The organism is Idiomarina sp. 29L (genome assembly GCF_004123135.1).
GTDB lineage: Bacteria > Pseudomonadota > Gammaproteobacteria > Enterobacterales > Alteromonadaceae > Idiomarina.
The window spans coordinates 516,718-574,388 of sequence record NZ_SDJS01000002.1 but is presented as its reverse complement, the minus strand read 5'-3'; the positions used below and the strand labels follow the sequence as shown (position 1 = coordinate 574,388).

General features: G+C 48.4%; 48 protein-coding genes (1 of these 48 running past the window's edge). 27 read left to right on the top strand and 21 right to left on the bottom strand.

All coding sequences use genetic code 11. The annotated features are described in order from the left end of the window. Window positions 1-11: 11 nt before the first annotated feature. Entirely contained in the window at window positions 12-1,235 is a 1,224-nt protein-coding gene (gene glp, locus EST55_RS06390) for a gephyrin-like molybdotransferase Glp (protein WP_129496873.1), read from the bottom strand. Beyond that, window positions 1,232-1,885 (bottom strand): two-component system response regulator NarL, encoded by a 654-nt coding sequence (gene narL, locus EST55_RS06385; protein ID WP_100691001.1) that lies wholly within the window; start codon window positions 1,883-1,885, stop codon window positions 1,232-1,234. Before narL ends, glp begins: the two co-directional genes overlap by 4 nt. 191 nt (window positions 1,886-2,076) lie before the next feature. Between narL and EST55_RS06380 the strand changes: the two genes are divergently transcribed. The 3 genes from EST55_RS06380 (at window position 2,077) to EST55_RS06370 (ending at window position 5,835) form a co-directional block, all read left to right on the top strand. Beyond that, window positions 2,077-3,399: an MFS transporter gene (locus EST55_RS06380; protein ID WP_129496872.1), complete on the top strand. Its 1,323-nt coding sequence runs from the start codon at window positions 2,077-2,079 to the stop codon at window positions 3,397-3,399. 82 nt (window positions 3,400-3,481) lie between these two features. Continuing rightward, the gene (locus EST55_RS06375; protein WP_129496871.1) at window positions 3,482-4,849 is read left to right on the top strand and encodes a diguanylate cyclase; all 1,368 of its coding nucleotides are present in this window, start codon (window positions 3,482-3,484) and stop codon (window positions 4,847-4,849) included. 125 nt (window positions 4,850-4,974) lie between these two features. Then, a complete protein-coding gene (locus tag EST55_RS06370) occupies window positions 4,975-5,835 on the top strand; it encodes a DUF5694 domain-containing protein (RefSeq protein ID WP_205702580.1) in 861 nt (286 codons plus the stop codon). 41 nt (window positions 5,836-5,876) lie between these two features. Here EST55_RS06370 and EST55_RS12355 read toward each other — a convergent pair whose 3' ends face one another. From EST55_RS12355 to EST55_RS06360, 3 genes are all read right to left on the bottom strand, one after another. After that, window positions 5,877-6,131: a hypothetical protein gene (locus tag EST55_RS12355; protein ID WP_240665260.1), complete on the bottom strand. Its 255-nt coding sequence runs from the start codon at window positions 6,129-6,131 to the stop codon at window positions 5,877-5,879. Next, window positions 6,073-7,098, bottom strand: a complete 1,026-nt coding sequence (locus EST55_RS06365) for an MFS transporter (RefSeq protein ID WP_240665259.1) — start codon at window positions 7,096-7,098, stop codon at window positions 6,073-6,075. Before EST55_RS06365 ends, EST55_RS12355 begins: the two co-directional genes overlap by 59 nt. An 86-nt stretch (window positions 7,099-7,184) precedes the next feature. Next, complete coding sequence (locus EST55_RS06360) at window positions 7,185-8,981, bottom strand: ATP-binding protein (RefSeq protein WP_129496870.1); 1,797 nt, start codon at window positions 8,979-8,981, stop codon at window positions 7,185-7,187. Between the two features lie 314 nt (window positions 8,982-9,295). Here EST55_RS06360 and EST55_RS06355 point away from each other — a divergent pair, with 314 nt between their 5' ends. From EST55_RS06355 to tmpT, 6 genes are all read left to right on the top strand, one after another. Further along, window positions 9,296-13,015 carry a nitrate reductase subunit alpha gene (locus EST55_RS06355; RefSeq protein WP_129496869.1) on the top strand — a complete coding sequence of 1,240 codons (3,720 nt, stop codon included), beginning with the start codon at window positions 9,296-9,298 and terminating at the stop codon, window positions 13,013-13,015. 20 nt (window positions 13,016-13,035) lie between these two features. Next, window positions 13,036-14,571, top strand: coding sequence for a nitrate reductase subunit beta (gene narH / locus EST55_RS06350; protein ID WP_100690996.1), 1,536 nt, complete (start codon window positions 13,036-13,038; stop codon window positions 14,569-14,571). A gap of 4 nt (window positions 14,572-14,575) precedes the next feature. Further along, entirely contained in the window at window positions 14,576-15,334 is a 759-nt protein-coding gene (gene narJ, locus EST55_RS06345; RefSeq protein ID WP_129496868.1) for a nitrate reductase molybdenum cofactor assembly chaperone, read from the top strand. Between the two features lie 10 nt (window positions 15,335-15,344). After that, window positions 15,345-16,070, top strand: coding sequence for a respiratory nitrate reductase subunit gamma (gene narI, locus EST55_RS06340; RefSeq protein WP_100690994.1), 726 nt, complete (start codon window positions 15,345-15,347; stop codon window positions 16,068-16,070). A 43-nt stretch (window positions 16,071-16,113) separates the two neighbouring features. Continuing rightward, entirely contained in the window at window positions 16,114-16,881 is a 768-nt protein-coding gene (locus EST55_RS06335; RefSeq protein WP_100690993.1) for a peptidylprolyl isomerase, read from the top strand. A 93-nt stretch (window positions 16,882-16,974) separates the two neighbouring features. After that, the gene (gene tmpT / locus EST55_RS06330; protein ID WP_129496867.1) at window positions 16,975-17,613 is read left to right on the top strand and encodes a thiopurine S-methyltransferase; all 639 of its coding nucleotides are present in this window, start codon (window positions 16,975-16,977) and stop codon (window positions 17,611-17,613) included. A gap of 7 nt (window positions 17,614-17,620) precedes the next feature. Here tmpT and EST55_RS06325 read toward each other — a convergent pair whose 3' ends face one another. From EST55_RS06325 to EST55_RS06315, 3 genes are all read right to left on the bottom strand, one after another. Then, complete coding sequence (locus EST55_RS06325) at window positions 17,621-17,893, bottom strand: hypothetical protein (protein ID WP_129496866.1); 273 nt, start codon at window positions 17,891-17,893, stop codon at window positions 17,621-17,623. After that, window positions 17,890-18,999, bottom strand: coding sequence for a methyl-accepting chemotaxis protein (locus EST55_RS06320; RefSeq protein WP_129496865.1), 1,110 nt, complete (start codon window positions 18,997-18,999; stop codon window positions 17,890-17,892). The genes EST55_RS06325 and EST55_RS06320 overlap by 4 nt, the downstream gene beginning before the upstream one ends. A gap of 62 nt (window positions 19,000-19,061) precedes the next feature. Beyond that, window positions 19,062-21,302 carry a nitric-oxide reductase large subunit gene (locus tag EST55_RS06315; protein WP_129496864.1) on the bottom strand — a complete coding sequence of 747 codons (2,241 nt, stop codon included), beginning with the start codon at window positions 21,300-21,302 and terminating at the stop codon, window positions 19,062-19,064. 348 nt (window positions 21,303-21,650) lie between these two features. Here EST55_RS06315 and nrdG point away from each other — a divergent pair, with 348 nt between their 5' ends. The 4 genes from nrdG to nhaD all read left to right on the top strand — a co-directional run bounded on the left by nrdG (window position 21,651) and on the right by nhaD (window position 25,943). Next, window positions 21,651-22,124 (top strand): anaerobic ribonucleoside-triphosphate reductase activating protein, encoded by a 474-nt coding sequence (gene nrdG / locus EST55_RS06310; RefSeq protein ID WP_129496863.1) that lies wholly within the window; start codon window positions 21,651-21,653, stop codon window positions 22,122-22,124. Between the two features lie 2 nt (window positions 22,125-22,126). Then, window positions 22,127-23,965 carry an anaerobic ribonucleoside-triphosphate reductase gene (nrdD, locus tag EST55_RS06305; protein WP_129496862.1) on the top strand — a complete coding sequence of 613 codons (1,839 nt, stop codon included), beginning with the start codon at window positions 22,127-22,129 and terminating at the stop codon, window positions 23,963-23,965. Window positions 23,966-24,075: 110 nt separating this feature from the next. Continuing rightward, a complete protein-coding gene (locus tag EST55_RS06300; RefSeq protein ID WP_129496861.1) occupies window positions 24,076-24,480 on the top strand; it encodes a ribonucleotide reductase subunit alpha in 405 nt (134 codons plus the stop codon). Between the two features lie 29 nt (window positions 24,481-24,509). Then, window positions 24,510-25,943, top strand: a complete 1,434-nt coding sequence (gene nhaD, locus EST55_RS06295) for a sodium:proton antiporter NhaD (protein WP_129496860.1) — start codon at window positions 24,510-24,512, stop codon at window positions 25,941-25,943. 142 nt (window positions 25,944-26,085) lie between these two features. Here nhaD and EST55_RS06290 read toward each other — a convergent pair whose 3' ends face one another. The 3 genes from EST55_RS06290 to EST55_RS06280 all read right to left on the bottom strand — a co-directional run bounded on the left by EST55_RS06290 (window position 26,086) and on the right by EST55_RS06280 (window position 29,304). After that, window positions 26,086-27,225 carry a cytochrome P450 gene (locus EST55_RS06290; protein ID WP_129496859.1) on the bottom strand — a complete coding sequence of 380 codons (1,140 nt, stop codon included), beginning with the start codon at window positions 27,223-27,225 and terminating at the stop codon, window positions 26,086-26,088. Window positions 27,226-27,411: 186 nt separating this feature from the next. Further along, window positions 27,412-28,773: an oxygen-independent coproporphyrinogen III oxidase gene (gene hemN / locus EST55_RS06285; RefSeq protein ID WP_129496858.1), complete on the bottom strand. Its 1,362-nt coding sequence runs from the start codon at window positions 28,771-28,773 to the stop codon at window positions 27,412-27,414. Window positions 28,774-28,806: 33 nt separating this feature from the next. Next, complete coding sequence (locus tag EST55_RS06280) at window positions 28,807-29,304, bottom strand: SCP2 sterol-binding domain-containing protein (RefSeq protein WP_129496857.1); 498 nt, start codon at window positions 29,302-29,304, stop codon at window positions 28,807-28,809. Between the two features lie 93 nt (window positions 29,305-29,397). Here EST55_RS06280 and EST55_RS06275 point away from each other — a divergent pair, with 93 nt between their 5' ends. From EST55_RS06275 to mog, 3 genes are read left to right on the top strand one after another with little or no spacing between them, the layout of a single operon-like run. After that, window positions 29,398-30,390 carry a peptidase U32 family protein gene (locus EST55_RS06275; RefSeq protein WP_100690982.1) on the top strand — a complete coding sequence of 331 codons (993 nt, stop codon included), beginning with the start codon at window positions 29,398-29,400 and terminating at the stop codon, window positions 30,388-30,390. 4 nt (window positions 30,391-30,394) lie between these two features. Continuing rightward, window positions 30,395-31,267 (top strand): U32 family peptidase, encoded by an 873-nt coding sequence (locus EST55_RS06270; RefSeq protein ID WP_129496856.1) that lies wholly within the window; start codon window positions 30,395-30,397, stop codon window positions 31,265-31,267. Window positions 31,268-31,298: 31 nt separating this feature from the next. After that, a complete protein-coding gene (gene mog, locus EST55_RS06265; protein WP_129496855.1) occupies window positions 31,299-31,838 on the top strand; it encodes a molybdopterin adenylyltransferase in 540 nt (179 codons plus the stop codon). On the opposite strand, the gene EST55_RS06260 is transcribed toward mog, so the two are convergent. Together EST55_RS06260 and EST55_RS06255 are read right to left on the bottom strand one after the other, a co-directional pair. Next, on the bottom strand, window positions 31,839-32,870 hold the full coding sequence (locus EST55_RS06260; protein ID WP_129496854.1) for a tellurite resistance/C4-dicarboxylate transporter family protein: 1,032 nt from the start codon (window positions 32,868-32,870) through the stop codon (window positions 31,839-31,841). It abuts the gene before it with no gap. A 27-nt stretch (window positions 32,871-32,897) separates the two neighbouring features. Further along, window positions 32,898-35,567: an MFS transporter gene (locus tag EST55_RS06255; RefSeq protein WP_129496853.1), complete on the bottom strand. Its 2,670-nt coding sequence runs from the start codon at window positions 35,565-35,567 to the stop codon at window positions 32,898-32,900. Between the two features lie 310 nt (window positions 35,568-35,877). Between EST55_RS06255 and EST55_RS06250 the strand changes: the two genes are divergently transcribed. After that, the gene (locus tag EST55_RS06250; RefSeq protein ID WP_129497018.1) at window positions 35,878-37,080 is read left to right on the top strand and encodes an NnrS family protein; all 1,203 of its coding nucleotides are present in this window, start codon (window positions 35,878-35,880) and stop codon (window positions 37,078-37,080) included. On the opposite strand, the gene moeB is transcribed toward EST55_RS06250, so the two are convergent. Genes moeB through norR form a run of 3 tightly spaced genes read right to left on the bottom strand, consistent with a single transcriptional unit; the run spans window position 37,077 to window position 39,768 of the window. Further along, entirely contained in the window at window positions 37,077-37,832 is a 756-nt protein-coding gene (gene moeB / locus EST55_RS06245; RefSeq protein ID WP_129496852.1) for a molybdopterin-synthase adenylyltransferase MoeB, read from the bottom strand. The genes EST55_RS06250 and moeB overlap by 4 nt on opposite strands. Further along, window positions 37,829-38,233 (bottom strand): YbaN family protein, encoded by a 405-nt coding sequence (locus tag EST55_RS06240; protein ID WP_129496851.1) that lies wholly within the window; start codon window positions 38,231-38,233, stop codon window positions 37,829-37,831. Before EST55_RS06240 ends, moeB begins: the two co-directional genes overlap by 4 nt. Continuing rightward, complete coding sequence (gene norR, locus EST55_RS06235; protein ID WP_100690974.1) at window positions 38,233-39,768, bottom strand: nitric oxide reductase transcriptional regulator NorR; 1,536 nt, start codon at window positions 39,766-39,768, stop codon at window positions 38,233-38,235. The genes EST55_RS06240 and norR overlap by 1 nt, the downstream gene beginning before the upstream one ends. A gap of 183 nt (window positions 39,769-39,951) precedes the next feature. Here norR and EST55_RS06230 point away from each other — a divergent pair, with 183 nt between their 5' ends. The 6 genes from EST55_RS06230 (at window position 39,952) to EST55_RS06205 (ending at window position 47,730) form a co-directional block, all read left to right on the top strand. Beyond that, window positions 39,952-40,491 (top strand): hemerythrin domain-containing protein, encoded by a 540-nt coding sequence (locus EST55_RS06230; RefSeq protein WP_100690973.1) that lies wholly within the window; start codon window positions 39,952-39,954, stop codon window positions 40,489-40,491. A 124-nt stretch (window positions 40,492-40,615) separates the two neighbouring features. Next, entirely contained in the window at window positions 40,616-43,279 is a 2,664-nt protein-coding gene (locus tag EST55_RS06225) for a M14 family zinc carboxypeptidase (protein WP_129496850.1), read from the top strand. Window positions 43,280-43,310: 31 nt separating this feature from the next. After that, window positions 43,311-43,973 carry a TrkA family potassium uptake protein gene (locus EST55_RS06220; protein ID WP_129496849.1) on the top strand — a complete coding sequence of 221 codons (663 nt, stop codon included), beginning with the start codon at window positions 43,311-43,313 and terminating at the stop codon, window positions 43,971-43,973. Next, the gene (locus tag EST55_RS06215; RefSeq protein WP_129496848.1) at window positions 43,970-45,340 is read left to right on the top strand and encodes a potassium transporter TrkG; all 1,371 of its coding nucleotides are present in this window, start codon (window positions 43,970-43,972) and stop codon (window positions 45,338-45,340) included. The genes EST55_RS06220 and EST55_RS06215 overlap by 4 nt, the downstream gene beginning before the upstream one ends. 32 nt (window positions 45,341-45,372) lie before the next feature. Continuing rightward, a complete protein-coding gene (locus EST55_RS06210) occupies window positions 45,373-47,265 on the top strand; it encodes a methyl-accepting chemotaxis protein (RefSeq protein WP_129496847.1) in 1,893 nt (630 codons plus the stop codon). A gap of 27 nt (window positions 47,266-47,292) precedes the next feature. Next, window positions 47,293-47,730: a DUF4399 domain-containing protein gene (locus EST55_RS06205; protein ID WP_129496846.1), complete on the top strand. Its 438-nt coding sequence runs from the start codon at window positions 47,293-47,295 to the stop codon at window positions 47,728-47,730. Here EST55_RS06205 and dinB read toward each other — a convergent pair. Next, on the bottom strand, window positions 47,727-48,797 hold the full coding sequence (dinB, locus tag EST55_RS06200; RefSeq protein ID WP_129496845.1) for a DNA polymerase IV: 1,071 nt from the start codon (window positions 48,795-48,797) through the stop codon (window positions 47,727-47,729). The genes EST55_RS06205 and dinB overlap by 4 nt on opposite strands. An 83-nt stretch (window positions 48,798-48,880) precedes the next feature. Here dinB and EST55_RS06195 point away from each other — a divergent pair, with 83 nt between their 5' ends. Then, a complete protein-coding gene (locus EST55_RS06195; protein WP_058576586.1) occupies window positions 48,881-49,306 on the top strand; it encodes a cytochrome c5 family protein in 426 nt (141 codons plus the stop codon). 221 nt (window positions 49,307-49,527) lie between these two features. Further along, window positions 49,528-52,128 (top strand): diguanylate cyclase, encoded by a 2,601-nt coding sequence (locus EST55_RS06190; RefSeq protein ID WP_129496844.1) that lies wholly within the window; start codon window positions 49,528-49,530, stop codon window positions 52,126-52,128. On the opposite strand, the gene rep is transcribed toward EST55_RS06190, so the two are convergent. Continuing rightward, complete coding sequence (gene rep, locus EST55_RS06185) at window positions 52,125-54,137, bottom strand: DNA helicase Rep (protein ID WP_129496843.1); 2,013 nt, start codon at window positions 54,135-54,137, stop codon at window positions 52,125-52,127. The genes EST55_RS06190 and rep overlap by 4 nt on opposite strands. Window positions 54,138-54,247: 110 nt before the next feature. On the opposite strand from rep, the gene EST55_RS06180 reads away from it, so the two are divergent. Then, window positions 54,248-54,493: an accessory factor UbiK family protein gene (locus EST55_RS06180; RefSeq protein WP_011233471.1), complete on the top strand. Its 246-nt coding sequence runs from the start codon at window positions 54,248-54,250 to the stop codon at window positions 54,491-54,493. A 9-nt stretch (window positions 54,494-54,502) separates the two neighbouring features. Further along, window positions 54,503-55,243 (top strand): ferredoxin--NADP reductase, encoded by a 741-nt coding sequence (locus tag EST55_RS06175; protein WP_129496842.1) that lies wholly within the window; start codon window positions 54,503-54,505, stop codon window positions 55,241-55,243. A gap of 7 nt (window positions 55,244-55,250) precedes the next feature. On the opposite strand, the gene EST55_RS06170 is transcribed toward EST55_RS06175, so the two are convergent. The 3 genes in view from EST55_RS06170 to EST55_RS06160 are tightly spaced (at most 30 nt apart) and all read right to left on the bottom strand, a layout consistent with a single transcriptional unit that may run on beyond the window. Next, window positions 55,251-55,982, bottom strand: a complete 732-nt coding sequence (locus tag EST55_RS06170; RefSeq protein WP_129496841.1) for a DsbA family protein — start codon at window positions 55,980-55,982, stop codon at window positions 55,251-55,253. Between the two features lie 30 nt (window positions 55,983-56,012). Further along, the gene (locus tag EST55_RS06165; protein ID WP_232709843.1) at window positions 56,013-56,543 is read right to left on the bottom strand and encodes a protein disulfide oxidoreductase; all 531 of its coding nucleotides are present in this window, start codon (window positions 56,541-56,543) and stop codon (window positions 56,013-56,015) included. After that, window positions 56,530-57,671: the 3' portion of a protein-disulfide reductase DsbD domain-containing protein gene (locus EST55_RS06160; RefSeq protein ID WP_129496840.1), read on the bottom strand. It continues 940 nt past the right edge of the window; 1,142 of the gene's 2,082 nt are visible here — the last part of the coding sequence; the start codon falls outside the window, past its right edge — the gene reads right to left on this strand; its stop codon occupies window positions 56,530-56,532. The genes EST55_RS06165 and EST55_RS06160 overlap by 14 nt, the downstream gene beginning before the upstream one ends.

Below are 57,671 nucleotides of genomic sequence, written 5' to 3'. Positions count from 1 at the left end.
CTGATCAAACTTTAATCAAACAGGCGTGAAAAAGGCAGAACCTTAACCGTATCACCTTGTTCCACGGCGCCTTGCTCCTGCTCTAACAATATTAAACAGTTGGCTTTTTTCACCGTACTCAATACCGCAGAACTTTGTGAGCCAGCGCTGCTAACCGTCAGTTCGCCTTGCGCATTCTGCTCGTAGAAGCCTCGTTGGTAGTCCGCACGTCCAGGACGCTTCTTCAGTGGCGCTGACGCAACCGCGTTAAGTGCCAGCGGCTTAAAGTGCTTCTCACCGCTTAGATGTCTGAGCACAGGCTGTGCGAGCTGATCCATGGTCACCGTTGCGGCAACCGGATTTCCCGGCAGACCAAAGAACCAGGCGTTACCGAGTTTCCCAAAGGAGAAGGGTTTGCCGGGTTTCATGGCCACCTTCCAGAAGTTGACCTCGCCGAGTTGCTCTAACGCATCTTTAGTAAAGTCAGCATCGCCGACAGACACGCCGCCACTGGTAATAATGGCGTCACAGTTACTTGCCGCTTCAGACAGCGCCTTTTGCAGCGCGTCTAAGTCGTCTTTCAAACACCCTAGATCGACAACATCAACCGGCAAGTTGCTGAGCATGGCTTTCAACAAGTAGCGATTGCTGTCGTAAATTTGTCCTTCGGCCAGCTTGCCTCCGGGAGCGACCAGTTCATCACCGGTAGAGAATACGGCGACTTTGGGCTTTTTAAAGACCGGTACTTCCGCCACGCCTAATGACGCCAACAGGCCAATATCAATGGCACTGAGTTTTGTGCCCTCGGCAATCACTTCTTCACCCACGGACATGTCACTGCCGCGCAAGCGAATGTTTTCGCCTTCCGAGGGGGCTTTATTAATGACAACGCTGCTGTTGTCTGCTGCCTCAGTGTTTTCTTGAATAACCACGGCGTCAAAGCCTTCTGGCACCGGTGCACCGGTCATAATGCGCACACACTGACCAGCTTCCACTTTGTCATTAAACGGATGACCAGCCGACGCAACACCCGCTATGATTAAACGCGTACCGCTCTGAGCTTCCTTGCAGCGAACGGCATAACCATCCATGGCAGAATTGTCATAACCGGGCACGTCCAGCGTTGAATTGACAGGTCGGCTAAGAATGCGACCATGCGCATCATTAAGCTCTATGACTTCTTTTTCTTTGGTTATTTCAACGGCAGCTAGCATCTCTGCCAGCGCTTCTGTAACGGGCTTGAGTGGTTGACTCATTCCTGCTCACCTTGTTGGTTAACCATCCAGACTGCCGCTTCAACACGCGAGCGCAGTCCGAGTTTCTTCAGTAAATGTTTAACGTGTACTTTCACCGTACCGTCAGAAATATCCAGTTCGCGCGCGATGACCTTGTTGCTCATGCCTTTCGCAATAAGGCTTAGAATTTCATACTCGCGATTAGTCAGCGAGCTTAGCTGCGAGCTTGGCGACTTGGTTGGTTGGCGCAACGCCGTTGCCAGAATTTCAGTAATGGCTTCGCTTAAGACCATTTTTCCGGTCACTGCGCGGTGTATTTGCTCCAATAGCAGCTCTGGCTCCATATCTTTTAACAGGTAACCGTCGGCACCATTGGTTATGGCCGCAACCACGTCGTCGTCTGCGTCGCTGACTGTCAGCATAATAATACGAGAGGTAACGCCGTTGTCGCGCAGCTTTTTCAGCGTTTCAATACCGTCCATACCCTGCATGTTCAAGTCCAGAACAATTAAGTCAGGGTCGTGCTCTTCCGCGAGCTTTAAAGCGTCTGCGCCACTACTGGCCTCCGCAACAACTTGCATGTCGTCTTCCATGGCAATCAGTTGTTTAAGCCCCTTTCGTAGCAATGGGTGGTCGTCCACCAACATGATACTGGCTGCTTCGGTTGTCATGATTTTCTCCCTAAATAACAAACTGTTGATAGTTTGACATAGGTCGTGTGTAAATTCATCGCAAACACCCCGACTTGCCCATTTTGAACCAAAAACTACCTAAAAAAGGGTAGTTGCCTACCTCACAATAACCCGCCAACTAACTAATGATGCAAGTTGCGCATTTGTCGGGCACAGGTCAAAGTTTCACTATGATTCAAAACCCTACATTAGCCAATAGCGACCTGTATATGCAAAGTACATCGGCTACTCGCTGGACCACATTAACAACGCTTTTGCTCGGTGTGACACACTGGGCTAGCTGGAGCGTTATTGTGGTGCTATTGGCAAAGTCCAATTTGTCACTGGATCCGTCACAGCTCATGTTGTTGGTGGGGCTGGCAGGTGTTAGCGGCGCCGCGTTTCGTTTTGTGGGTATATTTCTGGGGCGTTTACTCGGCCCATGGAAACCCGCGGCTACTAATGTATTGTTATTGGGGTTGTCACTGCTCAGTTGGCAGGCTTTTTCTTTATTTGAGGTGAGTTACGTCAACTTAATGGGGTTAGCGGCGCTGTCGGGTGTTGGCTGCATGATGTTTGCTCCGGCTTTCGATTTAACCCGGCGAGACAAAGAAACTGAACGCCTGCCTATGTCCATGAGTCTGGTTATTGGCATGATGATATTTGCCATGTTTACCGCTCAGTTAATTATTCCTTTCTTGTCGACCTGGCAAGCCGACTTTATGCAATCCGGGCTGATTTTAGAGCGCAGTAGCGGGCACTTTTTCTCGCGGGTCGATGCCGGTCAGCCCATAATGTTGAGCACCATCAGTGCGCTATGGATGTTTGTGTTTGCAGCTATGGCGTTGCTGAGCATTGGTGTTGCCTGGCTATCACCCCAAAAAACTCCGTCCGAGAAAGCCCAGTCGGACAGTCAATTATTGCGTAATGCTCATGTGTGGTATTGCAGTATTTTGTACAACATGACCTTTGGCAGTTTCATCGGTTTTGCCATGGTGTTGCCTCTCGTGCTGGAGTTAGTTTTTGGTTATAGCACGCTTATTTTGGTTTGGATGGCTCCGTTTATTGCGTTGTTAGCAAGGCCTTTTGGTCGCTGGCTGGCTGGTATATTCGGTGGTGCGGTAGTGACACAAATTAGCTTGCTGCTAATGATAGTCTTCGGAGCCGTGGCGGGGTGGTATCTTTACTTAGCGCAAAACGACACTGCCGAACTCTATTTCGAACCCTTTTTCATTAGCATGATGGGTTTGGTATTCACCAGCGCATTAGGCAATGGCTCCGTGGTAGTCACCATGACCAAAGTTTTCCCCAGAGCTTACACCCATAAAGTACTTACCTGGGCGGGAACCGTCGCTATGCTCGGCGCCGTTTACCTGCCATTTCGCTTCACTATAGCGCTAGAGTCACAGTCACTCGACCTAGTGTTTGTCGACTTTGTTGTCTTTTACTTAGCGGGCGTCATACTCAATGGCTGGATGTACCTGCGCAAACATGCGCAGTTTTATAATCCGTAGAGTCAGTAAATAAGTTGAGGTTTGACACGGGTCGTGTTTTATTTAAGTAGTTTAGCATTACTTTTTTAAAAGGTCGCTCGTCATGAAAATAGATCGCTCCTTCAAAAAGCTATCGAAAGCACTGCCTTTTATGTTGGCGTACGTAGATAATCAACGTCGGTATAAATATGTGAATGAAGCTTACGAGCGTTTCTTTGGTGTGAAATTAAAGGAGCTTAAGGGCAAAACAATAGCGGAAATTGTCGGGCGTAGTAGTTACGAAAAAATATCGCAGCTGCATGACAAAGTGCTTAAGGGAGAGGAGTTAAGTTTTGTCGATAAAGTCGTTTTGAACGATGGCAGAACGTTGCAGCTTGACGTTAAATACGTCCCTAACTTCGAGGGGGCTGAAAAAACAGTCAATGGCTTCTTTGCGGTTATCAATGATATTACGGATTATGCAAGCGCTGCAGAAGTACTGCGAGCGGTACATGATGTCGTTAATAGACAATCTAAGACGCTCTCTACAGATCGAATTAACAAGTTATTACGCTTAGGCTGTCACTACCTCAACGTCCAAACAGGTATTGTGAGCTTTGTCGACGGACACGACTACATCGTAAAATATGCGTACTCGGAAGGCGACCCTATTCCACCGGACACAAAGTTTGAATTAGGTGAGACTTATTGCTCGGTGACCCTCGCGGCTGACGAGGTAATTGCTACCGCTCACGCTTCCGACAGTGAAGAGTACTCAGGACACCCTTGCTTTGATAAATTCAAACTTGAGACGTATTTAGGCCTTCCCGTAAGGATTAACGGTAAGGTTTGGGGAACGCTCAATTTTACTAGTCCTGAAACTCGCATAACGCCTTTCACAGAATTAGATATTGAGTTAGTAGGCCTAATTTGCTCTGCTATTGAAACTATCATTATTAACTCTTCAAAAACCAAAAGGCTTGAAAAGCTCGCCTATACCGACTTTTTAACCGGGCTGACCAATCGACTTTTTATTACGGAGCGCTTTGCTGAACTGCAAGCTCACAAAACGTCAGCAAATAATGTCTCCTGCTTTGCAATTATCGACATCGATCACTTCAAAAGCGTTAATGACACTTATGGCCACGACGCAGGCGATAAAGTTTTGCAGCAAACTGCTCGAACAATTGCTGAGCTGGTGAGGGTGAGTGATTTTTGTTCAAGAGTCGGGGGAGAAGAGTTTGCGATTATATTGGAAGATATCCCGCTTAAAACGGCAGCGGATGTATTAGAAAAGGTTCGAACATCAGTAGAAGATATGATTGTGGATATTGGAAATGAGCAAAATGTCTCAATTACCGCATCAATTGGCGTTACTCAGTTGACGGAAGAGGATGAATTTAATAGTGCCTACAAAAGGGCGGATATAGCGTTATATCGCAGTAAAGACGGAGGACGAAACCAAGTCCAGTGGCATGAAGGGGATGAGTGATGCGAGTAGTTGCTAAACCGAAGAGGTCACCACAGCCAAGATCATAGCTAGTTACACTTTTCCCATTGCTCGTATGCTGGCAGCAGGTAAAATTGCCTCCATCACTTACTTAATTCGTTAATGAAATGATTTTTAAAGTTATTTTGGCTTTATCACTGCTTCTAATCTCCTCGGTGAGCTTCGGGAAAACATCACCGCAACAGGCAGAGCCTATCCGAGTCGTTACCTTAGGAACCTTTCATTTCAACTTCCCTAACCTCGATGTTGTGAAGGTTAAAGATGACAGCAAAATTGATGTTTTATCGAACAAGTATCAAAGACAACTTGAAGTTATCGCGCAGCAGTTAAAAACTTTTAGCCCAACACATATTGTTGTCGAGCATAAGACTGAAAAGCAAAAAGAGCTGTCTGATAGTTACAAAAACTACTTATCTAATACACCAACACAGCCTAACCAACTCCCACGCAGCGAGGTCTATCAACTTGGGTTTCGGCTCGCGGAAAAGCTAGGGCATAAAACATTGTTCGCTGTAGATACTTGGGGGAAAATATATCCCCAAGTCGACAAAGTGCTTAACGATGAAGTTAAAGTAGCTGAGTTCGGTAAGTATTATAAAAATAATTCAGATAACGCACTGCGTTACGATACCGGAAATCCAGTGTATAAGTCACAAAGTATTACGGCGGAGTTATTACGTATAAACAATGAAAAACACATCAAAAAATCGCTTGGTAACTATTTGATTGGTCACTTTAAGTTTGAAAATGAAGAAAATGAGTACTTTGGCGCTGACTTTGAGACAGGTCGTTGGTTTAATAGAAACCTAAGGATCTTCAGAAATATCCAACGAGTTCCAACCCAGCCTGGGGATAGGATCTTAGTCATCTTCGGTTCAGGACATATGAATCTTCTGAACTTATTTTTTGATGCGTCGCCTGAGTATAAGCGAGAGCCTTTAGAAAAGTATTTGAGCACTTCCAAATAATAAGAAATCTTCTTTGTATGCTGGCAAACTGGGTACCAGCATCACTGTTCGGTACCCGAACTTTCTAAAGGCTCGCCTTCTTCATCTTGCAGCTGATTATCGTACGCTGCTTGCAGACCGGTTTCTTCTTCAGGCACCTCACCCTCATGTTCAGTATGACCGGGATAGAAAGGCGATATGAGTGCGATAAAAACACCCACCGCCGCAAAAATAGAGAAGCTTTCGGCATAGCCAAATTCACCAACGAGTAAACCAATAATAGGCGATCCTGCTGCCTGGCCTAGGGCACACGCCACAAAGGGCAGCACGGGTCCCATTGAGAGACGGCCTGGTAATAAACGAATGCCTGTCATCAGGTACAATCCGGTTAGGCTCATGTAGGCCAAACCAAAAATCAATGCTGAGAAAACGGCCAGGTAGATCTGGCTGGGGCTGGCGGCCAACAGAGTTAAACTGGTTGTCAGCATCATTAGCATGAGCGCGTGGGTTATCGCCGCCTAAGCCCGCAATACCTAAGGCTAACCATAACCAACCGCTTTGTTGGGATGACAGTGACCCCAAATTGGTGACTAAATCCGGCCCAAACGTCCAATATGCAGATGCAATAAAACCCATGGCGAAGGCAAATAAGGACAACTTTAATAAGCGCCACCATTGTCTAGCTTTAATCTTAGGTGGTGGTGCGGCATTAGAGGGAGTAAGTCTGGAAACCGACGGAATTAAAAACCAGGCAAGTAGAACACCAATAATGGCGACTACCGTGAAGGACAAATAGGCGTAACGCCATGCCCCCACTAAAAACAAGACGGCCGGAACAGAGAGCGCCACACCAATGCTCGTGCCCGCATTCATAACAGAACTGACACGGCCATGAATGGAACGGTCGACCAAAGCCTGCATGGCGGAAGTTAACGCCGGCATCATTAAACCCGTGCATATACCGCAAGCGAAGACACCCAAGCCGAGGCTAATGGGTCCCGCTGCCTGGCTGACTAACGCCAGACCGAAAACACCAAATAAGGCGGATAGTACGGTTGTATTACGCGCACCAAAATACTTGGTGACTAAAGGCGCCACTAAACTGATAAGAACGAAACTGATAAGGGGGAGTGCGGCGATAACACCAATTGTGTTAGCGCTGATTTCTAGGTTAGTACGTATTTGCGGGACAAACAAACCAAAGGCGAAGCGAGCCAGCCCAAAGCTTATGGCAATAAGTGTGGCGCCTGTCAGCGCAAAACGGATGCCTGAAACCTGTCCCATAAATGCGTCTTCAACTGATGACTTGTACTACCAGTCTAGGATGCATTTTGGGGTTACGAAAGCCGTGAGTCTATTGCGGGTGCATCCTACTGCAACAAATAATCCGGGGTAAAGGTAAAGAAGACTTCGGTGCCACCGCTTTCGAGTCGCTGCAGGCGAATGTCGCCGCCGAGGTTACGGCTGCGCTCTTGCATAATTGCCAGACCGTAGTGGTTAATTTTCTCGGCGTTTTCAGGCAGGCCAATGCCGTTGTCGCGAATGTGCAGTTCAACGTCTTGTCCGCTTGGCTGTGACAGGGTAATGCTGACTTCACTTCCTTCGCTGTGGTTTATCGCATTTTGACTGGCTTCACGAATAATCTGTAGCAGGTGAATTTCTTCGTGCGGCGCTAATGGAATATTGTTCAGGCGATAATCTAAGTTAATGGCCATGTCGCTTTGTTCGGAGAATTGTTTCACTGTGGTTTGCAGCGCGTTGTATAGGCCAGAGCCGTCGACTTTCAGGCGGAAGGTAGTCAGCAGTTCGCGCAACTGGCGGTAGGCGGCGTTCAGGCCTTCGCGCAGTTCGTTGCTCACGTCGTCAATGGTGTCACGGTCATCTTTGTCGACGGCTTTGTGCAGTCGCGTAACCTGAATTTTTAAGTACGACAGTGCCTGCGCCAGAGAGTCATGGAGCTCACGCGCAATAACGGTACGTTCGTGCATCAGTGCCAGACGGCGCACTTGCTCTTCTTCTGATTTAAGACTTTGCGATAAGGCCAGTTGGTCGGCGGTTGAGCTCATCAGCTGTTGCTGCCAGGTGGCCAGTGGTTCTGTTGGGTCGCAGCGTACAATGAGCACACCGTAGTTTTGGTCTTCGCGTTTTAACACAAAGCGATAGACCATTTTGTCCTCAATAACCGACGCACCCGGGCCGGCTTTTATACAAGTGGCGCAGTCACCGGCTTCACAGGGCTCATGAGAATTTGGGCGTGGCTGCAATTGCAGGAATGGGCGGTTCCCTTCTTCGGTCAGCAGGCACAGTTCAATATCTTCAACTTCGCCCACTTCGTAGAGTTTCTCAATAACTTCCTGATAATTGTTGTAGTCGTAACTGTGCTCAATAATAGAGCGAGCAGTGTCGTACAAGAACGACAGCACTTTATTTTTACGCGACAGCTCTTCGGTTTGCTGCTCGACGCGGCGCTCCAGTCCGCCGTAAAAGTAGCTGACGGTTTCTGACATTTTATTCAGTGTACGTGCTAGTTGGCCAATTTCGTCGTTGTTATTAAGCTTGGACTTGGCGGTAAAGTCACCGCGACCTAAGCGCTTAGACACTGACAATAAATGCGTGAGCGGTTCGTCGATTTTGCGTTTTAATACGGTCAGCAAGAAGAAAAACACCGCCACAATAATAAAGGAGGCCAGCGCCAAGGCACTGCGGACACTTTCCATTCTGTGCTCAGAGTGCTCCTGTAACATACCTACGAGCTGATCAAGCTGGTCGACATAAACACTAATTCGCTGTGAATCACTGTCAGAAAGTTGTGAATAGCCTCGCTCTTGCGCGTCTCGAGCAATACCTTGCCATTCCTGCTTTACCTGGAGGGCGTAACTTTCGAGGTCTGTGCTGGCTTTAGCGAAATGACGATTCAGAAGTGGCTTTTCCCACAGACCTTCAATTTTTTCGACAGTCGCCTGGGCTTGTGCCGGTTGATCATTAGAAAGTTCGGTCGCGAACTTGTAGGCGTGCATGCGCATGGAGCCTGCAACGTTAATAAGCTCGGCGTCCTGCTCGGATTTTTCCAACAACCAGAAAGCGGACAAAGAGGATGCGCTGGCGACAATCACAATAATCGCGAGGGATATTCGAAAGACATTAATGATTGAGGCATTACGCAGCATAAATAACCAGCGTTCCGTTTTTAAAAATACAGGACAATGATATAGCAACAGTGGGTAGAGAAACAACGATTGGTAACTTTGGGCTACCTCTTTTTTACCACTTTGTAGGGTAGGTGATAACTATTCTCAAGTAGATTTAAAAAAAGCCTTGTAAATCAATAGGTGCAGTTTAAATGCATATACCACCTTAGTGGTAGTTTTTGTTTCTAATCAATAGCTTAGCTCAGTTCGGTGGGTGGCAAGTCAAGGAAAGATGGCGCAAACTTCAGCCTACGTGATTATTAATGTTAGGCGTGGACTGGGAGTCTGAAATTATGAGTCGTCTACTCGAAAAACTGCGTTTTTTTAAAACGCACAAAGAACCATTTGCCGACGGTCATGGTGTCACAACCGACGAAGACCGCGCTTGGGAGCAAGGTTATCGGCAACGTTGGCAGCATGACAAAGTGGTACGTTCTACCCATGGGGTAAACTGTACCGGTTCGTGCAGCTGGAAAATTTATGTCAAAGACGGTTTGGTGACCTGGGAAACCCAGCAAACTGACTATCCGCGCACACGTCCTGACTTACCAAACCACGAGCCGCGTGGCTGTCCTCGTGGTGCGAGTTATTCCTGGTACATTTACAGTGCCAACCGTCTGAAGTATCCAAAGGTTCGTCAGCAGTTAATGTCGCTGTGGCGCGAAGCGAAAGAAAAGCACAAAGACCCGGTTAAAGCCTGGGAGTCTATTGTCACCGACCCTGCTAAAGCGAAAAGCTACAAGCAAGCACGTGGTATGGGCGGCTTTATTCGTGCTAGCTGGCAGGAAGTGAATGAAATTATCGCTGCGTCTAACGTTTACACGGCAAAAGAATACGGTCCTGACCGCATAACGGGCTTCTCGCCTATTCCTGCGATGTCGATGGTGTCATACGCTGCCGGCGCACGTTATCTGTCGCTGATTGGCGGTAACTGCTTAAGTTTCTACGACTGGTACTGTGACTTACCGCCGTCTTCACCACAGGTGTGGGGCGAGCAAACCGACGTGCCGGAGTCAGCAGACTGGTATAACTCCAACTACATTATCGCCTGGGGTTCAAACGTACCACAAACCCGTACACCAGATGCTCACTTCTTTACCGAGGTGCGTTACAAAGGCACCAAAACCTGCGTTATTACGTCGGACTATTCCGAAGCCTCAAAATTTGGTGATACTTGGTTAGCGCCTCGTCAGGGTACTGACTCGGCATTGGCCATGGCTTTTGGTCACGTCATTCTGAAAGAATTCTACGTGAACAAGCAAAGCCAGTATTTCCACGACTACGTGACGCGCTACACCGACATGCCAATGTTGGTGATGTTGGAACCAGGTGAGAAAGTCTTGAATCAAGGTCGTTTCCTGCGCGCTGCTGACTTGGTCGACAATCTGGGCGAAGACAATAACCCAGACTGGAAAACCATTGCTATTAACAGCGACGATCAGCGTTTAACCAGCCCGAACGGTGCTATCGGTTATCGCTGGGGTGAAAAAGGCAAGTGGAACCTGGAGCAGAAAGATAAGAAAGGTGACGTTGGCCTGCAGTTGTCATTAAAAGATAACCACGACGACGTGGTTGAGGTGGGCTTCCCCTACTTCGGTAATGCACCGCACGAGTATGAATACTTCCAGCACACCAACCACGACGAAGTTCAGGTTCGTAAAATTCCAGCGAAAAAAGTCGAGTTGGCGAACGGAGAAACCGCTTACGTTGCGACCGTCTTTGATTTAATGCTGGCGCAGTATGGCGTCGACAACGGCATTAATGACGAGAATCGTGCCAAAGACTATAGCGACGATGTGCCTTACACACCGGCATGGCAAGAGCAAATTACGGGCGTTAAACCAGAAGACGTTATTCGTGTGGCAACCGAGTTTGGTCGCAACGCGGACAAAACCAAAGGTCGCTCCATGGTTATCGTGGGTGCCGGTATCAACCACTGGTACCACATGGACATGAGCTATCGCGGCATGATCAACATGCTGATGATGTGTGGCTGTATTGGTCAGTCTGGTGGTGGTTGGGCTCACTACGTGGGTCAGGAAAAGCTGCGTCCGCAAACCGGCTGGCAGCCGCTGGCATTTGGCCTGGACTGGCAGCGCCCGCCACGCCACATGAACGGTACCTCGTTCTTCTACAACCACTCAAGCCAATGGCGCTACGAGAAGCTGGATATGAGTGAAGTGGTGTCGCCGCTTGCCAACAAAGACAAGTGGAACAGCACCATTTTGGACTACAACACCCGCGCTGAGCGCATGGGTTGGTTGCCGTCTGCACCACAACTCGGTACTAACCCACTGGGCTTGGTGAAAGCGGCGGAAGAAGCTGGCATGGATGTAAAAGATTATGTGGTTGACCAGCTGAAAAAAGGCGACTTGAAGTTTGCCTGTGAACAACCGGATGATCCGAAAAACTTCCCGCGTAACTTGTTCATTTGGCGCTCAAACCTTTTAGGTTCCTCAGGTAAAGGTCACGAGTACATGCTGAAGCACTTGTTGGGTACTAAGCATGGCCTGTTAGGTAAAGACTTGGGCGAGTTTGGCGGTAAGAAACCAGAAGACGTAGAGTGGGTAGACGAAGCGCCGGAAGGCAAAATCGACCTGTTAACCACACTCGATTTCCGTATGTCGACCACGTGCCTTTACTCAGATATCGTTCTGCCAACAGCAACCTGGTACGAAAAAGACGACATGAATACCTCGGATATGCATCCGTTTATTCACCCATTAACAGCCGCGGTTGACCCGGTTTGGGAAGCTCAGTCTGACTGGGACATCTTTAAAGGTATTGCGAAGAACTTCTCGAAAATGAGCCAGGGCCATCTGGGCGTAGAGCAAGACGTAGTGACTGTACCGTTACAGCACGACTCGCCGGGTGAATTAGCACAGCCATACGGTGGTAAAGCGTGGTGGAAAGGCGAATGCGAAGCCATTCCGGGTAAAACCATGCCGAACATTACGGTGGTTGAGCGTGACTACCCGAATACGTATCACCGCTTTACCTCACTGGGCCCACTAATGGACGAGTTGGGCAATGGTGGTAAGGGTATTAGCTGGGACACCAAAGAAGAAGTGGAATTCCTTGGTAAGCTGAACCGCAGACATGTGGAAGAGGGGGCCAACCAGGGGCGTCCGAAGATTGAATCGGCCATTGATGCGTGTGAAACCATCTTGTCGCTGGCGCCTGAAACCAATGGTCATGTTGCGGTTAAAGCCTGGGCGGCACTGGGTGAGCTGACAGGGCGTGATCACACACACCTGGCGAAGCCGAAGGAAGAAGAGAAAATCCGCTTCCGCGATATCGTTGCACAGCCACGCAAGATCATTTCGTCACCGACCTGGTCAGGTCTGGAAGATGAGCACGTGTCTTACAACGCCGGTTACACCAACGTTCATGAGCTGATTCCATGGCGCACTATTACCGGTCGTCAGCAGTTCTATCAGGATCATGAATGGATGCTGGACTTTGGTGAGAGCCTTTGTGCGTATAAGCCACCGATTAACCTAAAAACAGTTGCGCCGGTGCTGAACAAGCGCCAGAACGGCAACAAAGAAATTGTACTGAACTGGATTACGCCGCACCAGAAGTGGGGTATCCACAGTACTTACTCCGACAACCTGATTATGCAGACCTTGTCACGCGGTGGTCCAATCGTCTGGATAAGTGAAATCGACGCGAAAGCGGCTGGTATTGAAGATAACGATTGGATGGAAATATTCAACGTGAACGGTTCAATCTGTGCTCGTGCAGTGGTTTCACAGCGCGTACCAGAGGGTATGAGCATGATGTACCACGCCCAGGAGCGTATTTTGAATATGCCGGGCTCTGAGCTGACCGGTACCCGCGGTGGTATCCACAACTCAGTAACGCGTGTCGTTATGAAGCCAACCCACATGATTGGTGGTTATGCACAACAGGCGTACGGCTTTAACTACTACGGGACAGTAGGCTGTAACCGCGATGAATTCGTGGTGGTCCGCAAGATGGACAAAGTCGACTTCCTGGATACTGAATAATTCGGAGTGAGGACAACACGATGAAAGTAAGAGCTCAAATTGGCATGGTGCTGAATTTGGACAAGTGTATCGGATGTCATACTTGCTCCATCACCTGCAAAAACGTATGGACCTCTCGCGAAGGGGTCGAATACGCTTGGTTTAACAACGTAGAAACCAAGCCAGGCATTGGTTTCCCGAAAGAATGGGAAAACCAGGACAAATGGAACGGCGGCTGGTCGCGGAATAAAAAAGGCAATCTGGAGCTAAAAATTGGTAGTAAACGCCGCGTTTTGGCGAATATTTTTGGTAATCCGGACTTACCTGAAATTGACGATTACTATGAGCCGTTTGAATTCGATTACCAACACTTGCACACGGCGAAGCCGAGCAAGCACCAACCGACTGCACGGCCGCGCTCACTGATCACCGGTAAGCGGATGCAGAAAGTTGAATGGGGTCCGAACTGGGAAGAAATTCTGGGTACGGAATTCGAAAAGCGTAAGAAAGACAAAAACTTTGACGACGTGGTTCAAAAAGACATGTACGGTCAGTTTGAAAAGACCTTCATGATGTATTTACCACGTCTGTGTGAGCACTGTCTGAACCCGGCGTGTGTGGCGGCGTGCCCTTCGGGCGCTATCTATAAGCGTGAAGAAGACGGTATTGTTCTGATTGACCAGGACAAATGTCGCGGCTGGCGCATGTGTGTATCGGGTTGCCCGTACAAGAAAATTTACTACAACTGGAAGACCGGCAAATCTGAAAAATGTACGTTCTGCTACCCGCGTATTGAAGCGGGTCAGCCAACGACCTGTTCAGAAACCTGCGTCGGTCGTATCCGTTACTTAGGTGTACTGCTTTACGATGCGGACCGCATTGAAGAAGCTGCAAACACGCCAAACGAGCAAGACCTGTACGAAGAGCAGTTGGGTATTTTCTTAGACCCGCATGACCCTGAAGTTCAGGAAGCGGCGCGTAAAGAGGGCATCGCTGAAAACTGGATTAAAGCCGCACAGCGCTCACCGGTTTACATGATGGCGATGCAATGGAAAGTGGCACTGCCACTGCACCCCGAGTACCGCACACTGCCTATGGTTTGGTATGTACCACCGCTGTCGCCAATTCAAAGTGCAGTTGAAGCAGGCCATGTCGGCATGGACGGTGAAATTCCGGACTTGAAGTCGCTGCGTATTCCGCTGCGTTATCTGGCGAACTTGCTAACTGCGGGCGACGAGAAGCCAATTATTCGGGCGTTAGAGCGAATGATTGCGATGCGCTCTTACATGCGCTCGCAGCATGTGGACGGTGTTGAAGACTTAAATGTACTGAAGCAGGTGGGCTTGAGTAAAAACCAAGTTGAAGAAATGTATCGCTACATGGCGCTGGCTGACTTTGAAGATCGCTTTGTGATTCCGACCAGCCACCGTGCGTATGCTGAAAACGCGTATGACGTTAAAGGCGGCTGCGGCTTTAGCTTCGGCAACGGCTGTAGCGATGGTAACAATGGTGTGAACCTGTTCGGCGCGAAGAAACAAAGTGTTCGCCAGGTCATTCCTGTGACCATGAAGGAGTAATCAGATGCAAGTTTTACAGGTTATTTCTTTATTATTGGACTACCCAAAACCCGAGCTTATTGAAGCTCGGGCAGACTTGGAAGCCATGGTCCAGCAATCACCATTAGCAGCGGGCGATAAAGCGGCGTTAATGGAGTTTCTGCAAACGCGCTGCGACATGAGCTTAATGGACTGGCAGTCGGAGTACGACAGCTTGTTTGAGCGTGGTCGAGCCTTGTCATTGCTGCTGTTCGAACACGTGCATGGCGAGTCGCGTGACCGCGGTCAGGCCATGGTCGATCTGAACAACCAGTACAAGCAAGCCGGTTTGGAACTGGGCGTTAAAGAGTTGCCCGATTACATTCCTTTGTATTTGGAGTTTTTATCGACCCAGGGTGACGAAAATGCGCGCTTAGGCTTAGAAGAAGTGGCGCATATTCTGGCGCTTCTGACGGCTCGCCTTGAACAGCGCGGCAGTAATTACTCACTGTTGTTTGAAGTGCTACTGCACGTGTCGGGTATTGATATCGACCTTGACGATGTGCGTCGTCAAATCGCCGATGAAAAACGTGACGACACGGCGAAAGAATTGGACAAAGTGTGGGAAGAGGAAGCGGTGACTTTCACTGGCAATGACCAAACCAATGGCTGCCCAAGCGCGCAAAGCCGCCCGTCAGAAGGTCAGCGTCGCGATCAGTACGTGCCGTTTAACACGGATGACTTAATGCAGTCAGGTCAATCGCAACCGGTTCAGACGCAGCCAAGAAAAGTTTCAGGCATTTAAGGAGAGCATCATGGATTACATTAATATGTTGGCCTTCGGCGTATATCCTTATATTGCCCTGGCTGTATTTTTTATCGGAACGTGGATTCGTTACGACCGCGAACAGTACACCTGGAAAACCAGTTCCAGCCAAATGCTGGAGAGCAAGCAACTGCGCAAAGGTAGCTTGCCGTTCCACATTGGTATTATTGGTATTTTCTTCGGTCACTTAGTTGGGTTATTAACGCCAAAGCCTGTCTGGCATATGTTGGGTGTTAGTAATGAGTTCAAGCAATGGGTTGCTATTGTTATGGGCGGCATATTTGGACTCATTTGCTTGTATGGGTTAGTTATTTTAATTAACCGCCGCATGAATATTGAGCGCGTAAGAATCAATAGCTCGAAAATGGACATTTTATTGCTTTGGATTCTCTTTGCTCAATTAGCACTGGGGCTTATCTCAATTTACTATTCTACGATGCACGTTGTTCATGGCGCAGAGGGTGAAAAAGCAGGCGTTATGCTGATGCTTATGAGTTGGGCTCAAAACATCGTTACGCTAGATCCTGTTGAGTCGGTGGCGGCTATTTCTAACCCTCAAATAGAGTGGGTATTTAAGCTGCATGTGTTTTTGGGAATGACCATCTTCTTAATCTTCCCATTCACACGTCTGGTGCATATGTTCAGTGTGCCGGTACAGTACATTACTCGCCAGCACCAGGTTGTACGCAAGAAATTTGCTAAACCGACGTATTAAGTGATTGAACTAGAGGGGGCAACGCCCCCTCGAGGAAGTAATAATGATTCAAGTTAATCAAACGGAAATTCCGGAAAAAATGATTCTGGAGGAAATGCAGTATCATCCGGCAGAAACGCGTGAAGAAGCCATGGCGAAAGCAGCGGAAGCGCTGGTCATTGGTGAACTGTTTAAACAGCGTGCTAATGACTTAGGTATAGAAGTGCTGGATGACACAGCTGACGGTGGCAGTGACGATTTTATCGAGAAACTGATTGATCGTGAGGTTGCTCGTCCCGAAGCCGACGAACAAGCCTGTCGTCAGTATTTTGAGCAAAACCCGGAGCGCTTTAAAACGTCACCCATTGTTGAAGCTCGACATATCCTGTTGGCAGCCGCACCGGACGACGACTTAGAGCGTGTTAATGCCAAGCGTATGGCAGAGCAGTTAATTGAAGAGCTCAAGCAAGGCCACGACTTTGCTCAGTTAGCGCGTCAGTACTCTTCGTGCCCGTCTAAAGAAACCGATGGTAACCTAGGGCAACTGAGTCGCGGGCAAACCGTTCCTGAGTTTGAGCGCCAGTTATTTACTGCCGAACTGGGCGTGATGAAATATCCGGTTGAAAGCCGTTATGGCTTTCACGTTGTCAGCGTGGATCATAAAATCGACGGCAAACCGTTACCTTATGACGCTGTTCGCGACAAAATTGCTGAGTATCTGGAAGAAAAAGTGCATCGTAAAGCGGTGTCACAATATATTCAGGCATTGGCAAATGAAGCGGATATTAAAGGTTTTGATTTTGTCAGTACCGGGTCACCGCTGTTACAGTAAGGCCCAGTAATGCTGGATTTTTAACGTATTTAAAGGCACCCTTCGTGGGTGCTTTTTTATTGGTAGTAACCGTTTTTAAGGTAAGGAGTCACCATGGAAGCCAGCTTTTGGCATGAACGATGGGAAAATCAGCAAATTGGCTTTCACCGTCCGGAAGCTCACGAGATGCTGCGGCGCTATTTTAAGAAAGTCGCCAAACCGGGTGCGACAGTATTTGTGCCGCTGTGCGGTAAATCAAACGACATGCTGTGGTTATTAGATAACGGCTACCGGGTGTTTGGTATTGAGCTGAGCGACCTTGCAGTAAAGCAGTTTTTCAGTGACAACGACTTAACGCCGACGGTGACGCAAAAGGGTAAGTTCAAAGAATACGCACTGGATGAGCTGGTCATTTGGGTGGGGGACTTCTTTGAGTTGACCGGCAAAGATTTAGCCGATGTTGACGCCTGGTATGATCGAGCTGCCATGGTGGCGTTACCGCCGGAAATGCGTCGACACTACGTGAAGCAGTTAAGCGAGCAGTTGCCTGAACGCGCTCAGGGGTTACTAATAACCTTGCAGTATCCTGCGGGATTCCGGGAAGGCCCTCCGTTTTCGGTTAGTGAAGGCGAAGTAGAATCCGGTTTTGGTCAGCGTTTTAGCATTGAGCAACTCGAGTCTGATGAAGGCATCTTGAATGGCGAGAAGCCCGAAGATAATCCGGTGACAGAGCAAGTTTATCAACTCACTTAATAGCCAGTTACATTAAGCTGTTACGTCGTAAGATCTTTTCGGTGCGGCGTGCTAGCTTTTCCATGAAAACTAAGTCTGCCAGAGTCGGGTCAGCAAGGTCATTATCCAGGTCGGCCTGCCACTGGCTAACTTCGGCATCCAACATTTCCATCATTTTTTTCGAGCAGCCGCGACAAATACCCTGACACATATCCGCTTCTTTTAACCCAAAAGGAATGTGTTCGCGAATAACATCCAGCAGCTGGTACACTGCGGTTTTGGTATCGGGTTTGCGGCTCATACATCCTCCAGTAAGCTCTCCGACATAATGCGAATATGATGGTTCACGTCGCGGTTGTATTGTTCCATTTTCTCGAGTTGCTCGCGGGCCAGTGGAGTATTCTCTGCTTTCACGGCATCGACAACGGCTTGCGCCGACTCATGGACACGGTCATGAGGCGCTTCAATCGCTTGATAGCTTTTATGTGTCTTAAACCGCTCACGGAACAGTTCCGAATAATACCAACGACCAATGCCACACTCGTCCGAGTCAACAACATTGCATTTATCGGCGGCTAAGGTGCCCAAATACACACGATAGACGTCCATCCGCAGTTGCATTTCTTCAATATTGGCCAGCTCAATCTGCGCAAGCAGTGCACTGTTAGAGATACTGCCGCCCAGTTGCTTAATGTGCGTATTTTCTTCGGCAAGAGATGATAAATAATGCTTTGTTGACTCAATATTTTCACGCGTGGTCTGCATGGCTTCAACACTCAGAGCATGACTTGAGTCAACGCCTTGCACAATTTGTCCGACTTTATCGTTAATTCGGTCGGTCAGTTCCGTTGTACGCTGAGAAAGTGCCCGGACTTCGTTAGCGACCACGGTAAAGCCACGGCCATGTTCACCGGCCCGCGCCGCTTCGATATTGGCATTCAAACTCAGTAGGTTAGTGGTCTCCGCCACACCACGGACATCACCGCTGGTTTGCTCAATTTCCTGAGTGTGCCCCTTTAACGCGGCGATACTTTCTGACGTCGACTCGATATCATTAACAATGGACGACAAGTTGCCGACCACAGCTGACATTGTGGATTCACCCGACTGGTTGTTTTGGTCAATGGTAAGAATGGTTTCGCGTTCTCGTTGTAGTAAATCGCTGAGCTGTGAAAAGGTGTTTTGGTAACCCGCCAGTGACTCAGTGAAATTCTCAACAAACGTCAGGCGTTGACGGTAGTCGTTGAGTTCGGTTTGCTGTTGCGAAACGGCTTGCTGAGCCGATTCTAGTTGTCCTGACAGCGTGGTGTTTTCAGCTTCAAGCTGTGCGATACGCTGGCGTAATTGAGACTGAGTCGATGAGCATTGATGACTGCGGACATACCCTAATTTTTCGATTAACTGCATGGGGCCTCCAAAAAGAAAAACCAGACTTCTACAAAAGTTGCAGAAGCCTGGTTTAGTAAGGGTTAAGCAGATTTATGCTTTAAGCCTTTGACGACTTGCCAGCTGATGCCGAGCGCACCAACGATGAAGACCATATCACCAAGGGTACGGAACCAACGCAGGTTCTGTAGCAGAGGCTGTTGCATGAAGGCCTCACTGCGCGCGTACCATAAACCTTCAGTCGCCGCCGCGTAGAACTGGATGAAACCGACGGGCAGCAAGCTAGTGAAGAGCATTAATGCTAAGCCTATGTTCATGGTCCAGAAGGCCATTTTCATCAGTTTCTCGTCGAACTGCAGGTTCGGGCGAATGTAACGGAGCACCAGTAATACAAAGCCTAATGCCAGGAATCCGTACACACCAAATAAGGCTGCGTGTGCGTGAGTAGGTGTGGTGTTCAGACCTTGCACGTAGTACAGCGAAATAGGCGGGTTGATCATAAAGCCTAGTACGCCGGCGCCTAACATGTTCCAGAACGCAACAGCAACGAAGCACAGTAGTGGCCATTTAATGCGTTGCATCCAGTCAGCACGTTTTTGCAGGCTGTAGTTTTCCCAGGCTTCATAGCCCAGTACAATCAGCGGTACCACTTCTAGCGCAGAGAAGGTTGCGCCTACGGCCATAACCGGTGTGGTTGTGCCCGCGAAGTACAAGTGGTGGAAGGTACCTGGTACACCGCCAAGCATGAACAGCGACGCTGAAGCCAGTGCAGCAACGGTTGCCATGCGGCGAGAAACTAAGCCCATGCTGTGGAAAATAAAGGCTAATGAGGCAGTGGCAAATACTTCGAAGAAGCCTTCTACCCACAGGTGAACAATCCACCAGCGCCAGTATTCCATAATAGAAATGTGAGTACGCTCACCGTAGAAGAAGCCAGCTCCGTAGAATAGGCCAATGGCAACGACTGAAGCGGTGAATAATGCCAGTAAGTTCTTGTCGCCTTTCTCTTTGAAAGCGCCAACAACACAGCGCATCATAAGAACAAGCCAGAAGACGATGCCGAGGAACTTACCAATTTGCCATAAGCGACCTAAGTCGACGTACTCATAACCCTGATGGCCTAACCAGAAGTTCAGGTGTTCTGGCATGATTTGCGCAATCGCCAGCCAGTTACCGATAAAGGTACCCGCAACAACCAGAACCAGCGCCCAGAACAACACGTCCACGCCGAGCTTTTGGTATTTAGGATCTTTACCGCCGTTAATAATTGGCGCCAGGAATAAACCGGCGGCTAAGAACCCGGTCGCAATCCAGAACATAGCGGCCTGGATATGCCAGGTACGTGTCAGTGAGTAGGGGAACCACTCAGAGATATTGATGCCGTAGAACTCTTGTCCTTCAACCGTATAGTGAGCGGTTAAGCCACCCAATAAAACCTGTAAGCTAAACAACGCAACCACAATAAACAGATATTTACCCAGTGCTTTTTGCGAAGGTGTTAGCTTGACCTTAGAAATAGGGTCGTGCTCCGGCGCAATCAGTTCCTCTTCTTCCTGGTCGCGTAAAAATGCCCACGCCCAAATCAGGAAGCCAATACCGGCAATTAAAAGAATGACACTGACAATAGACCAAATGATGTTTTCCGCGCTAGGCACGTTGTCTATCAGTGTCTCGTGTGGCCAGTTGTTGGTATAAGTGATATCGGCACCCGGGCGTTCAGTAGCAGCCGCCCATGCGGTCCAGAAAAAGAAATCATTCATTTGCGCACGACGCTCTGCCGAAGGTAATGTGTTTTCTTTCATCGCATAGCTGACGCGAGTAGGACGCAACTCAGGGTCGTCACTGAACAGTTTGGAGTAGTACTCACCGGTTTGCTCAATGGCCTGAATACGGCGCTCGCTCAAAATAACTTCGTTTGAGCCTTTGTCGTATGTATTGGTGCGATACTCTTCTTTCAGTTCATACTCAAGCTGGTTTTGTTGAACACCGGTCAGCTTGTCATACGGCTTACCGAACACTTCTTGTGCACGAATGTCTAACCAGGCCAGCAGCTCACGGTGCAGCCAGTCCGCTGTCCAGTCAGGTGCCTGGTACGCACCGTGACCCCAAATAGAGCCTAACTGCATGCCGCCCACAGACTGCCATGCCGTTTGTCCGTCAAGAACCGACTCTTCGGTTGCAATGACGTTACCGTTGGTACTCACGAACTTGTCCGGAATAGGCGGTGCCTCCCGGTAAACTTCCGTTCCAAAATACCCTAAAACACCAAAAGTAATTGCAAGAACACCGATTAGTGTCCACCAAAGCTTACGATACCCGGCCATTGTTGACCTCCTTGATACCTCTGAACCACATCATGGGTTGTTACTCCCTCAAAAAAGAATGAATAGTGATGTTGATCTCACTGTCCCCATGCCTAGAGCAACTTCAGTGCCAATTTTTAACATTTTGATTTTTATAATATTTTTTATTTTTAGGGTTTTTATGACTTAACTGGAAAGGGTTTTTTTTACTGTTAGGGTTAAAACAACCTTTAAGGTATTTTCTACCCCGTTAGAGGTATTCAACGCGTTTCTTGAGGATGATCAATGCACAGTATTTTATGTTGCCTATGCTAAGAAAACACAAGATATAGTGTTTTATTCATAGATTAGTCCGATATATGGTGTTTTATGACGAGCTACCCACAACAGCTACATTACAGCTCTGAACAGGTTGTCTGGCAGGAAGTGCCGGATGAAGTGGCGTTAGCTTACACCATTACGGGTTGCCCTGTCGGGTGTAAAGGTTGTCATAGCGTGGACAGTTGGCCCATCGGCAGCGGTTTAGCGTTAACCGAAGACTACTTGCAAGAGCGCCTGGCTATGTACAAAGGCCTCATTACGTGCGTGTTGTTTCTGGGCGGCGAATGGCAACCGGAAGCGCTGATAAAACACTTAAAACGAGTTCGCGCCGAAGGGTTGGAAACCTGTCTTTATACAGGCTACGAAGATGTCTCTTTGCGCATTAGGGAACAGTTGACGTACTTAAAAACCGGGCCATGGATAGCCGAGATGGGCGGTTTAGACAGCCCCCGTACTAATCAAAAATTTTATGATTTAAGAACAAAGCAGCTACTGAACTGCAAGTTTCTGACAGGAGAATAATTATGTTGCGCTTAAACGACGACCAGGTTTCAGAAAAAGTAGACTTCATTGCGGACTATCTGAACGCACAAAATGCGGCAGACGGTTCGAAAATGGACGCCAACGCAAATGTTACGCAGAAGAACATTGCGACCTTAGAGGCTGAGTTAATGAAAGACTTTTTTGTTCAAGTGAACCGCAAGCAGGTCAGTAACAAAATTGCGGAGCTGTTCGATGACAACTTAGCAAAAGAATATGTGCGCCAAATAGAAGATCATGAAATTTACGTGCACGATGAGACCAGTTTGAAACCCTATTGCGTGTCAGTGACGATGTACCCATTTTTAACCGACGGTTTGACAAAACTCGGTGGCGAGTCGCTGGCGCCTAAACATTTAGAGTCGTTTTGTGGCTCCTTTGTGAATTTTGTTTTCGCAGTGAGCTCGCAATACGCTGGCGCGGTGGCAACCGTTGAGTTCCTGACTTACTTCGACTATTTCGCGCGTAAAGACTACGGTGATGACTACTTAAACACGCACCGCAAGCAAATCGAAAATCATTTACAGCACGTTGTGTATGCGATTAATCAACCGGCAGCTGCGCGTGGTTATCAGAGCGTGTTCTGGAACATTTCTGTGTATGACAAGCATTACTTTGACAGCATGTTTGGCGACTTCGTCTTCCCGAAAGATTTTAGTAAACCTAAGTGGGAAACCGTCAGTGCTTTGCAGGACTTCTTCTTAGACTGGTTCAATAAAGAGCGTGAAAAGTCCATTTTGACCTTCCCGGTTGTGACCGTTGCCATGTTAACGGAAGAGGGCGCCTGTAAAGATCAGGTTTTCGCGAAGAAAATGGCGGCGGAATTAGCCAACGGTAACTCATTCTTTGTGTATTTGTCAGACAATGCCGACTCACTAGCGTCCTGCTGCCGTTTGCGCTCAGAAATTAGCGACAATACCTTCTCTTACACCCTGGGTGCTGGCGGTGTTGCGACCGGATCGATCAATGTCATTACCATTAATATGAACCGTTTAGTGCAGGACGGTCGCGATTTAGAGGAAGAAATTAGCAAAATTCATAAGTATCAGGTGGCTTACCGCAAGCTTATGGAAGAGTACAAAGACGCAGGTATGCTGACAGTGTATGACGCCGGTTTTATCAGTCTGGACAAACAGTTCTTGACCATTGGCATTAACGGCATGGTCGAAGCCGCCGAATCTCAGGGCATTAGAGCAAGCAATAATCCGGAGTATAAGAGCTTTGTCGAACGTCACCTGAAGGTTATTTATGACGCCAACAAAGCCGCCAAAACGGAATACGGCTACATGTTTAATACCGAGTTTGTTCCGGCAGAAAACTTAGGTGTTAAGAATGCAAAATGGGACAAAGCCGACGGTTATAAAGTATCGCGCGACTGCTACAACTCGTATTTCTACGTCGTTGAGGACGACGAAACGAATGCTTTGGATAAGTTTGTGATGCATGGTAAGGAGTTGGTGGAGTATTTGGACGGTGGCTCGGCATTGCACCTGAATATGGATGAAAAGCTGAATACAACCGGCTACTTGTCACTGCTGAACATTGCTGCGAAAACTGGCTGTAACTACTTCTGTATTAACGTCAAAATCACCATTTGTAATGAGTGTGAGCACATCGACAAGCGCACGTTAAGTGAATGCTCCAGCTGTCATTCAGAGAATATTGACTACGGCACACGAGTTATTGGCTACCTGAAGCGGGTTTCTGCCTTCAGTGCGGGGCGTCGTAAAGAGCATGCTGCGCGTCACTATCATCGCGACGAAGCGAGCCAGGCCACTAACGGTGCGGCTCAGGCCAATATAGGGCTGCGTAAGGCAAGTTAAGTTGACACATCTACCCACAAAGAGGGAGTTCAGCTCCCTCTTTTTTGATGCATTTAAAAAGTGGTTTTGTGGTATTCTCCGCCCGCACTTCACGAATACGCGGTGACACCATGGAAATTACCAGTTATCAAGACTTTATTAATATGGCAAAACAACAACCTGAGCCGCAAAGGCTACTGTTTGTTTTGGCCAAAGCTCAGCTACCTGAGCAACCCACTCAAATTCAGCAACAACAGTTTGAACAACAGGCCGGTGGCAACTTGGAGCCTGTATTGTGTGTCGACAAGTTGCCAGAAGAAGTTGAGAACTTCGAAGTTCTTGTCGAAGAATCGAAACGCACAGACATTGATTGGGACATTGCCTTTATAAGCGCAATGGATGGTCGTGGCGGACATCCTATTTCCAGTGACGAAGCCTCACAGCCCTTAGAAATGATGGTCCAGCAAATCCAGGCTGGCATGATCAAACACTTTTTAACCATTAACCGACAAGGAGAGTTGGTGCAAGTTATGTAAATCGGCATAACTTGCGCTAAAAAAGCGCCATGACAAAATTACTGTTTACCGTCATTTCCCTGTTATTTTCGGTATCAGTGCTGGCAGCAGAGCCCTCTGCTGACCGTATCGATTTAACCTCTTCCACCGTTGGCTACGCCGCCCTGATTATTTTCGCTCTCGCATATATTTTGGTGATGGGCGAAGAAAAGCTCCACATGAGAAAGTCCAAACCGGTGCTGGTTGCCGCTGGTGTTATTTGGATTCTCATTGGTGTTGTCTATACCGGAGAGCATGCCGCGTTAGCCGAATCGGCGTTTCGACATAACTTGTTAGAGTTTGCCGAGTTGATGCTTTTCTTGCTGGTGGCAATGACTTATATCAACGCGATGGAAGAACGACGGTTGTTCGACGCATTGCGCGCCTGGCTTTTGAAGAAAGGCTTTAGTTACCGCAAGTTGTTCTGGATAACGGGTATTCTAGCCTTCTTTATTTCACCCGTTGCTGACAACCTGACAACCGCACTGTTGATGTGTGCCGTGGTTATGAAAGTGGCGCAAGACGACAAAAAATTTGTTGCTCTGTGCTGTGTCAGTATTGTTATTGCGGCCAACGCCGGTGGTGCTTTTAGTCCCTTTGGTGACATTACCACGCTGATGGTTTGGCAAGCCGGGCAAGTGACGTTTACTGAATTTTTGCGGTTATTCCTGCCGTCAGTAGCAAACTACTTAATACCAGCGCTTATCATGAGCTTCTTTATTGAAAACAAGAAACCCAGCACACTGCATACTGAAGTTGAATTAAAGCGTGGCGCACTGCGCATTACTTCATTATTTTTACTGACCGTAGCAACCGCCGTTATCTGTCATATTTGGCTACATCTGCCGCCGGTATTGGGCATGATGATGGGTCTGGGTTACTTACAGTTCTTCGGTTACTTCCTGCGTATGACCTTACCAGGCTCGTTAGCGCGTAAACGCGCCATGGCTGAGCGCGCCGGTGATCAGAAACGTTTAGAGCAGCTGGGATCCGTTGTGCCTTTTGACGTGTTTAGCCGTGTCTCCCGAGCCGAATGGGATACCTTGCTGTTTTTCTACGGTATCGTGCTGTGCGTAGGTGGTTTAGGTTTTATGGGCTACTTGAGCTTGTTGTCTGAATCATTATATGGCGGTGTGAGCCACACTTGGGCGAACAGTATCCTGGGCGTGATATCCGCATTTATTGATAACATCCCGGTTATGTTTGCGGTGCTGTCTATGGAACCCGACATGTCACACGGACAGTGGCTGCTCATTACCCTCACCGCAGGTACCGGTGGTAGCTTGCTATCCATTGGCTCCGCTGCTGGTGTTGCCTTAATGGGTCAGGCACGCGGCTACTACACTTTTGCCTCACACCTAAAGTGGACACCCGTCATTGCACTAGGCTACATAGCAAGCATACTGCTGCACCTGTGGCTTAACGAAGCAACGTTCCATATTTAGGCGGAAGCGGCTCTCTCAGGGCAGAACTTCTGTTATCAGAGAGACGCCTGCAAGTACATCCCTGTAAGGCTTGAGTGGCGCCATCCTTGGCGCCACACACTCTCTGATAACAGAAGTCCCGCCCTGAGGCGCACTTTACCTATCAGCCCAACTTCATAAATAAGTCGCGAAACCCACCGGACGGGTAATTGGCTCGCTTAGGTTCGTCGGTTATCTCGAACTCCTCGAAGTGTTTTAGTAATTCTTCGGTAAATATACGAAGTTCCATTCTGGCTAGCGGTGCGCCGGGGCAAATGTGTATACCACGCCCGTAAAGCAGGTTGTTGGCTTTGTTTTGCTCAGGGCTAAAGGTGTCTGCTTTGCTGAATACGGACTCATCGCGATTGGCTGATGCCCAGAGTACTGTCACTTTTTCGCCCCGTTTCACGGGACAGCCTGATATTTCAGTGTCTTTGGTTGCGCGGCGGCGGTTTGATATAAGTGGAGGGTCAATGCGCAGTATTTCGTCTACGGCGTCGTCGGTACTTAAGTCGCCGTTGCGTATTTGCTCTGCAACAAGTGGATTTTCTGCGAAGAAGTAGAAAATACTGCCAATCGCAGCAGCAATGGTGCCCACTTCGCCGGCGGTCCAATTGCGTAAAATGCTGACAATTTCCTCGTCGCGAAGGCATCGCTTTTCGCCATTCACTGTGACTGTTTCATGCATTAAGCGGTATGTATTGTCGTCTTTAGCTGTGTTTGATTGTCTGCGAACGTCAAGCTGCTGATGAATCAATGCCTCAAACTCATCCGCCTTTTGCTTTAACGTTGCTCTATCGTTATTCACAATGGCTTGCTGGTTTGCTTCAAGCCATTCGCCTAGTGTATCTGTTAGCGATTCTGGCCAACCGAGAAAGGCGCACTGAATATGTAATGCAAAAGGCTTTGCGATTTTACTGACAACATCCAATGCCGTATTCGGTGTAATTCTGCCAATAATATCCTGAGCAATTTGTCGACAAGTGGGCTCAAAATTCCGTAAGCGATCAGCCTTAAAATAGGGCTCAATCACCTCTCGGAAAATACCATGCTCAGGCGGATCCATGCCGTTTGGAACCGACAAGTGGGAGCCTGCTGCATTGCTGAACGTTTCATGATCTTCGATAACCGAGCGGACATCGCTATGCGTTAATACTGCGTGACCAAGCATTTCGCTTTTGGCAACAGGACACTTCTGCCGAAGCTCATCAAGTGACGCAATTTGATCCTGCTGTTCGGAAGGCTCCCAATGACAATCTTTCATACAACCTCCTAGTTCATAAGCATCCATACGAGGATAAAAGAGGTAAACCGGTCGCAGTATGCGCCGGGGAGAGCGTAAGAAAGTGTGTGGCGCCAAGGATGGCGCCACCCAAGCCCCCATGGATGGGTTCACGGCGTCTTTCTTACGCTCTCCCCAAGCGTATGAAGACCGGTTTACCTCTTTCCGCTAAACCACTTTAGAGTAGCGATTCTGGCCGTGGTCCAGATATTCGTCGAAACAAGCGCAAATGCTGCGAACCCAGAGGCGGCCTAATTCTGTGACGCGGAGTTTTTTGTCGGATACGTCGACCAAGCCGTCTTCTATGAATGGCTTCAGTAGCGGTATCGCTTCAGCAAAGTGCGCCCAGAAATCGTCGATATTCCACTGTGCTTTAAAAGCTTCTATATCGAGCTCAAAGTGACAGATGACTTGTGAAATAAGTGCTGCTCGCACTTTGTCTTCGTCGGTTAATGCCATGCCTTTTACAATAGGCTTTTGTCCGCTATCTATCATTTTGTAGTAAGCCGGTAACTCTTTTTCATGCTGCCATAGCACACCGTTAACCTGGCTAATAGAGGACACGCCTAAGCCCAGTAATGCGTCTTGACCGTCCGTGGTGTAACCCTGGAAGTTACGTTGTAAGCGACCTTCGCGTTGGGCAATAGCCAAGCCGTCGTCTTTTTTCGCAAAGTGGTCCATGCCAATGAACTGATAGCCAGCGTCGTTGAGCTGAGTGATGGCTTGCTCCAACAAGCTCAACTTGACTGACGGTTGTGGAATGGACTCTTCTGGTATTTTCTTCTGCCCGGCAAACCGTTGTGGTAAATGCGCGTAGCTGAATACGGAAATGCGATCGGGATCCATTTCAATGACTTGTTCTATCGACTTCTTAAAGGTTTCCGGACGCTGATAAGGCAGACCATAGATTAGGTCGAGATTAATAGAGTCAAAGCCCAGCTCTTTACTCAGCTTAAGTTGATGTGCAATGAGGTCGACATCCTGCACGCGGTTAATGGCAATTTGCACTTTTTTATCAAAGTCCTGTACGCCATAACTGACACGGTTAAAGCCAAGATCGCGCAAGTGACGTAGTTTCTCATCGCTGCAGCTGCGCGGGTCTATCTCAATGCTCACTTCTGGGTTTTCGACAAAGGTAAAGTGCTGATGCACCAAGTCCATCAGTCGTGTCAGTTGTTCCTCGGTCAAAAAGGTAGGCGTTCCCCCGCCTAAGTGAATTTGACGAATTTTCTTGTCTTTAACTAATGGCTGATACATCGCCATTTCTTGTGCGAGGTAGTCTAGATACTTGTCCGCTTTATGCTGGTGGCGGGTAATGACCTTGTTGCAGCCGCAGTAATAGCAGAGCTTATGACAAAACGGCAAATGCAGGTATAAGCACAGCTCATCGCCGGCGGTTTTCAGTGCATTGGCGATGCGATCTTGAGAAAACTGTTCAGACAACATTAATGCCGTTGGATACGATGTGTATCTCGGACCATTAATATTGTATTTTTCGATTAATTCTTTATCCCAAGTGACCGTGCTCATAACTACCTCTTGACGTTCGTCAAAACAACTTAATTAATTAAGAGGTATTGTTTCACTTTTTTCTTTATAAATAAAATCACTAAATCGGTCACCCATTAAATAAATGGCTTTTGGAAGCTTTTGATTTACCTCAATAGTGTCTAAAAAGTTTTTTAAATGTAACCCTAATTCGGTATTTCCTTTCACCATTAACTTTCGGTTGAAGAATAACGTGTCAGGATCAACCTTGCTGTAGATCAATAAAATGAGTGCGTCGCCGGTTGCTGATAAGGTGACGTCAGGCTCTTGAGGGCTTTTCAATGACTTCAATTTACCATTTTCAAGCGTTAAAAATAGAGACAAATCAATATCTTTAACATAAATTTCGATAATTCTTTCAGCGATAAAACTAAGATCGCCGTTTATTATTTCGTCTTTAAATAACTGGTTTAAAATTCTTTCTGAGCTGAAATGGATAACAGGTTCTGGAATTAACTTTTTAATTGGTTGAATTATTTTAGGTATGGCATCTACCCATTTGGTGGTATTCATTATTAACCCCGCATGAAATAACAAAATAAATATTGTCAGCACTATAATAAATAAACAAATTGCGCGCCACAAAACAATTAAATAGAGGTTTAAATGGAATTGCTTTGTCCGGCCGGAAGTATTCCGGCATTAAAAGCGGCTATCGAAAATGGTGCCGATGCGGTTTACGTTGGCTTGAAAGATGAGACCAACGCAAGACACTTTGCGGGTCTTAATCTGGACCAAATGAAGCTGTCAGAAGCGGCTGATTATGTGCACCGGCATGGCAAAAAGCTGCATGTTGCTATTAACACTTTCGCGCATGCCAATAGCTGGGAGAAGTGGCGCCAGGCGGTCGATGATGCGGTTCTGGCCGGCGCGGACGTACTGATTATTGCCGATCTGGCGGTGTTGGCTTATGCCGCTGAGCGTTACCCGAAAGTAGAAACGCACTTATCGGTGCAGGCGTCGGCGACCAATGCCGGGGCAATTCGCTTTTATCAGCAATACGGTGTGAAGCGCGTGGTACTGCCGCGTGTACTGTCGATGCAGCAAGTTCGCGCATTAGCCCGTACGACCGATGTTGAGTTGGAAGTTTTTGCCTTCGGCAGCTTGTGCATTATGGCGGAAGGCCGCTGCTATTTAAGCTCCTATTTAACCGGCGAATCGCCTAACACGGCAGGTGCCTGCTCGCCAGCAGCCTTTGTTGAGTGGGACGAGCAAGACAACAAACTGGAGTCACGGTTAAACGGCGTGCTGATAGACCGTTTTGATGAAAATGAAAAAGCAGGATATCCCACTCTGTGTAAAGGACGCTTTTCGGTTGATGACGAGGTTTATAACGTTCTGGAAGAGCCCACCAGCTTAAATACCTTAAGCTTGCTACCGCAGCTGCACAAAGAGGGCATTGCCTCGCTCAAAATAGAAGGTCGTCAACGTAGCCCAGCCTATGTCTCACAAATTACCCGAGTCTGGCGCCAGGCGATAGACGCGGTAATGGCCGACCCCGATGGGTTTGAGGTCGCTGACAACTGGAACTCGGTTCTTGCATCGCTCTCAGAAGGCAGTCAAACCACGCTTGGTGCGTATCATCGGAAATGGAAGTAATGATATGAAATTTTCTTTAGGGCCCATTCTTTACTTTTGGCCAAAACAACAAGTCATGGACTTTTATCGCGAAGCTGCTGATTCTGACGTTGAACATGTTTACTTAGGTGAAACCGTATGCAGTAAACGGCGAGAGCTTAAACTCGACGACTACCTTCAAATTGCGCACATGCTCAGAGAAGCCGGTAAGAAAGTAACGCTATCAACCATGACGTTGCTGGAAGCCCCAGCCGAGTTGCGGGAGCTGGGTAAATATTGTGACAACGGTGAATTTGATGTTGAAGCCAACGATGTCAGCGCCATTGGCTTGTTACAGGAGCAAGGCTTGAACTTCACTGCCGGACCGGCTATTAACATCTACAATCACCAAAGTCTGCGTCGCTTAATTGATATGGGCATGAACCGTTGGGTGGCACCTTTTGAGCTGTCGCGAGACTGGTTGCAGGATATTTTGCAGCAAAAGGTGATTGAAAGTGTGCGTGACTGCTTTGATGTTGAGGTGTTTTCGTTTGGGCACATGCCGCTAGCCTGGTCGGGTCGCTGTTTTACCGCGCGCTCTGAAAACCGCCCGAAAGATCAGTGTGAGCTGTGCTGCATTAAGTACCCTGAAGGTCGTGAAGTGAAAAGCCAGGAAGGACAGCAAGTGTTTGTACTTAACGGCATTCAAACCCAATCGGGGACTCGTTATAACCTGATAAACCAACTGCCGAGTATGCAGGGGTTAGTGGATATCGTCCGTATTAGTCCGCAACCACAAGGCACTTTTGACTGGCTTCAGCGTTTCCGTAACAATACCGACGGTGAGCAACCTGTAAAACTTGGCAGCAAAGAAAGTAATGGCTACTGGTTACAACTCGCCGGGTTAGCGACAGCATAAATACACGAAATTAAGAAACAAAAGGGCAGTTATGTCAGACAATATTGCACATATTGGTGTTATTACGGTCAGTGATCGTGCCAGTCGGGGTCAATATGAGGATATCTCAGGCCCGGCTATTGAAGAGACATTAAATGACTATTTAACATCTTCGTGGCAGCCGGTGTACCGGGTTATTGAAGATGAACAATCAGTTATTGAAGAGACCATAAGAGACTTGGTCGATAAAGAGGGTTGTTGCCTGGTGGTAACCACCGGTGGCACCGGTCCGGCGAAGCGAGACGTGACGCCAGAAGCCACTGAAGCGGTTTGTGACCGGATGATGCCAGGTTTTGGCGAGCTCATGCGACAAGAGTCTTTAAAATATGTACCAACTGCCATTCTCTCACGCCAAACGGCGGGCTTAAGAGGCTCTTCACTTATTATTAATTTACCGGGTAAGCCGAAAGCTATTCGTCAGTGCTTAGACGCGGTATTCCCGGCAGTGCCTTATTGCATTGACCTTATGGAAGGCCCTTATTTGGAGTGTGATGAAGCGGTTATTAAACCTTTCCGTCCTAAAAGCAAGTAGCTACTGTTTCTGCCGGAGCCGTAACAGGCTTCGGCATAAGCCAATAAAAGTAATAGTCCAAGCACATAAAGCAATATAGAAGAAGGCTGTTGGCAGAGTGTCTAAAAATGAAAACTGCATAGCGTCTAACATCACGTAAGTGCACGCAGAGTACATGCCTAACGGGAACACTGCTCCCCAGTAAAGCGGATCATAGGCAAAAGGAAAACGCCGAACAACATGTCGCCACACACCCAAAATAACCAGCATGGGTATCCACCAGCTACCCGTAGCCCAATAGAAAATAGTAAAGCCCTTAATGAAGGGGGTCAGGCTTTCTAAAAAGGGGGCTTTAGGAGAGTTAATTATCAGTAGCGAGCCTGCCAACGTAGAAATTGCCATGGCACCCATGTTGATCCAGTACGGCGGTGCGAGATCGCTGGGCGCAAACTGGAAAAATGTATAGCGGTAAAAAATGAGCGACATCATCCAGATGTACAGCATCCCACCCCATAGCCACATCGATAGCGCCAAAAAGTTAAGCTCGAGCTTCCAGGGCTGGGACGTTTGTGTGGCTAAATAAGCGCTGAGTACCGCCACCGCTTGCGTTGCAACAACAGCCAATAACCAAGCGCCGCTAATGCCTTTGTCTAGTGACGGTTTGTTACGGCGAATCGTCAATGCGGTAAAAACTGTATAGGTTAGAATAATCCAGAGCAGTAATGCGATTACCCAGGCGCTAAAAGCTAGCCAGTAATTGTCATAAAGAATGAGTAACTGACTGCCGATCAAGGTGGTTCCTGCAACTGCGGTGAAAAACGCCGGCCCTTTGTTGTGACTGACTAAATCTGAGAAAAAGTTCTGGCTGAAGCGTATGGCTCGATAACTGTAAAGAAACGTTAGAACAATCCAGCCAAGTGTGGAAATAATGAATAGGACTTTTGCAATAAAAGGCCATTGCTGCTGGTGTGCAGCAATGGCAATGATTCCTGTGGCCATCACCAGCCCAAAGTAGGCTGGTGACAGGTTTTTTGCTTTATCGAGTAGGCTCATAACGTCTCCGCCTGACCCTTGCTTAAATTAGCAAGGATCAGGTGCATTCTTACGAGAGTAGAACCACCAAGTTATCACACCACATATTGCGTAAAAGATGATAAAGCTCACTAAAGCGGCAGATACTCCGCCGGTTAAGCTAATGGACGTACCGTAAGCTTTCGGGATAAAGAAGCCGCCGTAAGCCGCAATGGCTGAGATAAAGCCGATGACTGCTGCGGACTCTTTGTTGCCTTCTTTTATAGCTTCATCAGTATCACCCAGTTCACGTTTACGCTGGTTCAGGAAGATAACCGGCACCATACGGAATGTCGAACCATTACCAATACCTGTGGCAATGAATAACACCATAAAGGCGGCGAAGAAGCCCCAGAAATTACCTTCCGTACCCGCTATTGGCAGGAAGTACATGACGCCGACCACACCTGCAATCATTAACAGGAAATTCCAGAAGGTAACGCGAGCGCCCCCGAGCTTGTCGGCAACGATGCCGCCTAACGGCCTTGCTAATGCGCCTACTAATGGCCCGAGAAAGGCGTAAGCGGTTGGGTCGACTTCCGGGAACAGCATACCTGAGAGCAACGGGAAGCCGGCGGCAAAGCCGATAAAGCTGCCGAAAGTACCCAAATACAGAATACACATAATCCAGTTGTGGGTGCGTTTAAAGATAACCGCTTGGTCACTGAATGAGGCTTTGGCGGATGAAATGTCGTTCATGCCGAACCAGGCCGCAACAGAACCGATAATGATCAAAGGCACCCATAAGAAAGCTGCGTTTTGCAGCCAGATTTCCTGACCAGCATTAGCGCCTTCCTGAATGACCAGTGGGTCGCCTTCAATACCGCCAAATACGCTCGCAGCGATAACTAATGGTGCCAGTAATTGCATACCGGATACACCCAGGTTACCCAGGCCGGCGTTCATGCCTAATGCACCGCCTTTTTCTTTTTGTGGATAGAAAAAGCTGATGTTCGACATACTGGACGAGAAGTTACCGCCACCAAAGCCACACAACAATGCCAAAATCAGCATAATCATGTACGGAGTATTGGTGTCTTGAACAGCAAAGCCAATCCAAATACATGGTAGCAATAAAGACGCGGTGGATATCGCTGTCCAGCGTCGCCCGCCGAATATGGGCACCATGAAGCTATAGAATACTCGTAGTGTCGCACCGGAAAGCGCGGGCAGCGCGGCTAACCAGAACAGTTCGTTTTGACTGTACGGGAAGCCCAGCGCAGGCATTTTAACCACCAAAATACTCCAGATGGTCCAGACTGCGAATGCCAAGAACAGGTTGGGTATGGAAATCCACAGGTTACGGCTGGCAATGCGTTTACCTTTTTCTTCCCAGAATGTTTTATCTTCCGGACGCCAGTCGTCCAGCACCATTGAATTTGGCGTGGAAAGCTCTGGCAGATCGCCTTCTTCGCGGTCTTCTTTGTATTCGACGCGTTCCGCTTTAACAATGGCGGCATTCATCCAGAGTAGCGAGACGGTCGCAATAACAAACAGCAACATAAAGCTGCTTTGCCATACGCCAATAACGTCGTTGAGCATACCGAAGGTCAGTGGTAGCAAGAAGCCGCCAAGGCCACCAATCATACCAACAACACCACCGACCGCGCCGACGCTTTTCGGATAGTAAACCGGAATGTGCTTAAACACCGCCGCTTTACCCAGTGACATAAAGAAGCCAAGCACGAAGGTTAAAAACACAAAACCGACTAAGGTAATTTCAAACTGGAAATTGTAAGTCTGGTCGATGCCTTTAACTGCGTACTCAGTGCTGGGGTAGCTCAGCAGGAATGTACAAATAATGGAGGCAATAAAGGTCCAGTACATGACTCGACGCGCACCGTATTTGTCAGACATCCAACCGCCCAAAATACGGAATAAAGAGGCAGGAATCGTATACAGCGCGGCAATCATACCGGCAGTTTTTACGTCCAGCTCGTACACTCCAATAAGATAGTGCGGTAGCCAAAGAGCCAATGCGACAAACGCGCCGAAGACAAAGAAGTAGTACAGTGAGAAGCGCCATACACGGAGGTCACTTAACGGCGACAACTGCTCCCAGAAGCCTTGTTGCTGCTTTTCTGCACGGTCGTTTTTAAGCGGGTCTTCTTTGGCAAGCACGAAGAAGGCGACACCGGCAATGGCCAATACGGTCGCATAAATTTGTGCGGTACCTTGCCAGCCGAGAGCGATAAGTAAAAACGGTGCACCGAAGTTGGTTACCGCAGAACCCACGTTACCAGCGCCGAAGATGCCCAGCGCGGTGCCTTGCTTCTCTTTGGCATCGTTAAACCAGGCCGCGGTGTAGGTTACACCCACGATAAACGAGCCGCCGGCTAGACCGACACCGAGTGCCGCAATCAGCAACATAATGTAGCTGTTAGCGAAGGTCAGCAAGTAAACACAAGCTGAGGTTAACAGCATTAAAATGGCAAAGACTTTCCGACCACCAAGACGGTCCGTCCATATACCCAAGAACATACGGCTGATAGAGCCGGTCAGTACCGGGGTTGCCATGAGCAAACCGAGTTGAGTATCGGTCAGATTAAAATCTTCCTTAATCTGAATACCGATAATTGAAAAGATGGTCCAAACCGCAAAACAAAGAGTAAACGCGAGTGTGGATAACGCCAGCGCATAGTTGCGTTGACCACCTGTTGCTGACAGGGGTTGGTTCATCGAAGACCTCCAGTTAGATCCGTTTAAGTCAGATACCTAAACTTTACTGTGAAGTTCGATAAAATGCTTTAGTATCAAATAGCTACAAACAGTATAGATAAGTTAAAGCTACCCCAAAGTAGGCATAACAAAATCAAGACAGAACGGTTGTTTTTCAGCAGTTAACTACCCCTTTAGAGGTAGTTTAACGAGTACGAGAAAGGGCTGAATCAACTAAGGGGTACTAACTTATTTTCGGCGGTAAAACGCTATTTTTTCAAGTTCAAAACATATATTATAAATGTATCTTTAAAGTGTTCAGGTGACCATGATGCAGATCACAAACCGAGAAAAAGAAGATCAAATAACACCGATACTCAGACAAGCCTTTCGTCCTCTGTTCTTGCTGGGCGCACTATTCAGTGCTTTGGCAATTCTGCTTTGGGGCTTTGCGCTGTCGGGGAAAGTGAGCCTGCCGGTGTACGGCAATATTATGTTCTGGCACAGCCATGAAATGATTTTCGGTTTTGTGATTGCCATTGTGCTGGGCTTTTTACTTACAGCAGTGCAGAACTGGACGGGGCTTCGTGCACCGCATGGTAATACTTTGCTGGTACTGACGGTGCTATGGAGCGCCGCACGGCTATTGTTGCTGTTTGGAGAAAACCTACCCTGGTGGTTAGTCGCGGCCGTGGACGTTAGTGTTTTACCCGTTGCCGCTTTCCTGTTCGGCAAGATGGTGCTGAAAGTTAACCAAACCAGAAACCTGTTTTTTGTCCCTATTCTTTTGTTACTAACAGTGTGCAACTTGCTGATGCACTATGGCTTGCATTTTGGACACTACAATATTCAGGTGCTCGGCGCTTACAACGCTGTTTTTTTGGTGACACTTCTAATGGCCATTATCGGCGGGCGTGTTTTGCCAATGTTTACAGCCAACGGCACCATGACAAAGAAAGCTCAGGCATTGCCCTGGCTGGATAAAATGGCGCTGGGCAGCTTATGGCTGATATTTACGGTGCACTTTCTCAACCTACATACGCTGTTGCCGAGTCAGGTAATGGTTGTGTTGTTCGCCTTTTGTGCCATCACAACAGCTGTCCGCGTTGCGCGCTGGAAAATTTGGATAACCTGGCGAGTGCCGCTGTTGTGGTCGCTGCACATTGCGTACTGGTTCATTCCGATCGGTTTAGCGCTGTTTGCGCTGCGCTATGCGGGTATTGAAATTACGCAAAGCCTGGCCATGCACGCACTGACCGCTGGCGCTATGGGTAACATGATTCTAAGCATGATAGCTCGCGTATCGTTAGGCCATAGTGGGCGTCCGCTTCAGCCTAAACCGATAATGTGGGGTGCATTCCTATTGGTGGCTATTGCGGCAGTAACGCGTGTTTTTCTTATCTGGTTTATACCAGAGTTGACCAGTCAGTGGTTAATGCTGAGCACGTTAGCCTGGGCTATTGCGTACGGCATTTACGTGGTCGTTTACTTCAAAGTACTGACCACGCCGCGAGCAGACGGTAACCCGGGCTAAGCTTTAGAGCAGTGGGGGCAGTGAGGGTGCTTTTGCAAATTCATCCGCTGCCAGTCGCTGTGCAATGCGTCAAACAGTAATAATGAAGAATAAAGCGGCTGACCGATGTTGGCCGCTATTTTTATGGCTTCTACGGCTTGCATTGTGCCAATGACACCTACCAACGGCGACAACACCCCGGCTTCGGTGCAGCTAAGTTGCTGCTCGCCAAAAAACTGACTTAAGCACCCATAACACGCGCTGTCATTCTGCATAGAGAAGCTTGCCATTTGCCCTTCAAAGCGAATGGCAGAGCCGGATACTAAAGGCGTTTTGTGTTGCAGGCAGGTTTTATTCACAGCGTTGCGTGTTGCCAGGTTGTCGCAGCAATCGACCACCAGGGTCGCGCCTTTTACCAACGGATTCAACGCAGATTCATCTACTTTGGCGTTTACCGTATGAATGACGGTTTCGTTGTTAAGCTCGGCTAGCCGACGCTTAGCTGCTTCGACTTTTGGTTCACCGACACTGTGCTCTGAAAATAGTACCTGACGCTGAAGGTTATGACGGTCAATGGTATCGTCATCGACCAATGTCAGTTCGCCAATACCGGCGGCCGTCAAATAGGGCGCCACAGCACAGCCAAGGCCGCCCATGCCAATAATCAGAATATGGCTGTTAAGTAAATTTTCCTGGCCATCGATATCCATTGCCGGCAGCGCAATATGACGGTTGTAGCGCATCATCTGCTCAGTGGACAGGGTCTTATTCATAATGACTCCTCCGGTGGTACAGGCACGGATTCAGGGCGACTGGCTAACCAGGCACCCACGGTGACCAATACCACCCCAACAGTTATTTTCAGCCAAACGGGCACTTGTGGTACGAACAGCCATAAAATGACGTAACCACCGGCCATCATCACTAGTGCAATGACTTTAGAACGGCGTTTTACCACTCGGTTGTCGCGCCAGGCGCGAATATCAGGTCCGTACTTTGGGTGGTTGACCAGCCAGGTTTCTAAGCGGGGCCAGCCTTTACTGGCAGCCCATAACGCCGCAATAAGAAACGGTACGGTGGGCATAACTGGTAGCGCAATGCCAATAAGTCCCAGCAAAACAAAGAAAGCGGCCAGCGATCGCCACAGTATTTTCATTAAAAGCTCTCGGGTCATTACTTCATTCCTAGCCGGGCAGCCATTTTATGTAAGTTACTGGAATCGAGCTTCAGCTCTTTAGCGGCTTTACTCCAACTGTCATCGTTACGCGCAAGTGCGGCTTCTATCATTTTGCGTTGCGTATAGTTTACTGCTTCTTTCATCGACAAATTTTGCGTTGGTAGATTCGCATCATTGCTCTGCGTACCTGAGTCCGCCATAGAGGGCAATTGTACATCTAAGTCGAGCATTTCGGGCTCAATACTGGCTATGTCGTTTTTGTCGATGCCGTGACTCAGAAGCTTAATGGCGGCCCGACTAATAACGTGCTCCAGCTCACGCACATTGCCCGGCCATTGATACTGTTGAATAGCCAGCTCAGCTTCCGGCGACAAGCGAATTGCGCGTAGGCCTAAACGCGCCCGGTTCAGTTCTAAAAAGTGTCCGGCAAGAATGGAAACGTCGTCGTCACGTTCACGTAAGGGTGGTATTGGCAGAGGGTAAACGGACAAACGATGGTACAAGTCGGCGCGGAAGGTTTCGTTACTGACTTGCTGCTTCAGGTTCCGGTTGGTCGCCGCAATAATACGTACATCGACTTTGCGGTATTTGTCGGAGCCGAGGCGTTGAATTTCACCGTTTTGCAGCACGCGCAGCAGTTTCGCCTGTATAGATAGCGGTAATTCACCCACCTCATCTAAAAACAGGGTACCGCCATTGGCTGCATCGAAGCGGCCGGAGCGGTCACTGGTTGCGCCCGAGAAAGCGCCTTTTACATGCCCAAATAACTCACTTTCCGCTAAGGACTCGGGTAGTGCTGCGCAGTTTACGTATATCAGCGGCTTGTCGCTGCGTTGCGACAGTCGGTGTAATTCCCGCGCGAAAAGCTCTTTACCGACCCCGGTTTCGCCCAATAGCAATACGGGCAAATCGGCACCGGCGACAACCCGAAGCTCCTTTAATACCGCATGAATGGCTTTGCTTTCACCAATAATTTCTGACTCATTGGCGTCGGTTGTACTGCTGTGTTCAACCGAGTGTTTTTGCCCTTGTCGCAGTGCGCGAACGTTCTGCTCTAACTGGCCAATGCGAATGGCGGTTTCTACAAATAAGCTGAATTTTTGTAATTCAATAATGGAGTCGTCAGTGAATGTTCCGGGCTCTAATGCGTCGAGTGTCAGTACGCCCCAGCATTTGCTCTCCAAATACAAACTAATACCCATGCAGTCGTGCACCGGAAGTGCGTCGCCTGGTTGGTCGGCCAGTAAACCGTCGTAAGGGTCGGGCAGGGCTGAGTCGTGTTCGAAGCGTACGGCTGAACGTGACGACAGTAGCGTTGCTAAACGCGGATGTTGTGCCAATACAAACCGCCGACCCAAGGCTTCGCGCACGAGCCCTTGTACCGCAATGGGTTGCAGCACTTCGTTATCCAGCTTCAGCAATGCAACTGCACCACAGTTAAAATGGCGTCGCAACGTACTGACCAGGTTTTGTAGTCGTACAGCCGCTGGCTGCTCTGTTAGTAAGTCGGCTAAAACACTTTCTTGTAGCATGGTTAAATTCACTGTCTCGGTAAAAACTACCCTAATGGCTAGGGTTGATAGTACCGTTGGTGCTCTGAGAGTCAATAATCACAATGGGGTAGAAGTTGGCGCACTTGTTGCAATTCTAATCAGTAATTCATGTTTTTTTCGGGAATGGTTCCTGGAGTTACGGATTTAGTTAAGGAGTTTAGCATGAGTGATTTACAACAACGTTTGACGGACAGCGAAGCAAAATGGCAGCAAGCTACGGCTCAGGAATTGGTCGAGCACGTCTATTTACGTTTTCATCAACGCCATCGCGAGCAATTACCAGAGCTTAAGCAGCTGGCAATGAAAGTAGAAGACGTACATGGTGACCATGAACTCGCACCACACGGCTTAGCCGAGCACCTGGACGCTATGTTACAGGAATTGGAGAGCCATATGATGAAAGAAGAGCAAATTCTTTTCCCAATGCTGTCGCGCGGTGTGTATCCAAGTGGCCCAATTTCAGTGATGGAAGAAGAACACGTGCAGCACGAAACGGAATTGGCGAAAATTGATGAGCTAACCAACAATTTGACCCTGCCAGAAGGCGCCTGCGGCACCTGGACAGCTTTGTACAAGGGCTTAAAAGAGCTACAGGACGATTTGCGCGAACACATTCATCTGGAAAATAACGTACTTTTCGTTGAAAAGCAGGCAGCAACGCCAGAGCACGGTAAAGACTTTTGTTGTGGGTCGTGTCAGTAACTGCGGATTAGGTCATACATTTCTAAATTGCGCTTCACTTCCCGTGCTCAAGCTTTTACATTAGGGGGACATAATAAGAAACCTAGCGCTGTTTCGGCGGCGCGCAAAAGCAACAGGAATGACCATGCGCAGTCTCAAAATTGCGGCGCTTGTCGCCGCTTCTTGGTTTGTTTTTCCCTCACATGCCCAGCAACTGGCTGGAGAAAGCTCACTGCTACCTGAAGCCAACTATGCCGATTCGGAAGTAACGGTCGAGCAGGTGCTTGGTTATCCAATAGGTACCAAGATAACCAGCCCGGCAGACATGAGTCGCTATTTTGAGGCGCTGAAAGCGGCTTATCCTAAGCAGGTGAAGCTGTTGGAGTACGGCGAGAGTTGGGAAGGTCGTAAATTGTATTATGCGGTTATCTCCAGCGAAGAGAACATTGCCGACTTTGACAACTTTATGCAAGGCATGCAATCACTGGCGGATCCGCGTAAGACCAGTCGCAGTCAAGCAGAAAAACTGATTAACGAGCTACCAGGTAGTATCTGGTTGTCGTACGGGGTTCACGGCAACGAAATTTCCTCGCCGGAAGCCTCGATGATGACGGCGTATCACTTGTTGCATGATCAGCGCGAACAAACACAGCGCTGGTTAGACAACACCATGGTCTTTATTGACCCACTGCAAAACCCAGACGGGCGAGCACGTTTTGTTGACCGCTACTATATGAGTGTTGGCCTGGAACATTCGGGTGATCGCCGTAGCGCTGAACATAATGAGCCCTGGCCAAACGGGCGCACAAACCATTATTTATTCGATATGAACCGTGACTGGATTGCACTCACGCAACCAGAAATTAGCGGCCAAATTGAGGCTTTGCTGAAGTATTACCCGCTGGTGTTTGTTGACCTGCATGAAATGGGCGGCGACTCAACTTACTACTTTACGCCGGAAGCGCGTCCTTATAACCCGTTAATTACAGAGTCTCAGCGCGAAAGCTTGAACTGGATAGGCAAAAATAACGGCCAGTGGTTCGACAAAAAAGGGTTCGACTATTTCACCCGCGAAATTTTCGATGCGTTTTATCCGGGCTACGGTGCCAGCTGGCCACTTTACTACGGCTCGGTAGCAATGACATACGAAATGGCGTCGGCTCGCGGCCATTTGTTTAACCGCAAAGACGGTGACGTACTGACCTATGCTGACGGTGTTCAACAGCACTTTATTGCGTCTATTTCGACCATTCAAACGGTGTCGGAACGTCGCGAAGCATTATTGCAGAAATTCTGGAATTATCGTCAGTCCGCCGTTGAAGCCGGTGAAGACGGTGACGTTCGCTCGTTGATTTTACCGGCAACAGATGATCCGGCTGGCGCACGCAAGCTGGCATCGCTACTGGTTGAGCAAGGTGTCGAAGTGCAGCAGGCTGAGCAGGCCTTTGAAGTGTGTGACGTTGACTACCAACCGGGCGCTTATATCGTTGATATGGCACAACCGTCGCACCGCCTCATTCGCACATTAATGGATGAACAGGTCGACATGGCGGACGACTTTCTGAAAGAGCAGGAAAAACGCCGCAAGAATAATCTGCCAGACCAAATTTATGACGTAACTGGCTGGTCGTTACCATTGATGTTTAATGTGGACAGCCACAGTTGCGACGACTTACCTGACGTAAAAACCGCTATGGTTGAAGAAGGTCGCATTGCCCCGGGTAAAGTGATTAATCCGGACGCAGAAGTGGCTTATTTAGTGCGTTGGGGCGACATGAACGCGGGGCGCTTTTTAACCTCTGCCTTACGTGAAGGCTTAAGCGTACGCCAAAGTGAATTAGCATTTACTCACGAGACAGCGGGTCAGTTCCCAAGTGGCTCTCTTATTCTTACGGTTGCAGACAATGGTCAGGCGCTCCCACAAACCCTGCAAAAACTGGCAGAAGAGTCCGGTGCGACAGTCGAAGGTGTGGATACGAGCTGGATTACCGAGGGGCCAAACTTTGGCTCACATAATGTCAGTCAGCTAGAAGCCCCGAACATTGCCATTGCCTGGGATGAGCCAGTGAGTGCCTATAACGCTGGCCACACCCGCTTTGTGATTGAACGTCAAATGGGCTATCCAGTTACCGCCATTCGCACCATGCAGCTTATTCAGAATGATCTCGACGGCTTAGATGTGCTGATTTTGCCGGAAGGCGGGTATGACGGCGTGTTTACCGATGGCACTATTGAAAAACTGAAGCAGTGGGTGTCAGACGGCGGTGTACTATTGACCTTAGGTGGTGCATCGGCCTGGGCGGTTGACGCAGGGCTGTTAAATACCAAGCTGGAGCGCAAAGTGCCGGAAGAAGGTGTGGAAAAGCCAGCGGAAGAGCTGAAAATTGACGGCAAGGTAATTGAAAGCCGCGAACAATTCTTAACGGAAATAAAACCGCACGGCGCTGATCCAGACTGGGTGCCTGGTGCGTTGTTAAATGCGCAAGTCGATACTGACCATTGGTTAAGTGTGGGTGTGAAACCGCAGGTTGTTAGCATTTATAACGGCAACGACGTGCTGACACCTATCGACATTAACCATGGTCGCAACATTGCCTGGTTCGCTGACGCAGACACGATGCTGGCAAGCGGCTTCCTATGGGACGACATTGCGAAGCAACTGCCCTATAAACCGTTACTAATCTGGCAGCCAACCGGCAAAGGAATGGTGATAAGTTTCACTCAGGAGCCAACCTACCGGGCTTACATGGATGGCTTGAACACCTTACTAATGAATGCGTTGTTCCTGGCACCAGCGAAAGCGCAATAAGAGCGTGGTAATAGCTTAGGAGGAGTAAAACATGGCTGAATTTGGCGTTATCGGTTTGGGGCGTTTCGGCGCCCGAACTTCAATGGAGCTTTTAGATCTTGGGCATCATGTCATTGGTGTCGATTCAGACGAAAAAGCCGTTGAAGCGATGGCAGAAGTGCTGACACATTCAGCCATAGCTGATGTGACCGACGAAAAAGCGCTGCAGGAACTCGACCTCGCCAATTGCGAAGTCGTCTTAGTGGCCATTGGCGAGGATCTTCAAGCCAGTTTGTTGTGCGTTTTACACCTGAAAAGCATTGGTGTGAAAGAAATTTGGGCCAAAGCTACGTCTAAGTCGCACCATCAGATTCTCTCGAAATTGGGGGTAAGCCGCATTATTCACCCGGAAGAAGAAATGGGCATTCGTGTAGCGCAGTCACTGAACTACCCCATGGTGAATGAATACATGTCGCTTGGGCATAACTGGTTTTGTGTGGAAATCGGTATTGGCGAGTATTTAAAAGGTAAAAAGCTGCGCGATCTTTCCTCTGAAGACTCGGAGTTTTTCCACATATTGCTGCTGAAAAAGCGTGATGAGGTAACAACTAATCCGCCAATGGATATGGAGTTGGAAGGTAATGAAACTTTGGTAATGGCAGGTAGTTTAAAAGCGCTTAAATCTATAGCACCAAAACTGAAAGAACGTTCATGAAACAGTGGCTACCTTCTTTAGCTTGGCTGTATCGTAGACCAGGGAGACGTAAGCGTAAGGCGTTTAAGGCAAGCCCTCCGGTCATTCTATCAGGAGGCTTTGCCTGTTTGATCTTGCTGGGCACGTTATTACTGAAAATTCCCGGCGCCACCGAACAGCCGATAACTTGGTTAGAAAGCTTGTTTACCGCGACCTCGGCAGTCACTGTAACTGGGTTGGTCGTGGTTGATACTGGTGCTACCTACAGCGTGTTTGGGCTCACCGTATTAGCGGTGCTGATACAAGCAGGTGGTTTGGGCTTCATGACTTTCGCGGTATTGGCCGCCATGTCGCTTGGAGGGCACGTCGGCCTTCAGCATCAGCTAATGGCTAAAGAAGCCATGCACCAGACCAGTCTTGCCAATATTGGCCGTACGGCTAAAGCAGTGGTGTCTTTGGCATTGACAGTTGAGGCCGTTGCCGTGGTGGGTTTAACGCTAACGTGGTGGAGCGACAAAGGCTTTATGGACGCCTTATCGGAAGCGATATTTTACGCCATCTCTGCCTTTAACAGTGCCGGCTTCGTGCTCTCGCCCAATGGTTTAGTCGATTACGCTAGCAGTATTCCAGTGAACCTTATTGTCAGCATTTTATTTGTCATTGGTGGTCTGGGCTTTTCAGTTATTACTAATATTGCAGAGAAGCGGCGATGGCATGACTTTTCGGTGTATACCCGTGCCATTTTAATCGCGACGGTAATTATTAATGTGCTCTCTGTGGCTATTATTTGGTTGTTAGAAATGAATAACCCGGCCACCTTTGCCAATTTGAGTATTGGGGATCAGGCAATGGCGGCCTGGTTCCAGGCAACAACGCCTCGTTCAGCGGGTTTTAATACCGTTGATACCGGTGCGATGACCGAAGCGACGGCGGTTTTCACCTTGTTGCTGATGCTCATTGGTGGCGGTTCGATGAGTACTGCTGGTGGGATTAAACTCGGCACTTTTATTGTGCTGTTAGTGGCGACGTATGCTTTTCTTAGACGTCGTGAGCACGTCACTTTGTTAAACCGAACAGTGCCACAAGAAATTGTTATGAAGGCTTTGGCGGTGACATTAGTGACTCTGACTTTGATGTTTCTGGGGATATTTCTCCTAATGATTTTGAATCCGCTGCCGTTTATAGATATAACCTTTGAGGTTTTATCGGCGTCTGCGACGGTCGGGCTCTCAAGAGGCATTACTGCTGAGATAACGGCAGCAAGCCAGGTGATACTGGTGTTTTTAATGTTTGCCGGTCGTGTCGGGCCATTAACTCTAGCGTACTTTTTAGCCACGCCGCGTAAACGACACATACGTTTCCCTGAAACCGATATTCAGGTTGGCTAAACAAAACTTATAATAAAAAGCGATTAAAAATCATGCTGAAGAAACTGAAGTTCACTCAAAAAGTCATTGTCGCTGCATCGGCGATACTGGTGTTGGTCTTAGGTATTTTTACGTTGACCAATTTTTTGCAAATGTCGACGCAAACCAGGAGTGATCTTCAGCAGCAAATGCAGGCATTGTCGGACTCGGTATCGAACAATATCTCACAGTGGTTTAATGACCGTATGAGCATTGTGCAGGCGACCGCCAACGTGTATGAGCCGTCTGACTCAACCGAACGCGCGCTGGAGCGCGTGCAGCAGTCGAAAGCGGCAGGCAATTTTAAGAACGTATATTATGGACTCATTGACGGTACCTTTTTACTCGACGATACCAGTATTGACTTGCCTGATGACTACGACGCCCGCAGCCGCCCGTGGTATCAGCTGGCGGTTAATGAAGGGCAGCCAACCTATACGACACCTTATATTGATGTAACCACCGACGAGTTGACGATTACCGCCGTTGTACCTATGGAACGGGATGGTCGCTTGATGGGGGTTGCTGGTGGCGACATGATGCTTGATGATATTTCCGCCATTATTAATGACATTGATTTTATGGGAATGGGGCAGGCGTTTTTAGTCAGTGATAGCCGTAATATTCTAGTTCACCCGAACGAAAAACGAATTGAGACCTCTTTAAATGACTACATAGACAGCTCTGTGTCGTTCTCCTCGAGCTTTAAAGAATACCAAGTGGATGGCCAGGACAGCTTGGTCTCTTTTCATAAAATTAAAGGCATCCAAGGCGTTGACTGGTATTTGGGTGTCGTCATAGATCGTACAAAAGCCTACGCCGATGTGTCGACGTTTGGTTGGACTGCCGTTGTTTATTTAGTGCTGGGCATTGTTGCTGTTGTTGTGTCGATGAGCTGGTTGCTGAGATTATTACTCAAACCGCTACGACGTCTGAATGAGGCGGTAACTGATATTGCCCGAGGTGAGGGCGATTTAACGCAGCGACTGCCGGTAGAGTCAGACGACGAGTTCGGTGTTGTTTCGCAGCGTATGAATGAGTTTATCGAGCGAATTCAGAATGCACTGCAAGAAGTGACAAGCGCAGCAAAACAAGTCGAAAAAAATATCAGTAGTATGACGAAAGCCAGTGATGACTCAATGCATATTGGCCATGAACAGGCGAATAAGGCGAACTCCGTGGCAACGGCAATTAATGAGCTTGGCGCTAGTGCGACTGAAATTGCAGACAGTGCTGCGAAAGCATCGGCACAAGCGAGCGCGGGTAGTGAAAAAACAACAGCGGCACAGCAGGCCTTGCAACATAACCGTCAGCAAATTCAACACTTATCTGAACGAATGGACGCGTCGGGACAAGCAATAGGCAAGCTAGACGAAGACACGCAAAACATTGGCCAAATTATTGAAGTGATAAAAGGCATTACCGAGCAGACAAACCTGCTGGCGCTTAACGCGGCGATTGAAGCTGCGCGAGCCGGTGAAGCCGGTCGTGGCTTCGCTGTTGTCGCCGATGAAGTTCGTAACTTAGCCCAGCGCACCTCTGATTCGGCGGCCGAAGTTGAAAACATGATTGAGAAAGTTCGACAGGGCACCAAGTCAGCAGTCAGTGTGATTGAAGAGAGCCGTGAAATTAGTGACGCTTGTGTCCAGAGCGCGGAGGAGTCGGCTGAGCATATGAGCGAAATCGACGCTATTATTTCGCAAATTGACGAGGTGAACCACTCGGTTGCATCAGCAACAGAACAACAAACGTCAGTGATCCAAACTCTGGACAAAGACATTATGGATATCAGTAGTATGAACGAGCAAAGCGTCACCAACCTGAACAATACGCAGCGAGCGTGTGGAGAATTAAGCCGCGCCTTTGAGCGCTTGGAAGAATTGGTGACACAGTTTAAACTGAATTGATACACATCAAATAAAGGAGTTATGGTTATGAATAAGGCTTGGATGATTGGCGCACTTGCGCTGATAGGTACGCCCGTATTGGCAACGGCTGAAGCCGCTCAAATGGAGAGAACGGAAGCGTCAGCCGACGCACAGGCGTACATTATTTCACCTCAAGACGGTGAAGTGGTTGGCAAAACCTTCAAAGTGAAGTTTGGTTTGAATGGTATGGGGGTTGCGCCAGCAGGTGTCGATGTGAAACATACCGGCCATCACCACTTGTTAATAGATAAAGACGAACTGCCGGCGATGGATAAACCCATGGGTGGCGACGTGATTCATTTTGGTGGCGGTCAAACGGAAACCATGGTAACTCTGGAGCCGGGCGAGCACACATTACAGCTTATCCTGGGTGACAAAAACCATGTGCCGCACGACCCAGCGGTTGTATCTAAGAAAATTACCATTACGGTAAAAGGCGACTAATCGAGCTCTAGCTCGAGTTGCAGCTGCTCACTGGGGTCAGGTAATGTTGCACTGATCCCAAGCAGCCTAACCCCTTTTCCTTTGCCTCGTTGCCAAGCTTCGCTCAATAATTCGTAAAACAAACTAGGCGATACGAACTGAGTGCTTCTTGATACCGTAGTTTGAGTAAAGTCTGAGAATTTTAACTTCAATGTCTGGCTTCGTATGGGCTGTTCGCGCCAGTGTTTTACTTTCATGCGCTCACGCAGTTTTGGCAGTAAATTTTCCTGCACGTAAGTTTGTGCCGTTGACTCTAATTTCATATCTGACGTTAATGTTTGCTCCACGCCTACACTTTTTCGAACACGTTCAGTAACGACTTCCCGTTTATCGCGTCCATGACAGCGCTCAAACAACACATAACCGGCTTTTTCGCCGAGTATTTCCTGAAGTTGTTGCATTTCTATATTTTGAATATCTTTTCCTGTCATGAGCCCATAGTTAGTAAGTACTTGCTGACTCTTCGGGCCCACACCGGGTATTTGCTTCAGGTTAAGTTTGGCTATGTAGCTTAAGACCTCGTCAGGAGGCACCACAAACTGGCCATCAGGTTTGCGCTCTTCGCTGGCAATTTTTGCGACCATTTTCTGATTGGAAATGCCAGCCGAGCCGGTTATTCCTAATGACTTAATTCGTTCTCTTACCGCACCCATGGTTAATGTCGCACTGCCCCGGTACAGTTCGTTGTGAGTCAGGTCTAAATAAAATTCGTCAATAGAAGCCGGCTCTACCCGGTGTGTCACTTCATAAAGAACGTCGAGCACTTGATTGGATAATTCTCGGTAATACGCACCGTCGGGTTTAACGAAGGTTAGTTGAGGACACAGTTTTCGAGCCTGGCTGCCGGGCATGGCGCTGCGAACGCCGTATTGACGTGCCAGGTAATTCGCTGTCGCAACCACACCCCGCTCGCCGCCGCCACCGACCGCAAACGGGCGGTGTTTAAGTGCAGGGTTACGCAATTCTTCCGCTGATGCGAAGAAAGCATCAAGATCGAGAAGAGCAATTTTTCGGGCAATTTCAGCCAAGTGTTTATCCTTTGCGCATTTGTGGTTATAATCGCATCCACTAACTGGGCGTGCAAGAACACCAGCCATTTTAGGAGAAACCAGTGAGAGTTATGAATTCATTCTTTGTAAAAAGTGTTTTAGGTACTTTGTCTTTATTGTTTGCGCTGTCTGTAAGCGCTGCGTCAGTACAAGACGACATGTCTCGTGAAGCGATTGCTGAGCGTATTAAACCTATCGGTAAACATTATGTGGCTGGTGAGAGCAGTGCTGCGGAAGAAAGCAGCGGCCCACGTTCAGGTCAGCAGGTATATGATAAGTTCTGTACTGCATGCCACACCAGTGGCGTTATGGGTGCTCCGAAAATCAATAACGCGGCAGACTGGGAAGAGCGTCTGGCCCAGGGTATGGATACGGTATTGAAACATGCCGTTGAAGGTTTTAATGCGATGCCGCCAAAAGGTACCTGCAGTGACTGCTCTGAAGAAGAAATTCAGGCCGCAATTGACTACATGACAAAAGACATCTAAGTCAAAAATTATATTTTAAATGTCATAAAAGGTCGCTTGTTGCGACCTTTTTAACGTCAATTGACGTGATCCCCGAGTATTTATTCTCTGAATATTCAAATTCTTTCGCAAAATCTTTCCAAACGTCTGACCACTGTCTATACTACTTCCCTGTTAAAAAAATTAACAACTGTTGATTAAGTGTGCTTAGCAAGGAGTGTCGTGCTTACAGGTAAGCAAAAATGACAGAAGGAAAGGTAGACAAGGCGAAAGTCCAGCACCTGGAGACTGAAAATGAACGCCTGAAAAAGGTTGTTGATAGACTCAAGGGGCTGACCCAAAAGTACCGTTCCGCTGAAGTGGTCCAAAAGGCGCTGTTCCGTATTTCGGAACTGGCGGCTTCGGCGCGCGAAATGGATAATTTTTACCGCTCCTTGCATGGCATTATTGGCGAGCTTATGTACGCTCGCAACTTCTATATCTGCCTATACGATGCGAAACAAGAGATTGTCGACTTTGTTTATTTTGTCGATGAAATAGACCAAGACACAATTTTTGAACAGGTTCCTATCGATCAGTTAAGTAAAGGTCTTACTGGCTACGTTTTGCGCAAAGGACAACCGTTGCGTTGCCCCCCAGAAGTGTACAGGCGCCTTATAGAACAAGGCGAAATTGAAGGGTTAGGGGCTGAGCAACAAGACTGGCTAGGTGTCCCCTTAAAGCATGGCAATGCGACTATTGGGATAATGGTGGTTCAAAGCTATAACGAAGATGTTCGATACGACAGTGCGGACGAAGACTTATTGATGTTCGTTTCTCAGCACGTTGTTAACGCGTTGGAGCGTTTGAAGCAGCGCGACTTGATGCAAAGTGAAATTGAGCATCAAACAGCAGAGCTGCGACACGTTAACGAAAGCTTAATGAGCGAAATTACGATTCGAGAGCGTGCAGAGCAACAGACATCGGTATTATTCGCTATCTCTGAATTAACGAATACGTCAGATGATATGGGCGCGTTTTACCGGCAATTGCACCGACAAATTGGCAAGCTCATTCACGCCGATAATTTTTATGTGGCACTGTTGTCTGACGATAAGAAGTTTCTTCACTTTCCCTACCATGTGGATGAAACCGGTAACAAGGCAGAGAAAAGACGGATCGGTAAAGGTTTAACTGAGTACGTTATTAAAAGGCGAGAACCTGCTTTTATTGACTCGAGTACACGGCAACAGTTGCTCAAGAAAAATGAAATTGAACTTGGTTATGGCGGCATGAAGCTCGCAAAGCAGTGGCTGGGTAGTCCGCTGATGATGAACGGGCAAGTGTTTGGCGTTATCGCCGTGCAAACGTATGACGGTGAGTTTCTTTACAAAAGCGATGACTTAGAGCTTCTCAATTTCGTGTCTCAGCATGTTGCTGTGGCGATTGATCGAAAACGATCCGCAGAAGAGATTCAGCGAGTTAACCAGTTTCTTGAAAAGAAAGTGGCGGAGCGCACTGAGGAGCTGGTTTCAGAAATTGAGCGTCGTAAGAAAACTGAGTCGAACCTGTTCCACGCAGCGCATCATGACAATTTGACCGGATTGCCGAACCGAATCTTATTTAATGAGCGATTAAAGCAAGCCGTAGCTCATAAACGCCGCCACCCGGAACATCACTTTGCGGTGTTGTTTGTTGACTTAGATCGCTTTAAAAATATTAATGATACCCTGGGTCACTCTGCCGGCGATGAGTTTTTATTAGAGGTCAGTAAACGCATTGGCGCCTGTGTCAGAGATAACGATATGGTTGCTCGCTTAGGTGGCGATGAGTTTGTCATTTTGCTGGATACTATTACCTCTATTGAGGACGCAAAGGACGTGGCCAAACGTATCATTCAACAAATGAATGAGCCTTTCCAATTAAATGGCCAAGAGCATTATTCCGGCGCCAGTATTGGTATCGCTGAGTGTCTTGAAAAAACCGACTCAGCTGAACGTCTGCTGCGTGACGCCGATGCCGCCATGTATCAGGCGAAGGGCATGGGACGTGGCCGTTACGTCCTGTTTGACGACAGCATGCACGAGTCATTGGTGGACAGCGTGCGTAAAGAAACAGCGTTGCGGCATGCAAAAGTTGAGAAAGATTTCGGTGTCACCTACCAGCCGATTGTGCAGCTTGATAGTGGCGAGATAACTGGCATTGAAGCGCGCATAGAATTGCAAGACCCGCGTTATTCATTTGACAGTAGTGAGTTATTGCCGCTTGCGGAACGCACTGGGCTTATTGTAAAGCTTGATCGTTATGCTTTAAAAACCGCGTGTCAGTGGGTAGCAAACAAAGGACTTCCACAAAATGTTCGGTTGCATGTGAATTTATCGGTGCGCCATTTGCTTAAAACAAGTCATTTGAACGAGCTGGTTAATGTTGTACTGGATAATGGCGTTAAACCGGAGCAAGTGGTTTTAGAGTTTGATGAAACCTCATTAGTTCAGGACGGTCGCCGGGTGCTGGCTAGTCTGAGACGTTTATCTGAATTTGGCTTCACGTTAGCGATAGATAATTTTGGCAGTGGTTCAGGACCGCTTCAGTTCTTATATAACTTCCCGTTTAGTATTTTGAAGCTCGATCATCATTACATTGCCCGCTTGGGTAGTAATTCGCGCGCGCAGGCCATGCTTAAACATATTGTGACGCTGTGCAAAGAGCTGGATATTCAAGTGTACGCCGACGGCCTAGAAACTGAAGGTCAAAAGCACGATGTTGAAGCCCAGGGGGTTGCAGTAGGACAAGGCCGTTTTATCGATACTCACTATGAAATGGAAGTGAAGAGGGACGACGGCAGTAACTTTGTCTGCGCCTAAGATTTCTTCAAAGCATTTTTTAGCATGGCCAGCCCCTGGCTTCTTTGCTCCTCCCGCTCTTCATCCGACTTTTGTTTGCGGTGTTCCCATTCTAAATCGTCCTGTGGTAGTTCCAGCAGGAAGCGACTGGGCTGCGGCTCGAGTTTCTCACCAAACTGACGGCGCTCTTTCGCCATAGTGAAGACTAACTTATGCTGTGCCCGGGTTATGCCCACGTAAGCCAGGCGACGCTCTTCTTCTATGTTATTTTCATCGATACTGCTTTGGTGCGGTAGCAACCCCTCTTCCATGCCCACTAAAAATACGTGCGGAAACTCCAGACCTTTGGAGGCATGTAGTGTCATCAACTGCACTTGCTCAAATTGCTCATCGTCTTCATTGCGGGACATCATATCGCGCAATGACAAGCGGCTGACCACCTGGTCAAGTGACATCGGCTCATGCTCAGCGTCACCTTTTAACATGTCGGACACCCAACGGTGCAACTCATACACATTCTTAATGCGCATTTCGGCTGCTTTGGCGCTGGGGCTTTGTTCAAACAACCAGTCTTCGTAGCCGATATCGCTCAGCAGCTGTCGTACGGCGTCTCCCGCACTTTCCTGGTGATCAGCCTGACGGGCTAGGGTATCTATCATATTCCGGAACACGTCCACATGTTGAAAAACACCGGTGCTGAGCTGCGTTTTTAAATAGGGTGACTGGCAGGCTTCAAATAAGCTGCAACCTAATTCCTGCGACAAACGACCAATGCGCTCCACAGTTTGCGGACCAATGCCACGGCGCGGCGTGTTAATAATACGCAGGAACGCGGTGTCGTCTGTCGGGTTCACCAGTAAGCGCAGGTAAGCCATAATATCTTTTACTTCTGCGCGGGCAAAGAACGACTGGCCACCGGTGATTTTGTAGGGAATGCGGTTGTTCATCAGGGCCTTCTCAAACAAGCGCGACTGATGGTTTCCTCGGTATAAAATGGCAAAATGGTGGTAAGGGGTTTTGCGCAAAAAGCGGTGCTTTACTATTTCTGCCACCACACGTTCGGCTTCATGTTCTTCATTCCGGCCAAAGATAACACTCAGCGGTTCGCCGTATTCCATCTCAGAAAACAGCTTTTTCTCAAAGACGTGTGGGTTATTTTCAATGAGTATGTTGGCTGCTTTCAGAATACGGCCGTGGGACCGGTAATTCTGCTCCAGTTTCACCACTTCCAGTTGCGGAAAGTCCTGTTTTAACAATGCGAGGTTCTTCGGCTGCGCACCGCGCCAGGAGTAAATGGACTGGTCATCGTCGCCCACTACTGTAAAACGAGCACGCTCGCCCACCAGTAATTTAACCAGCTGGTACTGACTGGTGTTGGTGTCCTGATACTCGTCCACCAACAGGTACTGAAACTTTTTCTGCCAGCGCGCGCGGGCGTTTTCATTGGTTGCCAGCAATAAGGTCGGCAGACGAATCAGGTCATCAAAGTCGACTGCATTGCAGGCACTGAGATTATTTTGATACTGCTGATAAACCTGAGCAAAGGCGTTTTCCTGATCGTTCCCGGCTTTCTGCAACGCCTGCTCGGGCGAGAGCATGGCGTTCTTCCAATGACCTATCTGATGTTGACAGGCTTGAATCAGGGCTTTGTCGCCCTCAAATACATCTTCAGTAAGAGCGTTTAGCAGAGCGTAAGTGTCCTGATCGTCAAACAACGAAAAACCGGGCTTGAAGCCCAGGGTGCTGAGTTCGCGCCGGATAATATTCAGCCCCAGAGTATGAAAGGTGCACACGGTTAAACCGCGCAGCTGCGCTTTCGGCAAGGTTTGCGCAATACGCTCTTTCATTTCTTTGGCGGCTTTGTTGGTGAAAGTCACCGCGCCAATTTGGCGTGCCGTGTAAATTTGCTGACGAATAAGGTAGGCAATTTTCTCGGTAATAACCCGGGTTTTACCGCTACCGGCACCGGCGAGCACCAATAAAGGTCCTTGAGTATAATGTACAGCCTGATTCTGGCGATCGTTCAGCATGGGCGCTGTGGAGTTCCTGATTCGTGAAAAAGCCGATAAGAAGCTCGGATTTTACCTGAATCTCCTGCTAAGCTAAACGAATAAGCAACGATTTACACAAAGAGAGACTTATGGACAACAAAACAATAGAGAATATTGCTCGCCAAATTAACGACAGCATGCCAGCCGGCGTTAAAGAACTGGCAGGAAATATGGAACAGCGGGTCAAACAAACCCTGCAGTCACAGCTGTCTAAGCTCGACTTAGTCACCCGCGAAGAGCTAGACGTGCAGCAGCAAATGCTGTTACGCCTGCGCGAGCGCGTTGAACTATTAGAAAAAGAACTGGAAGCGACCAAGAACCAAAACAAGGACTAAGTTAGTCGTATGATCCAATGGATTAGTGGAAAAGTTGTCGAGAATTACCGTTGGAGTTCTGGCGTTTTCAGTTTGAGAGTTGTGGCCGAGCCGTTTGATTTCAAAGCCGGGCAGTTTGTTCGTTTAGGCCTGAATGTGGCTGGCGAACAGCTATTGCGTGCATACTCCTTAGCCAGCGCGCCGGGCGAAGCCATACTGGATTTTGTCATAGCCGAAGTCGAAGACGGTGAGGTCAGCACCAAGCTCGCTAGGCTGCAGCCGGGAGACAGCGTGGACATTACCCAGCCTGCTGGCGGTTTTTTCACACTGGACGAAGTACCCGATGGCGACAGCTTGTGGATGCTTTCCACCGGCACTGGCATTGGTCCGTTCATTTCCATGCTGAAAACCGAAAAGCCTTGGGAACGATTCAAACGTATTAATCTCGTGCATGGCGTTCGTGTTGCAGGAGACCTGGTTTATCAGGGGCAAATAGAGCAGTGGCAACAAGAGTACCCCGGGCAGTTGGGCTATCAGCCGGTGATTACCCGTGAAAATATTCCCGGGGCTCTATCTGCACGTATTCCTGAACTGATCAGCTCCGGGCAGCTAAGCGAAGCACTTGAAACGCCTTTAGATACCAGCGCGCAAGTGATGCTTTGTGGTAATCCTGACATGATAAAAGAGTCACGCGCTGCGTTGGCGGAGCTGGGGCTTGCCAAAAATACCCGGCGTAAACCGGGTAACGTGACGTCCGAAAATTACTGGTAACGAGCGGTTAATCTAAGTCAAACTGCGTTTCGGCTATTTCTTCCAGCTTGTCATAAGGGATGTAACCCGGTGTTACCTGCTGACCAATAATAAGGGTCGGTGTGCCGCGAAAGCCTAAGTCGCGAAATGCCGACATATTTTTGCGAATAATCGCCTCGCTTTCGCCGGATGGTGATAAAAAGACCTCTGTATCCGTGACTTGCGCTACACTTTGCAGTGAGTCAGCGGTATGCATGCCCGACTTTTTCATCATTAGGTTATGAGCTTCAAAGAACGCCTTCGGGTCATTGCGCCACAGGTTCAGTCCATAGAGTGCTGAGTTGGTTTTGAGCCCATCAACCTGCTGTTGGCGTAAAGGCACAAAAATGTTCACGATCTGAATAGACGGGTATTCCTCAACCAGCTTATGCAGGCCGGGCTCTAACTTTTTGCAAAACGGACAGTTGTAGTCGGTAAACACAATGATTTTATGCGGCGAATCTTTGTCACCTAAAATTGGATGTGCAGCAGACTGATACAGCCACTCCTGATGGTTAGCAAAGGCGTTTTTCTGGTCACTTTGCTGTTCTAAAAAGCGCTGTAAGCCTCGGTGAATGTTTGGAATAAGCTCCGGATTGTCACGCAATAACTGTTCGACTTTTTCCAAATCTTCTTCTTGTTGAGGGTTTAAATCTTGCGCAAATACGTTGCTGCTAAAGATAAAAGCAACGATGAAAAATGTTTTATAGATAAAATTCATACAACTTTCCTACTTAAAAAATTAGTTACTTCAAAAAAACTGGTGAAACCAAAGGCGAATAAACAAACCGGGAGGCGTTGTGACCCCCGTTGTCGCCGAAACAATGTCACCGTTTTTAATAATGATGATGGTTGGCGTGGCAGATACCTGCCAGCCATTTGAGACGCGGTTGAGGTTGTCGTTAACAATAGGAAACTCATACCCTTTAGCCTGCGCATAGCGCGTCAGCTTGTCATTGTCGCCAGAGCGTAATGCCACGCTGATTGTCGGGTAGTGGTTGCCAACGTAATCAACCGTAGGCGATACCGCCGGACAGACCGGGCACCAGGTCGCCCAGAAATACAAAACGACCGGGCCGTCCTTACTCATTTCGCGTAAGTTATATTGTTCGCCGTTTATGTCTGTTAATGACGAAAGCTCGGCCGGAACAGATTCCGGCACGTCACTATTGCGAAAGGCATCGACCACGAACGCCACTGCCGAGAACAGCACAATATAAAGCGCTGCGGTTCGTAGCCGTTTTGCCCATGAGGTTCTGGCTTTGCTCTTACTCACGGGCATCCTCCAGCGCGTCCATGACTTTGTCTTTACTGAGCACTACGGGCAGGCTTATGCCGTCCGGAGCGCCGGGTCCATAAACTTTGTTAAAGGGCACACCAAAGGTGTTGTTGGCTTTCAGGTATTGGGTAATGCTCTCGTTGGCTTTGGTCCAGTCGCCACGTAGGCGGGTGACATGCTCCTGACCCAAGGCAGTGAATACCGGGTCTTGCAGTAATACGCCCACTTTATTGGCCTGGCAGGTGATACACCAGTCCGCGGTCACATCGACAAATACGGTTTTTCCATTGGCGACGGCTTCATTAACACGCTCTTGCGTTAACGGTTGCCATTGGTGATCCTGCGGCAGTTTGTTGACCCATCGTTCAGCGGTAAGAATTAACGTGATACCGACAACGGCAGCTAATACTAAAAAGCCACCAATAGATAAAAACAGCACCTTGCGGCCATGCACTTTACCGATAATAATCAATGTCAGAATCGACAAACCGACCGTTAGCGCCAGGAATAACTCGTTGCTGATAAAGTTTTTCAGCAAGGTTGTCAGCCAGACAGAGGTTGCCAGCATCATAATGGCGAAAATGGGTTTCACCCATTGCATCCAGCGACCGGGTTTGGGCAGTAACTTGGCGGTTTTCGGGAACACGGCTATAAGTAACCAGGGCAGCGCCATACCAACTCCAAGAGCGGCAAAAATCAGCAGAATAACCGATGACTCAGCAGCTAATGCAAAGGCCACCGCGGTCCCCAAGAAAGGTGCTGTACAAGGTGTTGCCAGTAAGGTGGCCAGCATGCCTTGCAGGAAGTGCCCTTTGTAGCTGTTATCGCCGGTAGCTGCAGCACTGGTGCTTAAAGAGGGCGGCAATTTAAACTCAAAGGCGCCCATTAAGTTCAGTGCGAATACCCAGGTAGTAGCTACTAATGCAGCAATGAAGTAAGGGTTCTGAAATTGAATACCCCAGCCGACAGAACTACCCGACCAGCGAAGCACCATAAGCCCTAAAGCAATGACCAGAAACGAGCTGATAATGCCCAGTGACGAGGCGAAAAAATGCTGACGCACCACGCGGGGTTGTTGTGCTCCTGAAAGCATCAGGCTTTGAACTTTCAGGCCTAATACCGGCAACACAC

What these genes read in the sequence shown, in the direction of transcription:
- glp (WP_129496873.1), bottom strand. Translation starts at nt 1,235, where the DNA reads ATGAGTCAACCACTCAAGCCCGTTACAGAAGCGCTGGCAGAGATGCTA.
- narL (WP_100691001.1), bottom strand. Translation starts at nt 1,885, where the DNA reads ATGACAACCGAAGCAGCCAGTATCATGTTGGTGGACGACCACCCATTG.
- EST55_RS06380 (WP_129496872.1), top strand. Translation starts at nt 2,077, where the DNA reads ATGATTCAAAACCCTACATTAGCCAATAGCGACCTGTATATGCAAAGT.
- EST55_RS06375 (WP_129496871.1), top strand. Translation starts at nt 3,482, where the DNA reads ATGAAAATAGATCGCTCCTTCAAAAAGCTATCGAAAGCACTGCCTTTT.
- EST55_RS06370 (WP_205702580.1), top strand. Translation starts at nt 4,975, where the DNA reads ATGATTTTTAAAGTTATTTTGGCTTTATCACTGCTTCTAATCTCCTCG.
- EST55_RS06365 (WP_240665259.1), bottom strand. Translation starts at nt 7,098, where the DNA reads ATGGGACAGGTTTCAGGCATCCGTTTTGCGCTGACAGGCGCCACACTT.
- EST55_RS06360 (WP_129496870.1), bottom strand. Translation starts at nt 8,981, where the DNA reads ATGCTGCGTAATGCCTCAATCATTAATGTCTTTCGAATATCCCTCGCG.
- EST55_RS06355 (WP_129496869.1), top strand. Translation starts at nt 9,296, where the DNA reads ATGAGTCGTCTACTCGAAAAACTGCGTTTTTTTAAAACGCACAAAGAA.
- narH (WP_100690996.1), top strand. Translation starts at nt 13,036, where the DNA reads ATGAAAGTAAGAGCTCAAATTGGCATGGTGCTGAATTTGGACAAGTGT.
- narJ (WP_129496868.1), top strand. Translation starts at nt 14,576, where the DNA reads ATGCAAGTTTTACAGGTTATTTCTTTATTATTGGACTACCCAAAACCC.
- narI (WP_100690994.1), top strand. Translation starts at nt 15,345, where the DNA reads ATGGATTACATTAATATGTTGGCCTTCGGCGTATATCCTTATATTGCC.
- EST55_RS06335 (WP_100690993.1), top strand. Translation starts at nt 16,114, where the DNA reads ATGATTCAAGTTAATCAAACGGAAATTCCGGAAAAAATGATTCTGGAG.
- tmpT (WP_129496867.1), top strand. Translation starts at nt 16,975, where the DNA reads ATGGAAGCCAGCTTTTGGCATGAACGATGGGAAAATCAGCAAATTGGC.
- EST55_RS06325 (WP_129496866.1), bottom strand. Translation starts at nt 17,893, where the DNA reads ATGAGCCGCAAACCCGATACCAAAACCGCAGTGTACCAGCTGCTGGAT.
- EST55_RS06320 (WP_129496865.1), bottom strand. Translation starts at nt 18,999, where the DNA reads ATGCAGTTAATCGAAAAATTAGGGTATGTCCGCAGTCATCAATGCTCA.
- EST55_RS06315 (WP_129496864.1), bottom strand. Translation starts at nt 21,302, where the DNA reads ATGGCCGGGTATCGTAAGCTTTGGTGGACACTAATCGGTGTTCTTGCA.
- nrdG (WP_129496863.1), top strand. Translation starts at nt 21,651, where the DNA reads ATGACGAGCTACCCACAACAGCTACATTACAGCTCTGAACAGGTTGTC.
- nrdD (WP_129496862.1), top strand. Translation starts at nt 22,127, where the DNA reads ATGTTGCGCTTAAACGACGACCAGGTTTCAGAAAAAGTAGACTTCATT.
- EST55_RS06300 (WP_129496861.1), top strand. Translation starts at nt 24,076, where the DNA reads ATGGAAATTACCAGTTATCAAGACTTTATTAATATGGCAAAACAACAA.
- nhaD (WP_129496860.1), top strand. Translation starts at nt 24,510, where the DNA reads ATGACAAAATTACTGTTTACCGTCATTTCCCTGTTATTTTCGGTATCA.
- EST55_RS06290 (WP_129496859.1), bottom strand. Translation starts at nt 27,225, where the DNA reads ATGAAAGATTGTCATTGGGAGCCTTCCGAACAGCAGGATCAAATTGCG.
- hemN (WP_129496858.1), bottom strand. Translation starts at nt 28,773, where the DNA reads ATGAGCACGGTCACTTGGGATAAAGAATTAATCGAAAAATACAATATT.
- EST55_RS06280 (WP_129496857.1), bottom strand. Translation starts at nt 29,304, where the DNA reads ATGAATACCACCAAATGGGTAGATGCCATACCTAAAATAATTCAACCA.
- EST55_RS06275 (WP_100690982.1), top strand. Translation starts at nt 29,398, where the DNA reads ATGGAATTGCTTTGTCCGGCCGGAAGTATTCCGGCATTAAAAGCGGCT.
- EST55_RS06270 (WP_129496856.1), top strand. Translation starts at nt 30,395, where the DNA reads ATGAAATTTTCTTTAGGGCCCATTCTTTACTTTTGGCCAAAACAACAA.
- mog (WP_129496855.1), top strand. Translation starts at nt 31,299, where the DNA reads ATGTCAGACAATATTGCACATATTGGTGTTATTACGGTCAGTGATCGT.
- EST55_RS06260 (WP_129496854.1), bottom strand. Translation starts at nt 32,870, where the DNA reads ATGAGCCTACTCGATAAAGCAAAAAACCTGTCACCAGCCTACTTTGGG.
- EST55_RS06255 (WP_129496853.1), bottom strand. Translation starts at nt 35,567, where the DNA reads ATGAACCAACCCCTGTCAGCAACAGGTGGTCAACGCAACTATGCGCTG.
- EST55_RS06250 (WP_129497018.1), top strand. Translation starts at nt 35,878, where the DNA reads ATGCAGATCACAAACCGAGAAAAAGAAGATCAAATAACACCGATACTC.
- moeB (WP_129496852.1), bottom strand. Translation starts at nt 37,832, where the DNA reads ATGAATAAGACCCTGTCCACTGAGCAGATGATGCGCTACAACCGTCAT.
- EST55_RS06240 (WP_129496851.1), bottom strand. Translation starts at nt 38,233, where the DNA reads ATGACCCGAGAGCTTTTAATGAAAATACTGTGGCGATCGCTGGCCGCT.
- norR (WP_100690974.1), bottom strand. Translation starts at nt 39,768, where the DNA reads ATGCTACAAGAAAGTGTTTTAGCCGACTTACTAACAGAGCAGCCAGCG.
- EST55_RS06230 (WP_100690973.1), top strand. Translation starts at nt 39,952, where the DNA reads ATGAGTGATTTACAACAACGTTTGACGGACAGCGAAGCAAAATGGCAG.
- EST55_RS06225 (WP_129496850.1), top strand. Translation starts at nt 40,616, where the DNA reads ATGCGCAGTCTCAAAATTGCGGCGCTTGTCGCCGCTTCTTGGTTTGTT.
- EST55_RS06220 (WP_129496849.1), top strand. Translation starts at nt 43,311, where the DNA reads ATGGCTGAATTTGGCGTTATCGGTTTGGGGCGTTTCGGCGCCCGAACT.
- EST55_RS06215 (WP_129496848.1), top strand. Translation starts at nt 43,970, where the DNA reads ATGAAACAGTGGCTACCTTCTTTAGCTTGGCTGTATCGTAGACCAGGG.
- EST55_RS06210 (WP_129496847.1), top strand. Translation starts at nt 45,373, where the DNA reads ATGCTGAAGAAACTGAAGTTCACTCAAAAAGTCATTGTCGCTGCATCG.
- EST55_RS06205 (WP_129496846.1), top strand. Translation starts at nt 47,293, where the DNA reads ATGAATAAGGCTTGGATGATTGGCGCACTTGCGCTGATAGGTACGCCC.
- EST55_RS06190 (WP_129496844.1), top strand. Translation starts at nt 49,528, where the DNA reads ATGACAGAAGGAAAGGTAGACAAGGCGAAAGTCCAGCACCTGGAGACT.
- rep (WP_129496843.1), bottom strand. Translation starts at nt 54,137, where the DNA reads ATGCTGAACGATCGCCAGAATCAGGCTGTACATTATACTCAAGGACCT.
- EST55_RS06180 (WP_011233471.1), top strand. Translation starts at nt 54,248, where the DNA reads ATGGACAACAAAACAATAGAGAATATTGCTCGCCAAATTAACGACAGC.
- EST55_RS06175 (WP_129496842.1), top strand. Translation starts at nt 54,503, where the DNA reads ATGATCCAATGGATTAGTGGAAAAGTTGTCGAGAATTACCGTTGGAGT.
- EST55_RS06170 (WP_129496841.1), bottom strand. Translation starts at nt 55,982, where the DNA reads ATGAATTTTATCTATAAAACATTTTTCATCGTTGCTTTTATCTTTAGC.
- EST55_RS06165 (WP_232709843.1), bottom strand. Translation starts at nt 56,543, where the DNA reads ATGCCCGTGAGTAAGAGCAAAGCCAGAACCTCATGGGCAAAACGGCTA.